Annotated in this window: 43 protein-coding genes and 1 riboswitch (2 of these 44 cut by a window edge); of the genes, 10 read left to right on the forward strand and 33 right to left on the reverse strand. The window is 59.5% G+C overall.

What is annotated here, in order from left to right:
- From E6C55_RS17680 to E6C55_RS17730, 11 genes are all read right to left on the reverse strand, one after another.
- Window positions 1-2,521: the 5' portion of a sugar-binding protein gene (locus E6C55_RS17680; RefSeq protein WP_168735711.1), read on the reverse strand. 833 nt of this gene lie to the left of the window's left edge; the window shows 2,521 of its 3,354 coding nt (coding positions 1-2,521); its start codon is at window positions 2,519-2,521; its stop codon lies off the left edge, out of view.
- A 737-nt stretch (window positions 2,522-3,258) separates the two neighbouring features.
- Window positions 3,259-3,834, reverse strand: coding sequence for a hypothetical protein (locus E6C55_RS17685; protein ID WP_136371140.1), 576 nt, complete (start codon window positions 3,832-3,834; stop codon window positions 3,259-3,261).
- Between the two features lie 45 nt (window positions 3,835-3,879).
- On the reverse strand, window positions 3,880-4,380 hold the full coding sequence (locus tag E6C55_RS17690; RefSeq protein WP_136371141.1) for a hypothetical protein: 501 nt from the start codon (window positions 4,378-4,380) through the stop codon (window positions 3,880-3,882).
- A gap of 509 nt (window positions 4,381-4,889) precedes the next feature.
- Complete coding sequence (locus E6C55_RS17695) at window positions 4,890-6,164, reverse strand: ABC transporter permease (protein WP_168735712.1); 1,275 nt, start codon at window positions 6,162-6,164, stop codon at window positions 4,890-4,892.
- Window positions 6,154-6,918, reverse strand: coding sequence for an ABC transporter ATP-binding protein (locus tag E6C55_RS17700; RefSeq protein WP_136371143.1), 765 nt, complete (start codon window positions 6,916-6,918; stop codon window positions 6,154-6,156). Before E6C55_RS17700 ends, E6C55_RS17695 begins: the two co-directional genes overlap by 11 nt.
- A 95-nt stretch (window positions 6,919-7,013) precedes the next feature.
- Window positions 7,014-8,765 (reverse strand): cache domain-containing sensor histidine kinase, encoded by a 1,752-nt coding sequence (locus E6C55_RS17705; RefSeq protein WP_136371144.1) that lies wholly within the window; start codon window positions 8,763-8,765, stop codon window positions 7,014-7,016.
- 6 nt (window positions 8,766-8,771) lie between these two features.
- On the reverse strand, window positions 8,772-10,331 hold the full coding sequence (locus E6C55_RS17710) for a helix-turn-helix domain-containing protein (RefSeq protein WP_136371145.1): 1,560 nt from the start codon (window positions 10,329-10,331) through the stop codon (window positions 8,772-8,774).
- Window positions 10,332-11,358: 1,027 nt separating this feature from the next.
- On the reverse strand, window positions 11,359-13,110 hold the full coding sequence (locus E6C55_RS17715) for an extracellular solute-binding protein (protein WP_136371146.1): 1,752 nt from the start codon (window positions 13,108-13,110) through the stop codon (window positions 11,359-11,361).
- Window positions 13,111-13,277: 167 nt separating this feature from the next.
- Window positions 13,278-14,165, reverse strand: a complete 888-nt coding sequence (locus E6C55_RS17720; protein ID WP_136371147.1) for a carbohydrate ABC transporter permease — start codon at window positions 14,163-14,165, stop codon at window positions 13,278-13,280.
- 29 nt (window positions 14,166-14,194) lie between these two features.
- On the reverse strand, window positions 14,195-15,070 hold the full coding sequence (locus E6C55_RS17725; RefSeq protein ID WP_230986735.1) for an ABC transporter permease: 876 nt from the start codon (window positions 15,068-15,070) through the stop codon (window positions 14,195-14,197).
- Between the two features lie 198 nt (window positions 15,071-15,268).
- Window positions 15,269-15,589: a hypothetical protein gene (locus E6C55_RS17730; RefSeq protein ID WP_136371149.1), complete on the reverse strand. Its 321-nt coding sequence runs from the start codon at window positions 15,587-15,589 to the stop codon at window positions 15,269-15,271.
- A 316-nt stretch (window positions 15,590-15,905) separates the two neighbouring features.
- On the opposite strand from E6C55_RS17730, the gene bla reads away from it, so the two are divergent.
- Complete coding sequence (bla, locus tag E6C55_RS17735) at window positions 15,906-16,835, forward strand: class A beta-lactamase (RefSeq protein ID WP_230986731.1); 930 nt, start codon at window positions 15,906-15,908, stop codon at window positions 16,833-16,835.
- A gap of 269 nt (window positions 16,836-17,104) precedes the next feature.
- On the opposite strand, the gene E6C55_RS17740 is transcribed toward bla, so the two are convergent.
- The 6 genes from E6C55_RS17740 to E6C55_RS17765 all read right to left on the reverse strand — a co-directional run bounded on the left by E6C55_RS17740 (window position 17,105) and on the right by E6C55_RS17765 (window position 23,826).
- Complete coding sequence (locus tag E6C55_RS17740; protein ID WP_136371150.1) at window positions 17,105-18,355, reverse strand: S-layer homology domain-containing protein; 1,251 nt, start codon at window positions 18,353-18,355, stop codon at window positions 17,105-17,107.
- A 209-nt stretch (window positions 18,356-18,564) separates the two neighbouring features.
- Window positions 18,565-20,175, reverse strand: a complete 1,611-nt coding sequence (locus E6C55_RS17745; protein WP_136371151.1) for a DEAD/DEAH box helicase — start codon at window positions 20,173-20,175, stop codon at window positions 18,565-18,567.
- Window positions 20,176-20,215: 40 nt separating this feature from the next.
- Window positions 20,216-20,998, reverse strand: a complete 783-nt coding sequence (locus E6C55_RS17750) for an SDR family NAD(P)-dependent oxidoreductase (RefSeq protein ID WP_136371152.1) — start codon at window positions 20,996-20,998, stop codon at window positions 20,216-20,218.
- Between the two features lie 81 nt (window positions 20,999-21,079).
- The gene (locus E6C55_RS17755; RefSeq protein WP_136371153.1) at window positions 21,080-21,538 is read right to left on the reverse strand and encodes a chemotaxis protein CheX; all 459 of its coding nucleotides are present in this window, start codon (window positions 21,536-21,538) and stop codon (window positions 21,080-21,082) included.
- Between the two features lie 169 nt (window positions 21,539-21,707).
- Window positions 21,708-22,295 (reverse strand): PadR family transcriptional regulator, encoded by a 588-nt coding sequence (locus tag E6C55_RS17760; RefSeq protein ID WP_136371154.1) that lies wholly within the window; start codon window positions 22,293-22,295, stop codon window positions 21,708-21,710.
- A gap of 4 nt (window positions 22,296-22,299) precedes the next feature.
- Window positions 22,300-23,826: an MDR family MFS transporter gene (locus tag E6C55_RS17765; protein WP_136371155.1), complete on the reverse strand. Its 1,527-nt coding sequence runs from the start codon at window positions 23,824-23,826 to the stop codon at window positions 22,300-22,302.
- 212 nt (window positions 23,827-24,038) lie between these two features.
- On the opposite strand from E6C55_RS17765, the gene E6C55_RS17770 reads away from it, so the two are divergent.
- From E6C55_RS17770 to E6C55_RS17785, 4 genes are all read left to right on the forward strand, one after another.
- Window positions 24,039-24,941, forward strand: a complete 903-nt coding sequence (locus tag E6C55_RS17770) for a LysR family transcriptional regulator (RefSeq protein WP_136371156.1) — start codon at window positions 24,039-24,041, stop codon at window positions 24,939-24,941.
- Between the two features lie 47 nt (window positions 24,942-24,988).
- Window positions 24,989-25,804 carry a histidinol-phosphatase gene (locus E6C55_RS17775; RefSeq protein ID WP_136371157.1) on the forward strand — a complete coding sequence of 272 codons (816 nt, stop codon included), beginning with the start codon at window positions 24,989-24,991 and terminating at the stop codon, window positions 25,802-25,804.
- 512 nt (window positions 25,805-26,316) lie between these two features.
- The gene (locus E6C55_RS17780; RefSeq protein WP_136371158.1) at window positions 26,317-27,258 is read left to right on the forward strand and encodes a DMT family transporter; all 942 of its coding nucleotides are present in this window, start codon (window positions 26,317-26,319) and stop codon (window positions 27,256-27,258) included.
- Between the two features lie 414 nt (window positions 27,259-27,672).
- A complete protein-coding gene (locus E6C55_RS17785) occupies window positions 27,673-27,981 on the forward strand; it encodes a winged helix-turn-helix transcriptional regulator (RefSeq protein ID WP_136371159.1) in 309 nt (102 codons plus the stop codon).
- Window positions 27,982-28,345: 364 nt separating this feature from the next.
- Here E6C55_RS17785 and E6C55_RS17790 read toward each other — a convergent pair whose 3' ends face one another.
- The gene (locus tag E6C55_RS17790) at window positions 28,346-30,322 is read right to left on the reverse strand and encodes a methyl-accepting chemotaxis protein (RefSeq protein ID WP_168735713.1); all 1,977 of its coding nucleotides are present in this window, start codon (window positions 30,320-30,322) and stop codon (window positions 28,346-28,348) included.
- Window positions 30,323-30,536: 214 nt separating this feature from the next.
- On the opposite strand from E6C55_RS17790, the gene E6C55_RS17795 reads away from it, so the two are divergent.
- On the forward strand, window positions 30,537-31,511 hold the full coding sequence (locus E6C55_RS17795) for a M15 family metallopeptidase (protein ID WP_230986732.1): 975 nt from the start codon (window positions 30,537-30,539) through the stop codon (window positions 31,509-31,511).
- 18 nt (window positions 31,512-31,529) lie between these two features.
- Here E6C55_RS17795 and E6C55_RS17800 read toward each other — a convergent pair whose 3' ends face one another.
- The 6 genes from E6C55_RS17800 to E6C55_RS17825 all read right to left on the reverse strand — a co-directional run bounded on the left by E6C55_RS17800 (window position 31,530) and on the right by E6C55_RS17825 (window position 43,008).
- On the reverse strand, window positions 31,530-32,978 hold the full coding sequence (locus E6C55_RS17800; RefSeq protein WP_136371162.1) for a DUF4179 domain-containing protein: 1,449 nt from the start codon (window positions 32,976-32,978) through the stop codon (window positions 31,530-31,532).
- The gene (locus E6C55_RS17805; RefSeq protein WP_136371163.1) at window positions 32,971-33,495 is read right to left on the reverse strand and encodes a sigma-70 family RNA polymerase sigma factor; all 525 of its coding nucleotides are present in this window, start codon (window positions 33,493-33,495) and stop codon (window positions 32,971-32,973) included. Before E6C55_RS17805 ends, E6C55_RS17800 begins: the two co-directional genes overlap by 8 nt.
- A 527-nt stretch (window positions 33,496-34,022) precedes the next feature.
- A complete protein-coding gene (gene odhB / locus E6C55_RS17810) occupies window positions 34,023-35,258 on the reverse strand; it encodes a 2-oxoglutarate dehydrogenase complex dihydrolipoyllysine-residue succinyltransferase (protein ID WP_136371164.1) in 1,236 nt (411 codons plus the stop codon).
- 5 nt (window positions 35,259-35,263) lie between these two features.
- Entirely contained in the window at window positions 35,264-38,128 is a 2,865-nt protein-coding gene (locus E6C55_RS17815) for a 2-oxoglutarate dehydrogenase E1 component (RefSeq protein WP_136371165.1), read from the reverse strand.
- Between the two features lie 306 nt (window positions 38,129-38,434).
- Entirely contained in the window at window positions 38,435-39,022 is a 588-nt protein-coding gene (locus tag E6C55_RS17820; protein WP_136371166.1) for a thymidine kinase, read from the reverse strand.
- A 350-nt stretch (window positions 39,023-39,372) separates the two neighbouring features.
- Window positions 39,373-43,008, reverse strand: a complete 3,636-nt coding sequence (locus E6C55_RS17825; protein WP_136371167.1) for an ABC transporter ATP-binding protein — start codon at window positions 43,006-43,008, stop codon at window positions 39,373-39,375.
- A 43-nt stretch (window positions 43,009-43,051) separates the two neighbouring features.
- Here E6C55_RS17825 and E6C55_RS17830 point away from each other — a divergent pair, with 43 nt between their 5' ends.
- Window positions 43,052-43,306 (forward strand): hypothetical protein, encoded by a 255-nt coding sequence (locus E6C55_RS17830; RefSeq protein ID WP_136371168.1) that lies wholly within the window; start codon window positions 43,052-43,054, stop codon window positions 43,304-43,306.
- On the opposite strand, the gene E6C55_RS17835 is transcribed toward E6C55_RS17830, so the two are convergent.
- The 4 genes from E6C55_RS17835 to E6C55_RS17850 form a co-directional block, all read right to left on the reverse strand.
- Entirely contained in the window at window positions 43,300-43,581 is a 282-nt protein-coding gene (locus E6C55_RS17835; RefSeq protein WP_136371169.1) for a hypothetical protein, read from the reverse strand. The two genes, E6C55_RS17830 and E6C55_RS17835, sit on opposite strands and share 7 nt — an antisense overlap.
- Before the next feature lie 135 nt (window positions 43,582-43,716).
- Complete coding sequence (gene sdhB / locus E6C55_RS17840) at window positions 43,717-44,493, reverse strand: succinate dehydrogenase iron-sulfur subunit (protein WP_136371170.1); 777 nt, start codon at window positions 44,491-44,493, stop codon at window positions 43,717-43,719.
- A 16-nt stretch (window positions 44,494-44,509) separates the two neighbouring features.
- On the reverse strand, window positions 44,510-46,258 hold the full coding sequence (sdhA, locus tag E6C55_RS17845; protein ID WP_136371171.1) for a succinate dehydrogenase flavoprotein subunit: 1,749 nt from the start codon (window positions 46,256-46,258) through the stop codon (window positions 44,510-44,512).
- Between the two features lie 14 nt (window positions 46,259-46,272).
- On the reverse strand, window positions 46,273-46,950 hold the full coding sequence (locus tag E6C55_RS17850) for a succinate dehydrogenase cytochrome b558 subunit (protein WP_136371172.1): 678 nt from the start codon (window positions 46,948-46,950) through the stop codon (window positions 46,273-46,275).
- A 194-nt stretch (window positions 46,951-47,144) separates the two neighbouring features.
- On the opposite strand from E6C55_RS17850, the gene E6C55_RS17855 reads away from it, so the two are divergent.
- Window positions 47,145-48,062: a LysR family transcriptional regulator gene (locus E6C55_RS17855; RefSeq protein WP_136371173.1), complete on the forward strand. Its 918-nt coding sequence runs from the start codon at window positions 47,145-47,147 to the stop codon at window positions 48,060-48,062.
- 124 nt (window positions 48,063-48,186) lie between these two features.
- The gene (locus E6C55_RS17860; protein ID WP_136371174.1) at window positions 48,187-48,870 is read left to right on the forward strand and encodes a 3D domain-containing protein; all 684 of its coding nucleotides are present in this window, start codon (window positions 48,187-48,189) and stop codon (window positions 48,868-48,870) included.
- A 952-nt stretch (window positions 48,871-49,822) separates the two neighbouring features.
- Here the strand turns inward: E6C55_RS17860 and E6C55_RS17865 are convergent.
- The 4 genes from E6C55_RS17865 to E6C55_RS17880 form a co-directional block, all read right to left on the reverse strand.
- A complete protein-coding gene (locus tag E6C55_RS17865) occupies window positions 49,823-50,641 on the reverse strand; it encodes a polysaccharide deacetylase family protein (protein ID WP_136371175.1) in 819 nt (272 codons plus the stop codon).
- A gap of 135 nt (window positions 50,642-50,776) precedes the next feature.
- The gene (locus E6C55_RS17870) at window positions 50,777-51,439 is read right to left on the reverse strand and encodes a potassium channel family protein (RefSeq protein ID WP_136371176.1); all 663 of its coding nucleotides are present in this window, start codon (window positions 51,437-51,439) and stop codon (window positions 50,777-50,779) included.
- Between the two features lie 15 nt (window positions 51,440-51,454).
- Complete coding sequence (locus tag E6C55_RS17875; protein ID WP_136371177.1) at window positions 51,455-52,798, reverse strand: TrkH family potassium uptake protein; 1,344 nt, start codon at window positions 52,796-52,798, stop codon at window positions 51,455-51,457.
- Window positions 52,799-52,857: 59 nt separating this feature from the next.
- Window positions 52,858-54,201 (reverse strand): TrkH family potassium uptake protein, encoded by a 1,344-nt coding sequence (locus E6C55_RS17880; RefSeq protein WP_136371178.1) that lies wholly within the window; start codon window positions 54,199-54,201, stop codon window positions 52,858-52,860.
- A 114-nt stretch (window positions 54,202-54,315) separates the two neighbouring features.
- A riboswitch (cyclic di-AMP (ydaO/yuaA leader) is annotated at window positions 54,316-54,490 on the reverse strand.
- Between the two features lie 307 nt (window positions 54,491-54,797).
- Between E6C55_RS17880 and E6C55_RS17885 the strand changes: the two genes are divergently transcribed.
- Window positions 54,798-56,501 (forward strand): CPBP family intramembrane glutamic endopeptidase, encoded by a 1,704-nt coding sequence (locus E6C55_RS17885; protein WP_136371179.1) that lies wholly within the window; start codon window positions 54,798-54,800, stop codon window positions 56,499-56,501.
- A gap of 555 nt (window positions 56,502-57,056) precedes the next feature.
- Here the strand turns inward: E6C55_RS17885 and uvrC are convergent.
- On the reverse strand, window positions 57,057-57,671 hold the final stretch of the coding sequence (gene uvrC / locus E6C55_RS17890) for an excinuclease ABC subunit UvrC (RefSeq protein ID WP_136371180.1). The gene runs 1,380 nt beyond the window's last position; only the last 615 of its 1,995 coding nucleotides appear in the window; its start codon lies off the right edge, out of view — the gene reads right to left on this strand; its stop codon occupies window positions 57,057-57,059.

The following is a 57,671-nucleotide window of genomic DNA, read 5'->3' on the forward strand; positions in this document are numbered from 1 at the left end:
CCAACTGATTGTCAATCTGGACGGCCACCTGCCAATACGCTCCCGAGGATGTTCGCTGGAGCTGCGGGTAGGCTTCGATGCGGTAAGGATCTTCAATGTCGATACCGGATGCGAAGCTGCCCTCCACATAGACGGGAACCTGCGAGATCGGCAGTGTAATCGTCCCGTCTCCCGCTGCGGTCAAGCTCGTCCCATTGCCGAACCGGTCGTAGGCCGTCGCGGCGGAGGTGCCGAGGCTCAGAAGCAGGTTCTTCTCATCGCCCTTGCTCCACAGCACCAGCACGTCCTTGCCGTCGGAGTTGCGATGGAAGCGATGCGCCTGCACCTGGTCCCCGGCATTGTAGGATTCAACGAAGGCCGCTCCGGCCAGCTTCGCGGCCAACGTTCGATAGGCCGCATAGTTCTCCTTGGCCGACCAAGGAGCCGCTTCGTGGTCGCCCCTCACCAGGCCGAAATGGCCTTCCAGGCTCGTCGACGGTTTGTCGTCATTCTTGAAGTCGTACCAGAACACTTTGTCCGCCAGCCCGCTGCTCAGGGCGAGGGTATAGGCCTGAACGGCGTAGACGCCCGACATTCGCTCGCTGACGCCGCGACTCAGGCTCTCGTTTGTCGGCCAACCGATCTCGGTTACCCAGATCGGCTTGGCGGGCCCGTAATTGGCAAACAGATTGTGAATGGTCGTCAAGCTCGCCGCAAACCCTCCGTCCTCAGGGCCGACAGGGTACATATAAGGATGGATCGATACGGCGTCCATGTCATCGTATCCTCCCGCCTCCAGCACGCGTTCGATCCAGGCCGCGTCGGCGCCGGACGTCGCACCGCCGATCACGAACGCATTGGGATTGGCCGCCTTGATCGCTGCGTAGGCCGCATGCAGCACCGTGGCGTAAGCTTCGGGCGACAGATGCTCAGGGTTGCCGCCGCCGATATTCCATTCGTTCCATATCTCGAAGTGGTCGACCTTGCCTGCGAAGTGCTCGGCCAGCGCGCCGGCATATGCCGCATATGCGGCGATTCCCTCCTCGGTGTACGGGGCGTTCCCTCCGTCATACAGCGGGTTGCCGTAATCGACGATCAAGAGCGGCTTAATCCCTTTGGCGACGGCCTTGTTCACATACATATCCCAAGCGGCCGGAATATCGATCTGTCCCATCGTCGTCTCGGCCGCCGACCAGCGGGCATCGTCGCGAATCCATTGAATGCCAGAATCGGCGATCAGCGACAGGTAGGTGTCCACATACGCCGCATCGGTTCTGCCCAGCAGATGAATGGCCGTCCCGAATGCCTCCGAGCTGTCCGCCGGAACCGCCAGGCTGAAGGGGAAGCTCCCCTCCTCGTCGATGTCGGCAGTCCCGCCGCCGCTCCCGGTCACATGCAGATCCAGCGTATACGTTCCATATCGCTCAAGCCCGCTAAGATCCAGCGCCTGCTGCACCGGAATGCCGGAAGGTACGACTGCGGTGAAGGAACCGTTCGCAACCCCCGCACCTTCGGTATCGCTGACGGCATAGACAACCTGCACCGAATGGCTCTGCGGCATCGCACTCTTGAGCACAACGCTCAGGCCGTCCGATTCGCCGGGGACGACAATGTTGCCCGTCGGACCGGAGACGCCGATCACGAAGTCCTTCAGCTTAAGCGAGATGTCGTCGAACCAGACCGTGCCTTCCGCATTCGCGTCCAAGCGGACATAGATTCGGACGGTTGCCGTCCCTGCGGCCAACCGGTCCAGCACAACCCGGTAGTTCGTCCAGCCTTGCGTGCCGCCGGTCTGAATCTGCTTCATCGTATTCCGATACCAGCCCAGCGAGCTGTTGTTGGCATCGACCATCAGCACATTGACGCTCGCCGCGGCATCCGTCGACAGCGCATCCGTCTTGATCCAGGCCGACAGCTCGTATACTTCGGCCGCATCGATCGGAATCAGACTGCTGCCGACATACTGGCTTGCCGTCCCTCCGATCATGACGGCGCTCTGGTCCCCGCTGTGCTTGACCGTCGTATCCAGACCCGCTCCGGACCTGGTCGGCCAGAGGCCGGATTCGAATCCGGCGTTCGGCAGTCTGTTGCGAGCTACGTTCAGCGCCGCATCGTCGAACCAGGCCGTGCCTGTTGCATTCCCGTCCAGCCTGACGTATACCCGCAGATAAGCCGTTCCCGTCGCGAACTGACTGATCTCGGTCGAGTACGGCGTCCAATCCTGCGTTCCCCCAGTCTGCAGCAGCTTCATCGTCCGATACCAGCCGAGAGCGTTATTGTTGGCGTCCACCATCAGTACGTTCACGCTCGCCGCGGCATCCGTCGACAGCGCATCCGTCTTGATCCAAGCCGACAGCTCGTATACTTCGGCCGCGTCGATCGGAATCAGACTGCTGCCGACATACTGGCTTGCCGTCCCTCCGATCATGACGGCGCTCTGGTCCCCGCTGTGCTTGACCGTCGTATCCAGACCCGCTCCGGACCTGGTCGGCCAGAGGCCGGATTCGAATCCGGCGTTGGCTATCATGTTGGGCTCCGGCATTTCCGCCGCTTCTCCCCCCGCCCTCACTACCCCTCCGGGAACAAGCCATTGAAGCAACATGCCCCCCAACAGCAGCAAGACAATCAAACCCCGTTTTTCCCTTGACATCCGCATAATCGACATCCGCACAGCCCCTTCCGTCTCCGTTTTTTTTCGTTAGCTCAAACCGAACAAAGAAAGCGATTTCACTATTTTACACAGCGTATGTTGATCTTCCCTCCTTCCATTTGAATTCGGTGAAGCCACTCCGACACTAGCACGCGCCGAAGAGCCGGCGAAATCTTCATTTCTTGACCGAGTATGCTTTCTCGGCATCTTCCTGCCCGCTTTTTTTGTGATCCTCAACGTTTTTTGCTGCCCAACCTTCTCGCATGCCAACAAAAAGCGGCCTTCCTCTCGTTATCCGAGACAAAGGCCGCTCCGTTGATCCCCCTTGATCAACGCCCCATGCGATTTTAAATGAATTTTCACATTCACCCCCCTGGAATCGGGGTGGATCGCGGTGTTTTATGTGATTTTTAGCATATATCAGGGAATTCTGGTCCGGAATATCCCCACGAATGTGATTTTTCGCATAAAATCGGGCAAATGCCCCGTTCCCGCACCGCACCAATGTGAATTTTCACATAAAATTCGGCTGACATCGGCAGCAACAGGCGAACCGCGAATATAGTGTTATATGACACAGCAGCGTGGAGGAATGGAATCGGCTCCGATGGGTGGAGGGGATGGACGGCTTACTCTTTTCTGGCGTTGCTCATCATTTCATTAACATGGTATATTTCAATTTTTTCACTTTCTTCCCGTTTATCTATACATTCTTTTTCGTGTTCAATTTTCAGTTGATTCTTTTGAAAGAATTCCAATAGTCTATTAGCTTCAGCATTAATCGGCTGGCAATATTCTCTAAATTTATTTGGATCATGGTTTAGTATTTCTTTATATTCATCAGAAGTCGTTATGTATGTAAGTGCAATAAATCTCAAAAAATTATAGCCATTGCAGTAATCATCATATAATGTCGCAATTATTGATAAATACTCATCAGAGCATTGTGTCAGCTTCACTAAACTATGTACAATTCGTTCTTGTTCAAAAAAACCAATATGAATTAGTCTTCTTATTTGTTTCTCCGTATCTTGATAGGCATATTTGTTTTTATAGTTACGCGATACAAATTCAAAGTAATCTGTTTCTCCGAGAAGTACTTCAAGTTCATCATTGCTGTACAACCATTTCTCAAGCTCAATTAGTGTTACTTCCTCCCTAAGGAACTTATACAAAAATCTCTGTGCTTCTACCTTGTCCAGCATCTTGATTCACCAACATTTCTATGTATTCGCCGACTCCTCATATTCTCAAGAAATCACTTCACCATCGCTGATAATAAGCCATAAGTTCTCTTCATCAAATCCAGAGATGGTTCCTCGTACTTTATTCCTTGGATAAATCCGCCTGCTTCCTGATTTCTTGCAAACTGCTTTATAATCCACGACACCATAGATATCGTCATTTAGATTAATAACAATTCCATGAGGGAAGATGCACTCTATTTCACCTTCTATTAAATCTCCTTTAGAGCATCGCACCTTGATCTCTTCCCATCTGGAATAGAACGGTTGATTTCCTCTTTTCCAGATAGCTTCGAAGTCTTGTTTTCGAATTGCTTCCTGCAAGTTAAATTCAATCGGACTCTCGGACAATATAAAATGCCTGCTTCCATAAGGGCGATTAGAGACGTATATTAATCCATCAATTACAGTAACTTGTCTATATACAACTCCTTCACCATCGATTTCAAAATAGTAAATACGGCTATTGTCTTCTTCTGCTTCGCTCTTCATGTATTTATAATTCATCTTTGATATCGCTTCCTATCATTAGCAATTTCACTTAACACCATATCTAAGAACCTGCAACCACTCCTCCTCATCACAACACGAATATGGAATAAATTTACATAATCAATTCAAGCCAACCCGCCGCTGAAGCTCTCTCTGTCGCCCTTCCTCCCCTGATTCGACGGCCATTTTGCGTTTTATATGAATTTTCACATTCATCCCCCTGGAATCGGGGTGGATCGCGGTGTTTTATGTGATTTTTAGCGTATATGCGGAGAATCGTGCCGGAAATTTCTCTATGAATGTGATTTTTAGCATAAAATCGGGCAAAGTGCCTGTTTTGGGGGTGCGCGAATGTGATTTTTCATATAAAAAACGGCAGCTATGCGGGTTCGGTGGTCTTTAGCAGCAGCGGAGGGTTCTAGCGGGAACCAAAATCCCCCTAACCGCCATAATGAGGCAGCAGGGGGACCAACTTCGCCGCTTCGCAGATACGGCCGTCGGCCATTCCGCAGCTCCGCATTCAATCAATCCTCGTCCGCATCGAAGCTCTTCGTCACGCGGCGGGGGAGGAGCCAGCCCGCCCAGAAGAGGGCCGCGATCAAGGCCGCGCCCCACAGCACGGGGGAGAACGGCCAGTTCGGAAGGCTGGCGACCAGCCACAGCAGCGCGACCAGGAGCACTCCGCCTATGCGGGCGATGGAAGCGATGCTCCGTCCCCGCTCGTCCTGAGCGAGCGGGACGACCGAGGCGTTCTCGGCGAAGCGGACGCGGCCGAGTTCGGTGATCTGCAGGCCGCCGACCAATACGGCGATGACGAAGGCAATCAGGTCGACGATCGGGTGACCGGAGAACAGCAGAACGAGCATAAGCAGGACGCTCCAGCGCCAGAGGGCGCCGAACGTCTCGCTGCGCAGCATCGTCTTGGCGTAGAGATAACGCCAGGCGTTGCCACGCTTCCACGCGAGCCGATCCACCGTCCAGGCGATCCAGCGGCGGCGGGCCGGGCGGGCGAATTCGGTCGGCAGGTCGACGAACCAGCCGAGGAATCGGTTCCAGCGGCGGCGAGCCGCGCCTTCCTCCGCGATCAAGCGATCCCAAGGAAGCGTATGCTTCGGCACCAGGCGCGACAGCAAGTACCACACGGCGACGATCAGAGCCGTGAATCCGAGCGCGAGGCCGAACGACTTGAGCAGCAGCGCCGCGACGATGGCGACGGATGCTATCCAGCGCATCAGCAGCAAGCCGATGCGCCATGCCGTATCGGCCATGCGCCGCTCCGTCCATGCCGCATGCACGTTCCACACGGCCGCCCCGGCCAACGCGAGCGCGAGCGCCCAAGGCGAGCGGGAGTCCGCGGCCCCCTCGGTTATCGGCGCCAACTGATACAGCGGCACGAAGCTCCCGAACGCAACAAGAACCCGCACCGCGCTCATGAGCATGGCCCTGCGGACGAGCGGCCTCAGAATGCCGCTTAGCATCCCTTCTTCCAGAGGCAGCACGAACACCGTGTCCGAAGGCTGCAGGTACGTCCGGAGCGGCGTATATAAACATAGAAGCGCGAGAACGATCCAGCCGACCAGGTCGGCCGGCCAATCTGCCGGCATATCCTTCAACGTCCGTATGTATCCCATAACCAAGGTGATTCCCAGCGCCGACACGACCAGGCCGAAGCCGCTCTGGAACACGTACCGGGAATGGGCCGCAATCTCCCGGCGGAACGCCTGCGCCCGCGACGCTCTTAAGCGGCGCAGCTCCTCCAGCCTCCCGCCGCCGACCGTCGCCTTCCGTTCAGCGTCCAAGCTTCGCTCCCCCTTCGCTCTCCGCGTCCAGGACAAGCGTCTCGAACGCGTCGTCGAGCGTTGCCGCGCCGTTCGCCATCCGCTTCACGTCCTCCGGCGTCCCGGAAGCGATAATGCGCCCCTGGTGCAGCACGACCAGGCTGTCCGCCCTGCGCTCCAGCGCCGGCAGAATGTGCGAGCTGAGCAGAATTGCCGAGCCCTGCGCGCGGGCGTCGTCGAGCGCCCCCGTCAGCGCCCGCGTCGCCAGTGGATCGAGCCCGAGGAACGGCTCGTCGATAATAAGCAGCGGCGGCGAGACGAGCAGCGCGTTCATGAGCATGACCTTCTGCTTCATCCCCTTGGACAGCGTATCCGGCAGGCTGCCCATCGCCTTGTCCATGCGGAACGTCTCCGCCAGCTTCGCCGCGCGGCGCTCCGCCTCGCCTTGCTCGAGCCCGTACGCCATCGCCGTCCAGCGCAGGTGCTCGGCGACGGTCAGGTTCGGGAACAGCGACGGCTGTTCCGGCACATAAGCGCAAGCGGACCGGTACTTGTCCCGGTCCTCCTCCAGCTTCACGCCCGCGACGCGCACCTCGCCGGAATGCGCCAGCATCAGCCCGAGAATATGTTTGATCGTCGTGCTCTTGCCCGCCCCGTTCAAGCCGATCAGCCCGGTCATCCGGCCGGGCTCGACGGCGAAGCTGATTCCGTGCAGGACAGGCCTTCGCTGGCTGTAGCCGCCCGTCAGTTCCTTAATTGTAAGTGCCGGCATCATGTCGCGATCCTCTCCTTGCCTCGTTTTCCCATATGGGACCATTATAAACGAGCGGAGTCCCGCGTTCAAAAAAAAGAAAGAAGCCAACCTAAGCCCTAAGCCCCAAGCTCCGCCGCCCCGCCGCCGGGGAACCGGATCGTCGACACCGTGCCTTCCCCGATCGAGCTTCGGATCGAGACGCCGTACGCCTTGCCGAACTGCAGCTTGACGCGCTGATCGACGTTGCGGATGCCGTAGCCGATGCCCTTCTCGGAAGGGTCGAGCACCTGCCGGGTCGTCTCTTCCTTCATGCCGAGGCCGTTGTCCTCCACTTCCAGCACAATATCGCTCCCCTCGACATACGCCCGGATGACCAGATGGATCTCGTCGTCGTACCAGGCGTGCTCGATGGAATTTTCCACGAACGGTTGGAGAATGAACTTCATCGTCTCGTGCGGGAAGGCCGCCTCGTCGAGCTCGTAGCGCACCCGGATGCGGTCGCCGTACTTGATTCGCTGGATGTCGAGGTACGAACGGACAATCTGGAGCTCCTTCTCCACCGTAATGATCGTCTCCCCCTTGCTCAGGGTCAGGCGATAGAACTTGGCGAGCTCGCGGATCATCTCCTGCATCGTCTCGATCTCCCCAAGCTTCGCCATCCGGCTGATGGAGGAGAACGTATTGTATAGAAAATGAGGGTTCATCTGCGAATGCAGCACTTGGAGCTCGACGTCTTTTTTCTCCAGCTTGCTGATGTACACCTCGTCGATGAGCCGCTCCATGTTGGACGCCATGTCGTTGAACGCCTCGGCGATCTGGGAGAATTCGTCGTTGCCCGGAACCGGCATCCGCTTGTTGAATTCCCCGTCCTTGAACGCCTTGAGCGAACGGATCAGCTTCATGATGCGCTTGGCGAAGAAGCGCGACATCATCCAACTGATCACCGCCAGCACGAGCAGGCTCGCCAGACAGATCAGAATGGTCAGAATGCCGACTCTGCGCGAGCTCTCCTGGAACGAGGAGGTCGGAATCCAGGCGACGAGGCTTGCGCCCATGCCTTCGATCGGCTGAACGATCTGCAGGTAATCGGCCGGATGATCGAAGCCGTCCACCCGCGGCTGCGGCGAAACGAACGTCTCGGCACCCGAGCTTGAATAGAGCAGGCTCTTGCCCTTGTCCATGACGAACAGCAGGCTGCCCGCCCCCAGCTTCGAATCATCAACCTCGTAGAAAATATCCTCCAGCTTGACGCTAAGCCGGATAAGTCCGATCGTGGTCAGCGTGTCGTAGTTGATAATGGGGCGCAGAAGCGAGATTCGGCCGGCCACCGCTTCGCCCTCGACCTGCTTCCAGACGCTCTTCTCGTAGGTCAATCGAAGGCTCTTGTACCAGTCGGCCCCCTCGATCCGGTCCAGATGATAGATGGAATATTGGCGCCCTTCGCCGGCCTTCGGGTCGCGATCGAAGTAATAGAATTCGCTGATATTCGTGTTCTCCACGTAGATGGACAGCTTCGTGTCGAGGTTCGGAAGGTTGACCGCCGACTCGATCTTCGGCAGAATCTGCTGCGTCATGATCGTGTACTTCTCGTAGTCCAGGTAGTAGCCGGACAAGATGCGGGAGAGCGCCTGATCCGAGAAAATCGCCTCGGAACCCCGGTACACGTCCGCAAGCCGGTAATCCACGTTGCTGCCCATCTGGCTCACCGCCACCTCAAGGTTGCTGCGGGTATGCTCTTCGCTCGAGCGGACGGACGACACGTAGGAATAGCTGCCGATTACGATAACCGGAGTCAGCACAAGCACCAGGTAGGACAGAAGCAGCTTGTAGCGGATGGGAACGTAGTCGTTTGGTCGTCCGATGGCCATGGCGAATCACCCCATCCTGCGGTAGTCTCCCGGCGTGATGCCGAATTGGTCGCGGAACAGCCGGCTGAAGTACGCGAGGCTCTTGTAGCCGACCCGATCGGCGACCTCGTAGATTTTGAGCTTCGGGTCCCGAAGCAGCGCCTTGGCCCGCTCCATCCGGTTGCGGACGAGGTAATCGTTGAAGCTCTCGCCCATCTGGTCCTTGAACAGAAGGCCCATGTGGTTCGCGGAATAGGAGAACCGGTTCGCCAGCTCGCGCAGCGTCAGCTCCTCCGCCAGATGCTCCCGGATGTAGCTCTCGATCGGGTCCATCAGCCTCCGGTTTTTGCCTTGCTTCTTGAAGAACAACCGCTCGGAGATCTCGAACAGCGCCCGGCGCAGCCACGACTCGATGTCCCCCGCCGTCTCGAACCGCCGGACCGCGTCAAGATGCTCGAAGTCCCAGCCAAGCAGGCTGTAGAACGTCTCGTTCGCAGTTCGCAAGTAAGCCTCGAGCTTGGAGGCGACATGGATCGAGAAGCTGTGAACCTTCAGCGGATGGTCGAACGAACGGACGTTGTCGAACAGCTCTTCTAGGCAATCGCATATTCGCACCAGGTCGTACTGCGCAACGGCGGCGAAAATATCGTCCAGAACCGCATTGATGTCCTTCGCATCGATGGACGATTGCAGCTTGGCGTGGGCGGGGGCGATGACTCTGTTTTTTCCCAGGAACATTTTGTTGCCGATGAGTTCCTTCGCTTGGGCGAACGAGCGGTCGATTCGGGCGGGGAAGGGCATCGCCTCCCCGTAGCCGGCCGTTACCGTGAACGAGGTGGACGTTCGAATCCGGTCGTTCAGCTCGTGCAGGAAGCGTTCCAGCTCCCAGGCGTCGCCGGAATGAAGGAACGCAAGCTGTGTCGGGGCCAGGAGACACCACGGGCCGAGTTGGCCCCGCTCCAGCTCGCGGACGATCGTCTCCATCGCCGAGCGGGCGGCCGCTCCGCCGTCCCCGCTCTTCCAGAGGACATCGTCCAGCTCGACGATTGCGGCGTGCGCCGTGTCGCCGATCGCCTCCAGCTTGAACTTCTCCATCAGCGGCGGAATCGCCTCTTCGCCGATGGCCCCTTCCAGCAGATGCTGCAGGAAGTCGCCGCGCACGTATTCGAACGACTCGTCGAGGCGCGACTGCTCCCGCCTCCGCTTGTTCGTCTCGTCGAGATCGGCGACGACCTTCCGCAGCAGCGCCTCGATCTCGTCGTCGTCGATCGGCTTGAGCACGTAGCCGTCCGCCTTCAAGTGAAGCGCCTGCTTCGCGTACTGGAAGTCTTGGTAGCCGCTGATGAAGATTGTCCGCAGCTCCGGGTTCCGCTCCTGCGCCTTGCGGGACAGCTCAAGCCCGGTCAGCACCGGCATCTTGATATCGGTGACAAGAATATCGATCGGATACTCCTCGATATAGCTCAGCGCGGCGAGCGGCTTGTTCTCGCTGCACACGACCTCGATGCCCAGCTCCGCCCACGGAATAAGCCGGCGCAGCCCTTCCAGATCATACTTCTCATCGTCGACCACGACGGCTCGATACATGGGTTCTCGCTCCTTCCGGGAGAGTTGGATTGGAATGTCGGAGTAGCTCGAAGGCCGGGGCAGCTCGAAGGCCGGACCGGAGTCGCCTCGAAAGCCGTACCGGAGTAGCTCGAAGGCTGGAGTAGCTCGAAAGCCGGAATCGCGAATCGCATGGATTAGCACTGGAATTCGACGCTCCCCGCCAGGTTTCCTTCCTTTGCTCCTGCGTTCCTTGCTCACTTCCTCCTTCGCTCCTTCGCACTCATTCGCTCCTTCGCACCGTGCTCTGCTCATTGTCTCTCATTTGCTCCTTCGCACCGTGCTTTGCTCCTTCGCTCTCGCCTTGCCTCTCGCCGTCCTTTGCTCCTTCCTCGCTCCTTCCCCGTTGCGGCTCCCCCTCCGAGGATTTTATGTGGTTTTTCACATAAAATCAGCGCTCGAGGCGCCCGGAGGCGATTGTATGTGGTTTTTCGCATAAAAACGGTCGTACAGAGAGGGAACGTTAAGGAGTACGGACGGTGGTGGCGAGAGCAACAACTACGGAAGCAGCGGCAGCGGAACGGGTTGTCGTTATGCTGGTTTCCCGCACATCTCCCTCTCCAACCGCCTCTTCGGAGCGGCGTTGTGCCGATTTCCCGCACATCTCCCTCTCCAATCGCCTCTTCGGAGCACCGTTATGCCGATTTCCCGCACATCTCCCTCTCCAATCGCCTCTTCGGAGCGGCGTTGTGCCGATTTCCCGCACATCTCCTCCTCAAACGGCCTCTTCGGAGCGGCGTTGTGCGGATTCCTCCACTAACTTCGCCTCCCCAGCCTCTTCGCAGTAGGCTTTTCATAACTACGGATGGCCGCTATACGGAAAATTTCCATTGTAGAGGGTAGAAAGTGACAACGTCCTCTGTTGGCATAGAGGTTTCTCGCATCATAACGTTCGTCTGCGATGGTTCGCACGTGATGGCCTTCGCCCGTTGCGGTGGGGCGCATATAGCAAACAAGAAGGCATGAACGGCACGCCTTCTTGTCTCTCATCCCTGCACGCTCCCCGCTCCTATTGTCCCGAGAGCTTCTTCACGTTCGCCTGCCAGACGTCCGTCTTCCACGCCAGCAGCTTGTCGTAGCCGATCTTCGTCGCTTCCTTGTCGGCCTTCTCGATCAGACTGAGCACTTCGTCATCGGTCTTCGCGAAGATAAGTTTTGGAATGAGCGCCTTGTATTGGTCTCTCAGGCGCTGCATGATGATGCCTTCCTGCGTGCTCGGCGCCGGGTCCAGGTTGGAGAACTGCGTCACGTCCATCGACGTCTTGAACGAGAAGTTCGCCTGGGCGACCGTTGTCCAGTCCTGCGCCTCTTCCGGCAGCAATAGCTCGCGCTTCGCCTTCGTCGAGTCGACGTAGGACGTGTTGCCGTTCCAGTTGAACTCGCCGATCTTCAGCTCGTCGTACTTCTTCGGATCGCGGTTAATGTACGCGTCGTTCGGAATCGGCACGCCGTCTTCGACCGTGTCGTAGAACAACCCCGGAGGGCCGAAGAAGATGATCTGCTGTCCTTCCGGACTCGATGCCCAGTTCATATAAGAGAAGATCGCTTCCGGGTCCTTCGCGTTCGTCGTGATGACATTGACGTTCCAGCCGAGCGTGTTGTAGCCGCCCGGGTACACCTTGTTCCGGTCGACGCCCGCCTTGTGAACCGGCCAGATCGGCAGGTAGCCGTCTTCCGGGTCCTTCGCCTTAAGCAGGTTGTTCGCTTCGCGGCCGATGCCCTCGACGACGGAGTCATATGCTCCGAACACGGCGATTTTGCCCGTCTTCAGCTTCTCGAGAATCTGGTCGCGGGTCTGCGTGAACATGTCGCTCGATGTGAGCCCCTGGCGGAAAAGCCTGCTGCTGTAGACGGCAGTATCCTTAAAGCCTTGATCCTGGTAGATCGACGTCAGCTTGTCGCCGCTCGGGATGCCGAACGTGTTGCCCGGCGTGATGAAGCCGTTGTTGAGGTTCTCGCCCGAGCCGGTGTACAGCATGCCCATCATCTGCACGTCCGTGCCGTCGCGGATCTCGCCGAAGTCGAGCGGCACGACGTCCGGGAACTTCTCCTTGACGAGCTTCAGATAGGCCTCAAGATCTTCCCACGTCTCCAGCGACGGAGAGCCGAGCTCCTTGTAGATTTTTTTCTCGACGATATAGGCCGCATTGCCGTTGCCGTTCTCGCCGTTGATGAACCAGTTCGGAAGCTGGTACAGCTTGCCGTCGCTTGAGCGTAGCATGTTCAGCGTCTGCTCCCCGACCGCCTCGACGTATTCCGGATACTTCTCCAGATACGGATCGAGAGCGACGAGCTTGCCCGCTTGCTGCAGGCGCTCGACGTCCTTGCCGCGGTCGAGCACGATGACGTCCGGAAGCTGGTTGGAGACGATCATCGTGTTCAGCTTCTGCGCAGCGGCGCCGTTCGATTGCACCGGCTCGAGCGTCACCTTCAGGTTGTCGGTGATCCACTTCGCATGAGGACGCTCCTCCCACGTCGGGGCCGTATACCAATCGTAGTTGACGAAGAGCGAGAATGTCACCGGCTTCACCTTCGCCGCCAGGCTTCCGTCGGAAGCGCTTGAGGGAGATTCCGAAGCGGATTCGCTCGGCGAAGCGGCGGGACTCATCTGCGCGGAGCTTGCCGATTCGGACGGGCTCGGGGCGGCTGCATTGCTGCCGTTATTGCCATTGTTGCCATTGTTGCCGGAGCAAGCGGACAGAAGCAGGGCGAGGCTCAGTGCCCCGACTGCGGCCGTGCTGGCGCTTTTGTTGACGGACATATCGATTCGTTTCCCCTCTCTACTAGCTTCATTATATATGTCATTAGCGAGAGCCGCATGCGGACTTCGCGAATAACCGTTCGCCAACCTGCTGTCTTCCTGTGTCATCCTGCTGTCATCCTGCCATCTTCCTGTGTCATCCTGCTGTCCCCCTGCCGTTAACCGGCCTACTCCTTCAAGGAGCCGACCATCGCGCCCTTGACGAAGTACTTCTGCAGGAACGGATAGACGAGCAGGATCGGCAGCGTCGCCACCATCATCGTCGCCATCTGGATCGACTTGACCGTGACCGAATTCTGGATTGCGCTCTGGGCGTAGGTGCTCAGGTTCGCGATCATCGTCGACGTCGTCCCCGCGTTGACGATCTGCACAAGCAGCGTCTGGAGCGGAATAAGGCTCTGGCTGCTGATGAACACCGCCGGAGTGAACCAGTCGTTCCACAGCGTCACCGCCGTGAACAGCCCCAGCGTCGCCATGACCGGTCCCGAGATCGGCATCACAATCCGGAAGAAGACGCCGAAGTTCGAGCACCCGTCGATGCGGGCCGATTCTTCCAGTCCCTCGGGCAGCTCCTGGAAGAACGTTCGGAAAATAATCATGTTATAGACGTTCACCATACCGTGAAGAAGAAGGAAAGCGAACGTGTTGTACAGGTGCAGTTGGTAGACGAGAATAAAGTAGGGAATCAACCCTCCGCTGAAGTACATGGTGACGACGCAGAGGATCATGTAGCCTTTTCTGAAGACGATGCCCTTCTTGGACAGGCCGTACGCGAACAGCGACGTGAAGAGCATCGCGACGAACGTGCCGAGAACGGTACGGGCTATCGTGACTAGATAAGCGTTATAGATGTTCTTCTCCTGGAACACGATCCCGTAATTCTCCAGCGTGAACTTCCGCGGCCAGAACGTAATTCCCCCCGTCGAAGTGTCGCTGCCCACGTTGAAGGAGATGGCGAGCGAGTTCCAGAACGGATAGAACGTAACGAAGGCAAGCAGGGCGAGCAGGACGTAGATGACGGCTTGCAACGCCTTGTCGGATCGGGTGAGTCTCATCGCATCGCTTCCATTCCTTCAAGTTGTCGTTACCATAAGCTCGCCTTGCCGAGCCTTCGGGCGATCGAGTTGGCGATGAACAGCAGCAGCACGCTCAGCACCGACTTGAACAATCCGGCCGCCGTCGCATAGGAGAATCGCTGGTTGATGATCCCCATCTGGTAGACGTATGTGTCGATGACTTCCGCGTAAGGCATCACGATGCCGTTGCTGAGGTTCTTCGTCATGAGCAGGATGTCCTCGAACCCCGCGTTCAGCGTGTTGCCGACGCCGAGGATAAGGAAGATGATAATGACGGGCGAGATGCTCGGAAGCGTAATGAGGAAAATCTGCTTAAACCGGCTGGCTCCGTCGAGGGAAGCCGCCTCGTACAGCGCCGGGTCGATGCCTGCGATGGCTGCCAGGTAGACGATCGAGCCGAAGCCGATCTCCTTCCAGACGTTAACCGAGACAAGAATGCCCCAGAAGTATTCCGGGATCGACAGCCAATTGATCGGCTCCCGGATCAGGTTGAACTGCAGCAGCACCTCGTTCACCGGACCGTTGTCGACCGCGAGCATCGAGAACACGAGACCGGAGACGACAACCCACGAGATGAAGTGGGGGATGTACGTGATCGTCTGCACAATCCGTTTGAACGCCATCAGCCGTATCTCGTTCAGCATAAGCGCCAGCAGAATCGGGGCCGGGAAGCCGATCGCCAGCTTCAGCAGGCTGATGCAGATCGTATTGCGCATAATGTTCCAGAACTCCGGCGACTCGAAGAAAATCCGGAAGTGTTCGAACCCGACCCATGGGCTGGCGCCGAAGCCGGTGAACAGGTTGTACTCCTTGAAGGCGATCAGCACGCCCCACATCGGGATGTAGCTGAAGACGCCAAGGAACGCCAGCGAGGGCAGAATCATCAATTGGTAGTCCCATTGCCGAACGAATCGCCGCCACGTTCCCGCTTCCCCCGGAGACGAACGGGGTCCTTCGGTGCCGGCTGTCCGGGCGGATAAGCCGCTTCTCATGCCATCCCTCTCTTCAACGTTGTGGTACCTTAATGCTACGGGATGCGGCCGGCGATATCTACGCAACGGATCAACGATTGTTTGACTTAATCAATGATGTTGTTTGACGAGGCTGTTTGCGGAGTTTGTTTGGTGAGATTGCTTGGTGAGGTTGCTTGGTGAGGTTGCTTGGTGAGGTTGCTTGGTGAGGTTGCTTGGTGAGGTTGCTTGGTGAGGTTGTTTGGTGACCGTTGCGATTTTATGTGGTTTTTCGCATTCATCGGCGGGGATGGAGGGGGAATCGCGGCGTTTTATGTGGTTTTTCGCATACATCCGGCAGTTCGGGCCGGATTTTTCTCTATGAATGTGGTTTTTCGCATATAATCGTGCAAAGTGCCCGTTATCGAGCCGCGCGAATGTGAAATTCCACATATATTCCTCGCAGTTGGCGGCATCGGTCGGGTACCGTTGTCCAAAGAAAATAAAGTTTGGACTGAAAAATTAAGTTGTAGACTCGGAAAATAAAGATGTAGACTGAGAAAAAAAGTATTAGACTCACGCGCCGGCGTTGAACGGGCAGGATAACATAAACCAAATATTGGTTAAATTCCAATACTGAAGTGATAGATACACACATAAGGTGAGCGAACAGAATCGGTGGACCAGACTAGAGACACGAGATAGTCGTCTTCACTTGAAAGAGATCTTTTCAGTTATCCATAATGATTTTCGAAAAGAGGGTTAAATATTGAGTAAATCATATAATACTATATTCGGCGCATATAAATTTAAAATTGCTCCATTTATGTTCATGTTAGCACTCATCCCGCTCACCGGTTGCACGAAGGTCGCCGCCCCCCCTCCGACCGGAATGACGCCCCAGACAGCACCGACAGTTGCGATTGACCGAGATTTTGTTCAACTCGAAAGCAAGTTTAGCGCTCATCTCGGTGTCTATGCTATTGATACCGGTACGAAACGAATAGTCGCCTATCGACCTGATGAACGTTTCGCATACGCATCTACCTTTAAGGCTCTTGCCGTAGGCGCAGTACTGCAGCAAAACTCGATTGACGAACTCGACAAAATGATCACCTACACAGACAAAGACTTGGTCAACTATTCGCCCATTACAGAGAAACACGTTCATGCTGGGATGACCCTTAGGGAACTCAGTGAGGCTGCTATCTGTTACAGCGACAATACTGCGGGGAACCTCTTATTAAAAGAACTGGGAGGCCCTAATGGTTTCAGATCAGCATTGATGAATATCGGTGATAGCGTAACCAACCCTGAACGCTTCGAGACGGATCTGAACGAAGCCATCCCGGGAGACATTCGTGACACTAGCACACCGAGAGCACTTGCCACCAGCCTTCAGGCTTTCACTTTAGGTGGCGTGCTCCCGACCGATAAGCGTACGATCCTCACGGATTGGCTAAAGGGGAACATCACTGGAGACAACCTGATCCGTGCGGGCGTGCCTGAAGGCTGGAAAGTCGGGGATAAGACCGGAGCCGGAGGCTATGGAACGCGAAACGACATTGCCGTCGTTTGGCCGCCGAATAGAGATCCCATCGTTATCGCTATTCTATCCAGCCGCAATACGCAAAATGCGGCTTATGACGATGCGCTTATCGCGCAGGCTACCAAGGTGGCACTTGATGTTCTGAAGTAAATCATAAGCAGACCACATCTCGCTATACATTGAATAGACAAATTATCCAGTTTGCAGATACAAGGTTTTGAAAGAGCGCATATAGGCAACTCCCTCAGTACGTAAGTTCAAAGACAACAGCGGCAGTCTAAGACTTCATTTTCGTTAAACAACCGTCGCATCGCCGCTGTCACCAATCAAACGGCCGGCCCCCCGCCGATCCGTCGTGGGATCGAGCAGAGAGCCGGCCGGCTATATAGGCATCAGGCCAAAACTAGCCAAACTGGCAATTACGCTTGGATCGCAATCGCAGTCACGACTCCGTTCACGAGCGTCAGGCTGACGACCTTGTTCGGGGAGATCGTGCCGTCGCCTCCGGCGATCTTCACGTCCGCAGAGACATTGTAGGTGACGTTGGAGCTCACTCCATTCACCGTCTTCACGAGAGTCAGCGTGGAGAGCTTGCCGCTGGCGTTCAGCGTGAACGAGTTCAGCGTGCCGGCATCCGCCGTTACGACATCTTCGTGCGCGGCAGTGAGCACATCGATGAAGACGACCTTGCCTTCATACGTGCGGATGAACAGTTGATCGCCCGCCTTCAGCGCGGAAGCGGCCACCTTCGTATTCTCGCGGAAAATAAACACGTCGCTGGCAAGGGTGAGAGCAGCCGTCGTGCCGTCGGCCTTCTTCACCGTAAGCGCGGAACCGGACAGGCTGACGATCGTGCCGCTGATCGCTTGCGCGCTCTGCTCCTCCGGCAACTGCTCGTCCGCGCGGTCGAGCAGTGCGGCCAGCTCGGCGCGGGTGACGGACTTGTTCGGCTTAAACGTATTGTCCGAATAGCCGGTGATAAGTCCCTTCTCCACCGCGACCGCGACATAGCCGACGGAGCCGGCCGGGATGTCCTTCGCGTCCTTGAACGTCAGCGTCGTTCCCATCTTCGCCTTCGCTTCGTCTTCAAGGCCGAGCGCCTTGACGAGCAGAATCGCCGACCACAGGCGATCCGCCGCCTTCTCCGGCTGCAGCGCCGTCGTCGATTCGTCGAACAGATCGTTCTTCAGTGCGACCGCGAGATAGCCGACCGCCCAGGAGTACTTCTTCTCGATCTTGTCGGCATCCGTGAAGTTCAGCTCCGCCTTCATGTTCGCTTCCGATTCCGCCTCTTCCTTCAGGCCGAGCAGTCGAACCGCCGCGACGATCGCTTCCACGCGGGTTATCGTATTGCCCGGCTTGAAGCTCCCGTCTTCATAGCCGTTGAACACCTGCTTGGAGGCGAGACGGATGATGTGGGAATAGGCCCACTTCATGTCGTTCTCCGACACGTCCCGGAAGTTGAGGTTGAATTGAACCTTCGATTTGTAACCGCTATTATTCGAATTCGAGCTCTGGCTCTGGTTCTTATTCTGGTTCTTGTCGTTCCCGTGTGCGAAGGCCCCCGTTGCGCCGCCAACCAGCATCGCGACAGTCAGCGTGCCGACGATCCCTCTTCTCAGGATTGGGCTCGATACGACATCTCTCTTATTCTCGTTTACTCGCTTCATAGTGCAACACACTCCCTCATCTGATATATAGGGGCGCCCAACTTGTCCAGCCACCTTGGACTCGTTCTCGCCCTTGCCCTGATAACGTTCGGGGCTTCTTCGGGAAGTCGTAGGGTCCACTTGGCAAAATAAACCGATAGTCGCACAAAAAAAGACCTTATCTCCACAATAACGCTGGGAAATAAGGTCTTTAGTCCCGATACGAGCAATTACGAAGGATCGACCGGATTCGAGGCGTTGCGTTTCTCCTTCAGCCAACGGGGAGCCCCCTTGTTCTTGCTGTCCTTCTTGCGATCCGCCTTGGCCTTCGCCTTCGTCTGCGTCTGCGGCTTGGCAGCAAGGTCCGGCTTGGCCTGGGATGCAGGCTTGGCTTCCTTCATCGGCCTCGCTTGCCCCCCAGGCTTCGCTTGAGGAGCCGCCGCCTTCGCCTCCGGAACGGGCTTGGCCGGCGGAGCGGACTTCTTCCCGGGAGTAGACTTGGCCTGCGATGCAGACTTCGCCTGAGTCGCAGACTTGGCTTGCGAAGCGGCCTTCGCCCGAGGCTCCTCCTTCGCTGCGGCAGCGCGCCCACCCGAGCGTTTCTTGCCCGCGGCAAGCAGCTTGCCCTCCCGCAGCCGCAGCTCCTCGAAGGCAATGCCGAGCTGCTTGCCGAGCTTCGTTGCGATGAACGTCTCCTGCGGCGTCATAAGCATAATCGATTGGCCGGTCTTGCCCATCCGGCCCGTTCGGCCCGCCCGGTGCACGTAGTGCTCCGCGTCGAGCGCCGGCTCGTATTGGATGACAAGCGGCAGCCCCGGCACATCGATGCCGCGGGCGGCAACGTCCGAAGCGATAAGCAGCTTCGTCTTCCCTTCGCGGAACTTGCGCATCACCTCGCCCCGCTCCTTGCCCGGCGTGTCCCCGTACAAGGCATCGACGGAGAAGCCCTCGTAGCGCAGCTTGCTCAGCAGCTCCCCGATCCGTTCGATATCGTTCACGAAGATCAGCGCGCCGGACGGCTTCAGGTTCCGCGCAATCCGGCGGATGAGATCGACCTTCTCGCGCTTCTCGCCGACCATGAAGCCGTGCTTGATGGAGCCCGGAAGTCCGTGCTCCGCCTCGCCTTCGGCCGCTCCCGTCTCCACCGGCCCGCGCAGCCAACGGCTCTCCGCTTCCTTCATCGCGTCCGTGCGGGTCGCCGAGACGAACACGATCTGCCGCTCGCGGTCGATTCCCCGCAGCAGCGACTCGACGTCGCCCTTGCCGCCGAGGGAGAAGATCCGGTCCGTCTCGTCGACGACCGCCATTCTCACCTGATGCAGCGGGAGCTTGCGCAAGGACGCCACCTCGCGCACCCGTCCCGGCGTGCCGACGACAAGCTGCGGCTTCGTCTTCATCCGGTCGAGCTGGCGCGACAAGGCGGCCCCGCCGATGAGCGCGACCGTGCGAATGCCGAGCGCTCCGCCGTACGTCTCCGCGACGCGGACGATCTGCATCGCGAGCTCCTGCGTCGGAGCCAGCACGATCGCCTGCGTCTCCTTCTTCGCCGCATCGATTCTCTGCAGGAGAGGCAGCAAGTACGCAAGCGTCTTGCCCGAGCCGGTCGGCGAACGCAGAATGCCGTCGCGTCCCTCCAGCAGCGCAGGAATCGCTCCCGCTTGCACGGAAGTCGGCGCCCCGATCCCCTCTTCCTTTAATTTAAGGACGAGCCGCTCGTCCAATCCGAGCGCCGCGAACGCGGCCTCGATCGCCTCATTCGTTTTGTTCGCCTTGTTCGCTTCGTTCGTTTCGTTCGCCTTGTTCGCTTCGTTCGCCTCAATTGCTTCGTTCGTTTCGTTCATCTATACGAACTCCCTTCGTATCGGAGCGTGTTCCGTCCCGTCACTTCTTATTCAGAATGCCCGATAACAGCTTGTCCGTCAACTTCGGGAACAACTGGAACAGCTTCGCCCCGAAGCCGCTGATGAAGGGCATGTCCTTCTCTTGCGTGCCCCGTTCGATGACCTTCGCGATGGCGCGCGCCACTTGCTCCGGCTTCAGCATGAAGCTGCCGAGGTTGCGCACATACGTCCCTTCGGGATCGGCCCGGTCGAAGAACGGCGTGTCGATCGGTCCCGGATTCACCGCGGAGACACGGATTCCGGTCCCCTTGCAATCCTGGCGGAGCGCGTTCGTGAAGCCGAGCAGCGCGTGCTTCGAGGCGGCGTATGCCGTGGACTTCGCCGTCGCCAGCTTGCCCGCGATCGACACCACGTTCACAATGTGGCCGCTTCCCGCTTCCTTCATATAAGGGAACGCCGCCAGGCAGCAGCGGACCGCGCCCAAGTAATTGACGTCCATCATCTCGCGGAACTGCGCAAGCTTCGCGTTGTCGAAAGCGACGAACTCGCCGAAGCCGGCGTTATTGACGAGCACGTCGATGCGCCCATGCGTCCGATAGACGCCGCGGATCGCCGCCTCCGTCGATTGCTCGTCCGTCACATCGAGCGCCGCAACGTCATGCTTGCCCGGAAGCGACGCCGCCACCCGGTTCAGCTTCTCAAGCGACCTCGCCGCCAGCACGACGACGGCCCCCTTCTCGGCCAGAACCCGTGCCGTCGCCTCTCCCACGCCGCTGGAGGCTCCGGTGAGAACGACGACTTTGCCCGCGATGGAGCTCTTCATGGACCGGTCCCCTCCTCATTCCAAACAAAAAGCCCCGTAAGGGGCTTTATCTCCGCTCAAACTATGCGACTAATCTATATCTTAAGCGATCATGACCTGAATCTCAAGCTCTCCGATTCCGTCCATAATGAGCGGAACCGCTAATGCCCTGCCCGATGCGAGCGAATCGAACACCGAAGAATGGACCACGCGCGGCGGCGTAATATCGACCTGAACGCCCTGGTTGTACAGCATCGTGCTCGCGTTGCCGCTGATCATGTTGCCAAGCTCGGAGATGGCGCTCTTGCCGATCTCGTCGATCTCGGTAATCGTGAACCCGCCCATCATGGCCGAGATAATCTTAAGCGCGACAGTCTCGCTCAGGCCGAAGACGATGTTGCCGCTCATCTGACCCGTCATTCCGATCTGAATCCAGACGTAATGATCGATAAATTGAATGTCCTTTACACTAAGCTGTCCAGTGCTGGGCTTGATTTGGACCATCTGCTCGATGACATGACGCGCGGATTCAAGAAACGGGTTAATGAACTCAGCCTTCACGACTGATCGCCTCCTTGCCGTATTGGCTGCCTAATTCCGAACCATCATTTTCCTATTAAGCTCATTATACTGAATGAACGGGAACAAGTACACTTTTTTTTACTGTCCCAAGGGCTTTATGCATAGAAAATTGTCGACAATTGGCGCCTCATGGTACTTTATGTCTAGTCTAATCTCTCCCCCGCTCAAGCTCCTCTGTCCGATCCACGCGCAGCGGAGAGGGATCAAGCCGCCCCGCTCTCGCATCCTCCAGCACGTCCGCCAGCCACTTCTCCTCCGCCCGGCCGTAGCCGATCATCCCCTCGATCATCCGCACCGAACCCGTCGGCATCTTGCGGCCACGAAGCTCCAGCGCCTCCTCCAGGCGGGCGATCCGCCGCCGGCAAGCGTCCAGTTGCCGGCTCGCGACGTCTGCGACGACGCTTGGCTCCGCGTGGCGCAGGAACGGCATCGCCATCATCATCGGATGCTGCGGGTATGCCTCCTTCTCCATCTGCTCTTGCATCAGCTCCCGCAGCACGCCCCTGCCCTTGTCGGTGATCCGATAGATCGTCCGGTCGCGGCGCGGTTGCCCGGGAGCGGCTTCGACCGCCTCGATGCAGCCGCTCTCGCGAAGCTGATCGACCGCGTAGTAGAGCGAACCGTCTTGCAGCCGGAACGACGCGTTCCAATTGCGCTTCTTCATCGTCTGGCGAATCTCGTACGGGTGCTGCGGGTTCTCCATCAGAAGACCGAGCACCATCAGCTTCATCGACATCCCTTCACCCTCGCTTCGGCGAAGGCTCGCCGGACCGGGCGAGCCGCGCGCTTCCCATCAGCAGCGCGAACAAGAGCGCGGCGGCGGGAAGGATAACCGACCACTGGAAGATGAACAGAATCGAATTGCCCAGCTTGTGCAGCAGCTCGCCGAGCACCTCGTCCGGAATTCCCATCTTCGCCTGGGCGACCGGGTCGAGCAGAGCCTGTCCGCCTTTGATCTTCTCGGTCATCTCCGCGCCGGCCCCCGGCATCGCCCGCACGCTCGACTGGAAGTGCTCCTTCTGCAGCGCCCCGAACACCGTCACCCCCAAGGCCGAACCAATCGTGCGGAAAAACGTGATAAGAGAAGAAGCGGAGCCTTTGTACTGAGGAGGAACGGAGTTCAGCGTCGAGATGTTCAGCAGCGAGAACGAGATGCCGATGCCCAGGCCTATCACGATCATATAGAGCGTAATAATGAGACGGGTCGATTCCAGGTTCATGACGAAGCCGAGAAGGAAGCAGCCGAGAAGCAGCGTCAGCGCCGACAGCAACATCGAATTGCGGTAAGGGAACTTCGACGCGACCCTTCCGCCGATCTGGCTGCTTACGACGACGCCGAGCATCATCGGGGTCAGCACCGAGCTCGTCTCGGTCGCCGTCTTGTGGAACACGCCCTGAATGAACAGCGGGATGTAGGTAGCCGCCGCAATCATCACTCCCCCGTACAGGAAGCTGATCATCATGCTGCTCGTGAACACCCGGTTCTTGAACAGGCCAAGGGCGATAATCGGCTCCTTCGCCATGCGCTCCCTCGCCAGGAATGCCAGCAGCAGCACGCCGGAAGCGACGAAGAACGAGATGATTTTCCACGAATCCCATGCCCAGCCGTCCGAGCCTCCGAGCTCCAACGCGAACATCAGGAACAGAACGCAGGCCGCCAGCAGAATCGCTCCGATCCAGTCGATCATCGCCTTCCGGTGATTTGGCGACTCCTTGTACCCCCGCAGAACGAACAGGAATGACAGCAGGCCGATCGGCACATTGATATAGAAGATCCAGCGCCAACTGATGTTGTCCGTGATGAGGGCGCCCAGAATCGGACCGAAGACGCTCGACATGCCGAACACGGCGCCGAACAGCCCCATCATCTTGCCGCGCTTCTCCTGAGGGAACAGGTCAAAAATAATCGTGAATACAATCGGAGTCAGCGATCCCGCTCCCACCCCTTGGATGGCCCGATAGACAATCAGTTGCTCCATGTTCGCGGCCGTGCCGCACAGGACGGAGCCGAAGACGAACAGCGTAAGCCCCATGAGGAAGAACCGCTTCCTCCCGTACATGTCGGACAGCTTCCCGAAGATCGGGGTCGAGACGACCATCGCGATCATGTAAGCCGAGTACACCCAGACGAACTTGTCCAAGCCTCCGAGCTTCTCGATAATGCCGGCCATCGCCGTCGAGACGATCGTCTGATCGAGCGCCGAACAGAACAGCCCCAGCAACAAGCCCGCGATGACGAGCTTGACATTGCTTTGCGATTTATCCATGGTTCCTCCGCCTTTGCCGTTCAATTTTACTCAAATCAATTTTACTCAAATTTGAATGATCACCTTGCTAGTATAACTAATTGTTGGAAGGAAGCAACGATTATTTTTGCTCCTTGGCACGGGATCACCTATAATAAAGGAAGCATATAAACTTTTTTTGTTGGACGAGGCTCGACGATAAATTTATTTATGAGGGAGAAAGGGGCGGTTCATTGAATATTAGCCAGTTGGAGACGCTGCTAACCATCTCGAAGACGCTCAGCTTCCGCAAGGCCGGCGAACTGCTCAATCTGACCCAGCCCGCCGTATCCGCCCAGATCAAGAGCCTGGAGGACGAATTCCGCGTCACCCTCGTCGATCGCAACCATCCGGTGACGCTGACGGACCGGGGCAAGGTGTTCCTCGAGCACGCCGAACGAATGCTGACGATCGTCGAAGAGCTGAAGCAGAAGCTGTCCGATCTTGAGCATGTCCCCCAAGGGCACATCATCCTGGGCACGACAACGTCCATCGCCATTCAGATTCTTCCGCGGGTGTTGTCCTACTTCCAGAACCAATTCCCGCTCATCAAGACGTCCATCCAATCGATGGTCTCCACCCAGGTCATGGCCAGCGTGGAGAACGGCACCATCGACATCGGCATCGGCTATCTGAACGAGAAGCACCCCCAGGTCGAGACGTCCGTGCTGTACTACGACACGTTCGAGCTCGTCGTCTCGCCCAAGCACCCGCTCGCGAAGCTGCCTCACATCACCATCGATATGCTGAAGGATGTGCCGCTTATCCTGCTCTCTCCGGACACGCTGGGAAGACGGTTCTCGGACCGGGTGTTCCTCAAGCACCATATGCAGCCCAACATCGCGATGGAGCTGAGCAGCAGCGAGGAAGTGAAGCGGATGGCGGAGCTTAACCTTGGAGCCGCCATCGTATCGAAGCTGTCGATCGCAAGCGAAGTGCGCAACGGCACGCTTAAGATGATTCCCGTCACCGAGCTTGAGGTCGCGCACCCGGTCGGCGTCATCACGAAGTCCGGCCGCTACAAGAACAGCGCCATGCGGCAATTCCTGAACGACCTCAAGGGAATGCCGGAAGACCAGTTTATCGGCAGCGAATAGCTTTTAAGGTAAATTTATTTGGGAAAAGCCGAGGAGGAAGCGCCACTATGGCCAAGTTCGACCTGCACACGCACCATGACCGCTGCGGCCACGCAGACGGCGTCATCGAAGATTACATCCGTTCGGCGATCGAAGCCGGGATGACCGCGATCGGCATCTCCGATCATTCTCCCTACTTCGCGCATCCGGAGGAGCAGCCCTTCCCCGGAATCGCCATGGCCCGCAGCGAGTTCCCGAATTACATCGCCCAGGTGCTCGAGCTGAAGGAGCGCTACAAGGACAAGATCGACGTGCTGCTCGGCGTGGAATCCGATTATTTCCCGGAATCGATCGAGCTGTACCGCAGCGAATACGCCAAGTATCCGTTCGATTACATTATCGGCTCGGTCCATCAGACAAGAGGCATCAGCATCTTCAACCGCAACCGCTGGAACAACCTTGAGCCCGCCGTGCAGACCATTGAGAAAAGGCATTATTACGAGCTGATCCGCGACTCCGCGAACACCGGCCTGTTCCAGGTTCTCGGCCATATCGACGCCATGAAGGCGTACTATCCCGCGTTCTCGGACATCCGCGGGGCGGAGGCCGAGATCGACGAGGCGCTTCAGGCGGTCGCGGCGAACGATATCGCGCTCGAGATCAACACAAGCGGCAAGACGAAGGACGTCGGCGGCTGGTATCCGTCGGACGCCATCCTTGAGCGTGCGCTGCACTTCGGGGCGGACGTGACCTTCGGCTCCGACGCCCACAAGCCGTCCCGCGTCGGCGACGAATGGGACGACGTCCGCAAGCGGCTGAAGGAGATCGGCTTCGCGCGCTGGGTGTACTTCAAGGAGAAGCGGAAGATCGTCGCTCCTCTGTGACATCGCCGGGGCGGGCGCGGGCGGATGCGACCATTCCCTCTGATCACCCCTGGCGCGGGCGGATGCGACCATTCCCTCTGATCACCCCTGGCGCGGGCGAATGCGACCATCCCCCTGATCCGGCAAGCCGTCCGATTTTATGTGATTTTTCACATTCGTCGGCCCGGATTTCGCTGGATCTCGGCGTTTTATGTGATTTTTCGCATACATCCGGCATTCCGAGCCGGAATTGCCGCCATGTATGTGAATTTTCACATTCGTTGTACCTCGCAGCCCCTTTTTCCTCCGACTGTATGTGATTTTTCGCATATAATTGGTCAACTGTCGCCCCCTAAACAAAAAAAGAGAGCTCTTCGCCGGGAAGAGCTCCTCAAGAATATGAAAAGGGGGTCTTGAGAACATTGTAGCCAAGGAGTGCAACAGCGGAGTAACAGCTATATTTCAATTGTGTAACAAAAGCGGACTTGTACCAAAAACAGGCCTTCTTATTCCCGCCGGGGCGGTGTTGCAAGTTGTTATGGTTTCTTAGCGCGATAGGCAGCGCCCTCGTCTTCGGACTGGCGGGCCTGTTCATGAAGATCAGCCAGATGCGAAGCGGTTCCGCCGGCTCGCTGCTTCTCGGGCTGTATACGGCCGGCACTCTCGGCTTCTGGGGACAAGCCCTGCTGAATCATCATTGGACCCCGCTTGACTGGCGGATCTGGATTGCCGGAGCGATCGTCGGCCTCGGCTCCGCCTGGGGCAATCTGCTGTTCATGAAGGCGCTCGACTACGGCCCCGCCAGCTTGACGTCGCCGCTGACGAACGCCAACATCCTGCTCGTCATCGCGATGGGCGCGATCTGGTACGGCGAGCCGCTCCAGCCGATCGCCGCCGTCGGCGTCGTCTGCCTGCTCTTCGCGGTGCTGCTGGCGATCCGCAACGAGGGCTCGTACGCCGTGAAGAGCAGCCGCTGGTACGGCCTCGTTCTGCTTGCTATGCTGCTGTTTTTCTTCCGTAACGGCGGCTTGAAGGTGACGGACGCGCTGGGACTCGACAACACCAATGTCCTGTGGTCGGGTTATCTGTTGTCATGGCTCTGGTTCGCCGTTAGCTCGCGCAAGGAGGCTTCGGGTTCTCGTTCGGACGCAGAGTCGCGTTCGAGCGTGAGGGCGGGGTCGAGGGCGGAACCGAAGGCGAAGTCAAGGGCGGGAGCGGATGTAAGCGCGGGGGCCTCTCCCGCTCGCACCGGCTTCCTCTGGGGGCTTGTCGCCGGCGTATGCTCCTATGGGGGCCTTCAGCTATACGCTTCGGCGCTCGGCGAAGGCCCTTCGCACCTGGTCGCCCCCATCTTCGCCACCAACGGCCTCGTTGTCGCTCTGGGCTCCGTGCTGCTCTACCGCGAGCGGCTTACCGTCCTCCAGTGGGGAGCGTTCGCTTTCCTCATGCTCGGACTGGTGCTTGTCCGGATCTGAGAAGCAGGAAAGCCCCCCCCCCTCCTTTCGACGCTCCGTCCCGACCGTGTGCGCAGTTAAACTGCCTTCTTCTCCTCTTCGCCGCTCCTCCCGGCTCAGATGCGCAGGTTGGTTACTCTCTTTCTCCATCCGACGCTCCGTCCCGACCGTGTGCGCAGTTAAACTGCCTTCTTCTCCCCTTCGCCGCTCCGTCCGGCTCAGATGCGCAAGTTGGTTACTCTTTTCCTCCAATCGACGCTCTATCCCGACCGTGTGCGCAGTTAAACTGCCTGCTCTCGTGCAGCTCACGCTGTACCGGATTCCTTCCGGTTTCTTTAAGGCCCTTCTCTCTCATTGTCCACTTTATTTTTTATAGTATCTTCTTTCTTTTCTGCAACGTATATGCTATGATATTGAGAGAAAGGGGGGAGTCCGATGGACTATACCAAGATGTGCTCCAAGTATGAATCCGCGGCAGAGCTGCTGGGCAAGAAGTGGACCGGTCTTATCATCCGAGTCATGATGGGCGGGCCGAAGCGATTCAAGGACATCAAGGAGCAAATCCCCGACATGAGCGACAAGATGCTGACCGATCGAATGAAGGAATTGGAATCGCATGGCATTATTACACGTACCGTGTATCCCGAGATGCCGGTGCGTATCGAATACGAATTGACCGACAAAGGCCGGGATCTCGAAGGCGTCACCAATTCGATTCAAGCGTGGGGCGAGAAGTGGATGTAGCAGCATGTCTTAAAAGGAACCGTCAGGGCGCTTGTCCCTGACGGTTCCTTTTATTTTCACTCGCTGTGCTGCCTGCGGGTTACGATTTTTATGCGGTTTTTCACATTCGTTGGCTTAGAGTTGGCGGGAATCGAGACGTTTTATGTGGTTTTTCGCATATATACGGCAACGCGGGCCGGAATTTTCTCTATGTATGTTATTTTTCACATACAATCGCTCAAACGGCCCGTTATCGCGCTGCTCGAATGTGAAATTTCACATAAATTCCCGGCATCCGGCAGTATAGGCGGCTGGCGGCTTCACCAGCTTCAGCAGCGGCCGTCCCTAGCTCGAATGGGCCGCCGCCGCGCCGCCTCCATCGCCGTCACTTGAAGCGGTTGACCGCCAGCCCCAGCTCGTGAATTCTCCGGGACAGGTCGCTCATCTCGTTCGCGACGCGGCGAACGGCGCCGAATTGCGAGTCGGCGATCTCGGCGACGTCCTGGGAGCGGTCGGCGCTCGACTCCGAGATCGCCTCCGTCTGCTCCACGAGCGCGGCCAGCTCTTCCGTCTGCGCTCCGATCTCCTGCCCTGCCGCCGCCATCTCCTTCAGCTCGCCGCCGATGCCCGAGATGCCCGAGCGGATGTGCTCGAACGCCTCGCCCGCTTCCTTCACCAGATGCAGACCGCCCTGGACTTCGCGGTTGCCCTCGTCGATCCGGCTCATGACCGCCTCGATCCGCTCGCGGATGTGCTCCACCTTGACGGCGATGTCGGCGGCCGTCGCGTCGGACTGCTGAGCGAGCTTGCGGATCTCCTCCGCGACGACGGAGAAGCCCCGTCCCTGCTCGCCCGCGCGGCTCGCCTCGATGTTCGCGTTCAGCGCAAGGATGTTCGTCCTCGCCGCGATCTGGGAGATCGCCTCGGCCATCTTGCCGATATCGGCGGACTGGTCGACGAGCAGCTTCACCTCGTGCACGGACGAATCGACGGTGTCCGCGATTTTGCCCATCTGGCCGATCGCCCCGACGATCGTCCCGTTGCCGCTGTCGGCCTTCTGCTTCGCCGCTTCGGCCGTGTCCGCGATCGACGACGTTCTCTCGCCGATCATCAGAATTCCGTCCAGAATGCCGCGAGTCACCTCGGCACCGCGATTCATGCCTTCCTTCTGCGACTCGGCGCCGGCCGCAACCTCCTGGATCGATTCCGCGATCCGGTTCGCTCCTTCCGCAGCCCTCTCCGCCTCCGAAGACAGCGTGTTCGCCGTCGACGAGGCGACGGATGCCGTCTCGCGAATTCCGGCCACGATGCCCTTGAGCTGAGTGACCATCTCCCGCAAGGAGCGGGCGATGGAACCGATCTCATCCCGGCGCGCCAGATCGCCCTGCTGCAGTACGCCCTGCAGGTTCCCGTCCGTTACTTCGCCAAGGAACCGCTCGAACCGCGTCAGCGGCACGATGACCCGCCGGCGCAGGATGTACGAGATCAGAACGATCAGCGCGATCGCTGCGATGCCGGCCACCAGGCTGAGGCGAATCATCTCCGAACGCACGGTCGTGCTCGCTTCCGCCGGAAGCAGCACGTACGCATCGGCGATCTGGCTGCCGGAGAGTCCCTCGTGCTTCGAGCGCACCTCGCTGTAGCCGGTCCCCTCCCGCTTCAGCGAGCGGAACTTCGGCTGCCCGGCTTCGAGCGGCGCGCCCGGATCGGCCAGCAGCGCCGCGTCCGTCGTCAGGAACTGCCCGCTCGCCGAACGCAGCGCCAGCTCCCCGTTGATCAGCTCGCCGATTCCGGAGAGCGCTTCCTCATCCAGCAGGCGGCCGAACATCAGAATGCCGGCCGGAGGCTTGGAGCGTTCCTCGTCCGTGACAAGGGAGAGCGCGACGATCGCCAAGCCCTCGGACGTGTCCACCATTCCGAACACGTCCTCCTGCTCCGTCACCTTGGCGAGAAGGCTCTCGTCGGACAGCTTCTCGGAGAATTCCGCGATGTCTCCCACCGAGTTGATGACCGTTCCGTCCAGTTCAAAGTCCGCCATAAAATCGACGTTCGGGATGATTCCGACGGAGACGTCCATATTTTCCGCGAGCCATTCCCTGTCCATCGCTTCGAAGGCGACTCGCCCGTCCTCCCAGTTCGCGTTCGTGATGACGCTGCTCGACAACTGCTCGCCAAGCTGGTCCAGCAGCATATGCGCGGAACCGCTTACGTCCAGCGCGTGGGAACGTTCGATCCGCCCCAGATCCGAGCTTAATGTCGAATAGTAATAATACCCCAGCACGCCCAAGGGAAGCATAAGGACGATCAGCATGAGGATCAGCACTTGTACCCGTAGAGAGCGGAGCCCCCTCTGACTTCGCATTCTGCCAACTCCACCTTTCTCCATTCATCTCCTTTGTATTTGACAATAAACAGCTCGTTTCCTTCTCGGTCAACCAAGTTTTCCGACAAAAACTTGCTTGATTCCAACCCGGACCGCGCATTCGACAAGCATTGCCATGATAAATCGACAATATCTACGAAACTTCTGCACGCCGCGCATCGTCTTAATAGATACAGAGAGGAGTTCGATCACATTGGGTACCAAAGCAAAGCTGCTCACCGCCGTCGTCGCCGCCGGCGTTCTTATCTGGGGATTCACGCAGATCGGGGAATGGGACGTATGGGCGCAGAAGGGTTCTTCCGCTTCCTTGGAGCCGAGCGCTTCCGCGCCGTCTTCTCCATCGGCTTCCGCATCGCAGACTCCCGCACAGTCGTCTCCCGAGGCTTCCGCTCCCGCCTCCGCGGCTCCGTCCGACGATTCGGAGGAAGGGACAAGCTCTCCCGCTTCGACGCCGCCGGCCCCCCCTTCCGAGGAGCCTGACGCGCTCACGGCGATGCTGCTGCAGAACGCGCCGGCCGTCACGACCAAGAAGAACGAGGACGGGCTGGCGGTCATCACGAATTCGGACAGCCTGCTCGTGCTCGTCAACAAGAAGAGGAACCTGCCCTCCACCTATATCCCGGAAGATCTCGTCGGTCCGAATGTGGAATTCTCGTTCTCGGGCGATTCGCCGAAGAAGCAGATGCGCAAGGTTGCCGCAGGCGCCTTGGAGGAGCTGTTCGCAGCGGCGAAGAAGGACGGCATTACGCTGAAGGCCGTCTCCGGCTATCGCTCCTACGCGACGCAGAAGTCCATCTTCGACCGCAACGCCGAGCTGAAGGGCGCCGACGTGGCGAATCAGACGAGCGCGCATCCGGGACAGAGCGAGCATCAGACGGGCCTGGCGATGGACGTCTCCAGCTCAAGCGCGAACTACGAGCTGGAGACGAAGTTCGGCGACACGAAGGAAGGCAAGTGGCTGGCGAAGCACGCGCATGAGCACGGCTTCATCATCCGCTATCCGGAAGGCTTGCAGGACATTACCGGCTACACGTACGAGCCTTGGCACGTCCGCTACGTCGGCCAGGACATCGCCGATGCCGTCTACGACTCGGGGCTGACGCTCGAGGAGTACATGGAGTCGTACGACCAGCAGGCGAAGGAAGCGCTGGCAAGCGCGAAGTCGTAAACCGTACGGGAGAAAAACCTACCACAACCTCAATCGATACTCCTGGCGCAAATACGAAGGGTACGTGAACAGCTTGAAGGTTAGCGGCTGCACATATGGCTTATCCTCCAGCATGAAGTACATCCCCTGCTCGCTGCCGGCCTGCCCGTCGACATTGTTCGTCCAGCCTCCCGAGGCGTCGAACGAGAATGCGGCTCCCGAGGCATCCGTGTAGCCGGAGTCGAAGAACGAATAAGACATCATGTCGTCCGCAGCGATCCCCTTCAGCGCCAGGGTCAGCTTTACTCCTTCGCTTGTTCGTTTGACCCCGCCCATGCTCAGCTTGTCGTCGGGAGCTTGAACGATTCTCAGGGCGTCCAGGTCGATCTGGACGTCCAGCTTGCTCTTGTCCAGCGCCCGGAACCAGCTCCCCTCCAGGGTCAAGCTCTTGGGCGTGCGATAATAATTGCTCTCGAAGAACAGAATCGGCTGATCGGTGTCGTTCCAGCCGCCCGTGCTCTTCCATTCCTCGCCCTGGTCGTCGACGAGCCGCATATCGCCCGGGTCGAACACCTGCATCGTGTTGGCCGGGTCGAACGACAGGTAGACGGCCACGCGCAGCGGCGAGATGACCGCCTTCTCGAACGTAATGGACTGATTCTGCGGGGAGATGGTCTCCTTGATGGGAATGACTCTCTTCTTGTCAACGTATGTCGCGGGATCAATGGGGAAGCCTACCTGGAACAGGAGCTCTTCTCCGGTCTCCGTCCGGCTCTCTTCTCCCGCCTCTTCCACGTTGGTCATTCCCTGATCTTCCGGCTTCAGGTGCAGACGCATATGCAGCGTCACGTGCTCGGGCCAGCGCGAATCGTTCGAATTCTGCCAGACATCTATGTTGCCGGAGACGATATTGTTGCCGTCCTCCCGGACCGGATCGCCGCGGCCGTATCCGTATCCGACGCTCAGCTTCTCCCCTTGCTCGTCCTCGAGCCAGACATCTCCCATCTCCAGCGGGGTCTGGTCCGCACGATTGCGCCATTCGTAGAAAATCACCATACGAGACTCGTCCACCAAGATGCCTTGAACAGTTACGCTCATTCCGTCTATCTCATCGGTTGCCCCGATCGACTGATAATCGTCGTTCTCCACCGCCAGGCGAATGCCCCGGTCTCCGTTCTCGATCAGCTCCACGAACCGCTCCAATCCGGGAATATCCCGCAGCATCGCGGCGAACACGGGAGAGACGCGGATCGAGAACAGGCAGACTAGCATGAGCATACAGGCCGACGCCAGCGTGATCCAGCGCTTCGCCGACCGTCTGCGGCGGCGCGCCCGTTCGGCGACGCCGGCCTCGATGCCGGCCCGAATCGCCTCGCCCATTCTCGCGTCCAGCGACGACTTTGCGTCAGACGCCTTCCCGCGCTGCAACTCTTCCGCCGAACCCGTCTCTTCGATCCGCCCGAGCTCCTCCTTTTCCTCCTTAGGCATGTTCTTCTCCCCCTTCTCCCCCGCATGCGGCCCTTAACTGCTTCAGAGCCTGGTGCAGCCATGTCTTGACCGTCCCCTCCGGCTTCTCCAGCAGGCGCGAGATCTCGCTCAGCGTCATGTCCTCGTAGTACTTCAGCAGGATCACGTGCCTTAGCTTCGGCTTCAGGTTGTCGATCTCCATTCCGAGCCCGATCCGGCCCGCCAGGTCGACTTCGCGCGACAATCGCTCCGGAACCTCGTCCACGGGCAGCATCCGCCTTCTGCGCTTGCGTTCGTCGAGGCAGTAATGAATCAGGATTCGAATCAACCACGTGTGGAAAAAACGCGGCTCCCTCAGCTTGCCCAGCTTCAGATAAGCGCGGTACGTTGTCTCCTGGATCGCTTCGACGGCGTCCTCTTCGTTCTTCAGATAGGTGCAGGCGATGCGGAAGAGTCGCTGCCTCTCGGCGTGAATCAACCCGTAGAACGCCTGATCGTCGCCGCGCTGCGCCGCCCGTACTTGCTCCTCGATCGTCATGCTGGCCCTCCCCTCACATTCATTAGACTTGCGAACGGCGGAAATGGTTTTGGGGATTGGGACGGTTGGCGGGATTTAGGGGATTGGAGATGTTGGGATGTTGGGATGTTGGGCGGTTGGGCGGTTGGGCGGTTGGGCGGTTGGGCGGTTGGGCGGTTGGGCGGTTGGGCGGTTGGCGAGAATGGCGAGGTTGGGGCGATTAGTGTGATTGGGGCGATTTATGTGATTTTTCGTATTCGCCGGCGCGTTTTCCGGATGGATCGAGGTGTTTTATATGATTTTTAGCATATATGAGGGCCGTTCGGGTCGGAATACTCCTTATGTATGTGGTTTTTCGCATAAAATCACGCAAAAGACCCGTTACCAGGACGCGCCAATGTGAAATTTCGCATAAATTCCCGGCAGCTATCGGCAGCCACGGCACCAGACCCTCCCGATAAGCGCGCCAAAAGCCGCCTCCGAAGGTCTTGCGACCTTGAGAGACGGCTTTGGCGAGGTGGCTGAGGATGACATGACAGCCCGGAGGATCAGCCTTCGAGCAGAAGGGTCTCCGGATCTTCGAGCAGCTCCTTGACCTTGACGAGGAATTGCACGGCTTCCGCGCCATCGACGATGCGGTGGTCGTAGGAGAGCGCGATGTACATCATCGGACGGATCGCGACTTCCGTGTTGTTGTTGATCGCAACCGGACGGTATTGGATCTTGTGCATGCCCAGAATGCCCACTTGAGGAGCGTTCAGGATCGGCGTCGACAGCAGGGAGCCGAATGTGCCGCCGTTCGTGATCGTGAACGTGCCGCCTTGCAGGTCGGACAGCGCCAGCGTGTTGGAGCGAGCCTTGCCGGCCAGATCGACGATCGAGCGCTCAATCTCGGCGAAGCCCAGCTTGTCCGCGTCGCGCACAACCGGAACGACGAGGCCTTCCTTGGCGGACACGGCGATGCCGATGTCGTAGTACTTCTTGGCGATGATGTCTTCGCCGTCGATCTCCGCGTTCAGCAGCGGGAACTTCTTCAGCGCGCCGACGACGGCCTTCGTGAAGAACGACATAAAGCCGAGGTTGACTTCGTTCTTCTCCTTGAAGGAGTCCTTGCGGCGCTTGCGCACGTCCATGATCGCAGTCATGTCGACTTCGTTGAACGTCGTCAGCATGGCGGCCGTGTGCTGGGCTTGAACGAGACGGTTCGCGATCGTCGCGCGGCGGCGGGACATCTTTTTGCGCTCATGCGGCTTGTTCGACGTGAACGCCGGCGCCGCTGGGGCCGGCACTGCTGCCGGAGCCGAGGCGGCTGCCGCAGCAGGGGCCGCCGTCGCCGTCGCTGGAGCCGCGCTCAGGTCGATGCCTTGCTCGCGAGCGTTCTTGCGGGCGGAAGGCGACCCGAGCGTAGCCGGGTTGGCCGCCGCTGCCGGAGCGGAGGCAGGGGCCGCAGCCGTTGCGACTGCCGCCGGAGCCGATGCTGCTACCGGCGCTGCGGCTGGCGCGGATGCCGCCGGGGCGGATGCTGCCGGAGCAGGTGCCGCAGCTCCGCCGCCTTCGCCGATGCGGCCGACGGCTTCGCCGATGCGGACCGTGTCGCCCTCGTTGCTGATGATCTCGGCGATCACGCCGTCTGCTTCGGCGCTGATCTCCAGGTTGACTTTATCGGTCTCGAGCTCGAGAAGCAGGTCGCCCTGCTTCACCGAGTCGCCGACCTTCACTGCCCATCTGGCAATCGTTCCTTCGGTAATCGATTCGCCCATTGCTGGAACAATAATATCTTGCACTGCTGTTACCTCCCCAGGTTATGAGCCAAAGTCGGACTCGGCTTTAGCGATTGGTGTAGGATGAATTGCTGCTCGAGAACGTGAATTTGCTGGAAGCCCGTAGCCGGACTCGAACGGTCCGGACGTCCGATATAGCGCACTTCGACGCCGGCCGGCGCGAGCTCGCGAACGCGCGGCTCGGCGAAGCTCCAGGAACCCATGTTGCGCGGCTCTTCCTGAACCCATACGATCTCCTTCAGGTTCGGGAAGCGTGCCAGCACGGCCGCAATCTCTTGGGCCGGGAACGGATAGAGCTGCTCGACGCGAACGATGTGCAGCCAGTCCATATTGTTCTCTTTCTCCTTCTCGAGGGCATCCTCGAGATCGATCGCTACCTTGCCGGAGCAGAGGACGAGGCGTTCGACGCGATCGGCCTTGCCGCCGAGTCCCGGCTGCTGGACGATCAGCTGGAACGAGCCCTTCTCAAGCTCTGCCGGAGAGGATGCGGCGCGCGGATTGCGCACCAGGCTCTTCGGCGAGACGAGCACGAGCGGCCGCACGTCTTCCGTTCCGAGCATGCTCGCCTGACGGCGAAGCAGGTGGAAGTACTGCGCGGAGCTGGACAGGTTCGCAACCGTCCAATTCTCTTCGGCGCACAGTTGCAAGTATCTCTCCAGACGAGCGCTGGAATGCTCCGGGCCCGCGCCTTCGTAGCCGTGAGGCAGCAGCATGATCAGACCGGACTTCTCGGACCACTTCGTGCGGCCGGAGGAGATGAACTGATCGATCAGCACCTGCGCGACATTGCTGAAGTCGCCGTATTGCGCTTCCCAGATGACCATCGTCTCCGGAGCGAACACGTTATAGCCGTATTCGAAGCCGAGAACGGCCGCTTCGGACAGCGCGCTGTTGTGGATCGCGAACGATGCCTTCGCCTGCGGCAGGTGATGCAGCGGGCAATACGTCGAGCCCGTGTTCGGATCGTGCAGCACCAGGTTCCGGAAGGCGAACGTCGCGCGTTCCGCGTCCTGACCGGTAATCCGGATCGGCGTGCCGTCCGCCAGAATGGAGGCGAACGCCAGCGTCTCCGCATGGCCCCAGTCGAGCTTCTCTCCGTCGTTCATCGCGTTCGCGCGGCGCTCGAGGATGCGCTGCAGCTTCGGATAGACGGTGAAGTCCTTCGGCCAGTTCAGCAGCTCCGAATTGATCTCGCGAAGCGTCTTCAGATCGACGCCCGTCTCGACCGCCTTCGCTTGCTGCGACGCCTCCGGAGTCTGGTGAACGGCCTCTTGGGTCTCGCTCTTCTTCATCTCTTCGTATGCAGCCTTCAAGCGATCGACGACCTCGTTCTTGATGCGGCCGTACTCTTCCTCGCTGAACCGGCCCTTGGCGATCAGCTTGTCGGCGTACAGACGGCTGACCGTCGGGTGAGCCTTGACCTTCTTGTAGATAAGCGGCTGCGTCGATTCCGGATCGTCCGTCTCATTATGGCCGTACCGGCGATAACCGATCAGGTCGATCAGGAAGTCCTTCTTGAACAATCTTCTGTATTCGCTCGCCATGCGGGCGGCAGCGATGACCGCTTCCGGTTCGTCCGCATTGACGTGGATAATCGGAATCTCGTAACCCTTGGCCGGATCGCTCGCATAATGGGTCGAACGGGAATCGAAGCTCTCCGTCGTGAACCCGATCTTGTTGTTCGCGATGATGTGAATCGAGCCGCCGATGCGGTAGCCGTTCAGTTGGCCGAGGTTCATCGTCTCCGTCACGATGCCTTCGCCCGGGAACGCCGCATCGCCGTGAATGACGATGGAGGCGGCCAGATCCTCGTTGCGGACCGGGTAGCCCGTCTTGGAGCGATTCTCTTGAGCCGCCCTTGCGAAGCCTTGCACAACCGGATTGACATATTCCAGATGGCTCGGGTTATTCGCCAGCGTGACGCGCGTAACGGCCGTCTCGCCGGTCTTGATCGAACGGTTGGCGCCCAGATGGTACTTCACGTCGCCCGACCAGCCGTAGTTCATGCCGATGGAGCCTTCCGCCGGAACGACGGCCTTATTCGTGGAATGATAGAACTCCGAGAAAATCTTTGTGTAAGGCTTCTCGAGCACGTGGGCGAGCACGTTCAGGCGGCCGCGGTGGGCCATGCCCATCGTGATCTGGCCGACGCCCGCGTTCGTCAGCTCGTGAACGATCTCGTCGACGAGGGCGATAAGCGCGTCGTTGCCTTCGACGGAGAAGCGCTTCGCCCCGACGAACGTCCGCTGCAGGAAGTCTTCGAACTGCTCGGCTTCGAGCAGACGCTTCACGAGCTTGCCGCGCTCTTCCGCGTTAAGCGACTGCGTCGGAACGAGCTTCTCGGCATAATCGTTCAGCCACTGGCGCTCCGCTTCGTCATGCACGTGGCCGAACTCGTAAGCGATCGGACCGGAATACACCTCGCGCAGCTTGGCGATCGCGTCCCAGCCGTTCCGCACCTCTGCGGGAGCTTCTTCCCAGACGAGGCTTGCCGGCAGAGCGGCCAGATCCTCTTGCTTCAAGCCGTACGTGTCCGGCTCGAGCACCTTCATGCTCGGCTTCCCGTCGATGCCGAGCGGATCGATATCGGCGGCCAGATGGCCGTAAGTACGAATATTCCAGACGAGCTTGCCTGCGTCTACGGCATGCTTCAACTGCCGGGCACTCAATCCGGCGGACGGCGCTGCGGGCGCGGCTCCGGAAGCATGCTCAAGAAGAGGAGGCGCTCCTCTTGTGGCGAACAGCTCACGATACTCCTGGGACACGGATTCCGGGTTCGTCAAGTAAAGTTCGTATTGCTCTTGGATGTAGCCCAAATTCTGCCCATAATACGTTTGCCAGTTAAACGGCAAGTCACGCTCTTCAGTTGGCATTGTCCTACCCCTCAGTAAACTAATTAGTTAGTAAGGTTAAGTTGTCGATTCTCATATCACTTGAAATTATAGTATATCCTGCGCCATGATAAAAATAATCAATTCCTATCGATATCATCTCAATCCGAGATAGGTCAACCGAAAGATTGCCTAGCGATGCGAGATGGATCGAGCCTCCGCACCATTTTGTGGAAGCGATTCCACCTGGAGTCGCAACAATTCAACGCTCAAATCTCTGGGGGCGGCGCTTCGGATCGCCATCGCGCATCCGCTCTCGCCGCCTCCTGCGCAACCTCATCCCGATGATTACGACTTCGACTTGAAGGCGGCCTGGTAGCATCTTCGGCAGACGGGCTTGTAGTCCTCGTTCCCGCCGATCTGGATCTGGTCCCCCTCGTTGATCGGCACTCCGTCCTTGTAGCGAATGACCATCGTCGCTTTCCGGTCGCAGTACCAGCAGATCGTCTTCACTTCCTCGATCTTGTCCGCATAGACGAGCAGGTTATAGCTGCCTTCGAAAAGATTGTTCTGAAAGTCGTTCTTCAGCCCGAACGCCATGACTGGGATACCGAGCTCATCCACGATTCGCGTCAACTCCACCACGTGCTGCTTCGTGAGGAATTGCGCTTCGTCGATCAGCACGCAATAGATTCGCCGATCAGGGCCGGTGTGCCGCTGCACGCATTCGAAGATGTCGGTGGCTTCGTCCACCGGAATCGCCTTCCTCGTCATGCCGACGCGCGAGCCGATCTGGTCGGCTCCGTCCCTCGTGTCGATGGCCGGCGAGAACAGAAGCACCTGCTTGCCCTGCTCCTCGTAATTGTGGGCGACCTTGATGATCTCGAACGATTTGCCGCTGTTCATCGTCCCGTATTTGTAATAGAGCTGTGCCAATCTTGTCCCTCCAACTCCCGATTCGTATCGCCATCATCTGTCGCCATTTATTATACAGAACATTCCCTGCCAACCCAACCGTCGGGGAAAATCGTTGGTACGACCGGCCCTGACGATTACGCGGTGGATGGAGAATATCCGAACCTCTGTAATTTTATATGTTTTTTTACATTCGTCGGCTTGGATGGGGAGGCAATCGCCCAAATGATCCGTTATCGGACTGTGCGAATGTTGTTCATATAAAAGCCAGTGGCTGACGGGTTCGGAGGTTCGGTCGGAAGCTCCAAGCACAAGCGCAATCGCCCCCCGCCCGGCTTAGTTGGCCGAACGAGGGGCGATCTCTGCTCCTTCTATAAGCTCGCCTCTTCGGCGGCTCTGCGCAGCACCCAGCCTTGGGCTCTGCGGCGCTCCTCCCAGAAGCGGCGGTAAATCCCTCCGCTTGCGAGCAGCTCCTTGTGCGTGCCGGCCTGCACCGCCCTGCCTTCGTCGATCACAACGATCTGATCGGCACGGCGCACCGTGTGCAGCCGGTGGGCGATGATCACGACCGTCCGATCGCGCGCCAGCTCCTCGAACGCTTCCTGAATGTAGCGCTCGTTGTCCGGATCGACGCTGGCGGTCGCTTCGTCCAGCAGGATGATCGGCGCCTCCTTCAGAATCGCGCGCGCAATCGAGATGCGCTGCCGCTGGCCGCCCGACAGCAGCCCGCCGCCTTCGCCGACCTTCGTCTCGTAGCCGTCCGGCAGCTCCGTGACGAAGTCGTGGCACCGCGCCTTGCGGGCCGCCTCGATGACCTGCTCCATGCTCGCATCCGGATTGCCGTAGCGGATGTTGTTCGCGACCGTATCGTTGAACAGATACACATCCTGGAAAACAAATGCGAGCTTCCGCATCAACTCGTCCGAGCTCATGCTGCGCACGTCCGCGCCTCCGATCGTCACCGAGCCCTGCTGCACATCCCAGAAGCGCGCGATCAGATGCAGCATCGTCGTCTTGCCTCCGCCCGAAGGGCCGACAAGCGCCGTCGTTCCCTTCTCCGGGATGACCAGGTTCAATCCGTTGAGAACGGGCTTGTCGTCATACGCGAAGGTCACATCGCGGAATGCGATCTCGTTGCCGCGGCCAGCCTGAGCGGCGGACGGCAGCACCGCCATGTCCTCGGCCTGGATAATATCGTTCATATGGCCTACCGTCGTCGCGAACATCCGCTTGAACATGGCGTAATCCATAAGCGGCAGCGGCTCGTAGAAGCAGATCGCAAGCACGAGGAAGACGAGGAAGCCGGACGGCTCCAGCGTTCCCTGTCCCACGAAGATCCCGCCGACGAGGAGCACCAGCGACAATCCGAGCTCGAACGCGACATTGTAGATCGCCGTGTAAGGCGTCAATTCCCGATTGATCGCGATGCTGGCATCCCTGTATTCGCGAATCGTCTCGTCGTAGCTCCTCATCCGGCTGCCTGCGAGGCCGAAGGAGCGGATGACGGCGATGCCGCGAATATACTCCAGAATCCGGCTATTCGCCGCCTGGCGCGCGACGGACAGCTTCTGCATAATCAGCTTGAGCTTCCGCTCCGCCAGCCCTGCGGAGATAACGCTTAGCGGAACGCCGACCAGCGACACCAGCGCAAGCCGCCAATCGATCCACAGCATGGCGAGAAGAATGAGCGGCGGAATGACAAACGCTTTGATCAGGCCGACGACAATCGACGGCACGTAGATGTAACTGCCCGCATCCGTCTTCACTCTCGATTCCAGCACGGAAGCGTCTTTTTGCAAGAAGAAGCCGTAAGGAACCTTGCGCAGCCGATCTCCCAGATACAGCCGAATGTGCGTCAAGTAATGGCCGAACAGCGGGAAGCTCCACCGATTCGTCAGATAGTAGAACAGCCCCTGCCCGACGAACATGAGCGCCATCCAGCCGACCGCTTGCCATGCCTTGTCCGTGTGTCCGGCGAGCAGCTCATGCAGAACAACGATTACGGCGATGGACCCAAGCGCGGCGAAAATATTCTCGAAAAACGAAAATACGAGCGCCCCCTTCAGCTTGTTCCCCTTCTCCCCGGCCAGCAGCAGCGATTGCTGCAAGGAGGACATCTGTTCCAGACGGCGGTGAGGATCGTCCGCTTCCGGCTTGCCGGATTGTCCCTTGCCCGCCGATGCCGTGCTCGTGTCCTGCGGTTGCGCAACCGCCGTTGCCGCCGGCCTGCGCTCCGTGCGTTCCGCGTCGGGAACGAGCCGCTCCTCCTCCAGGTCCTCCGTACCGGCCTCGTACGATTCCCACATGCGGCGATACAGCTCGCTGGTCTGCAGCAGCTCGTCGTGTGTCCCGGCTGCCGTCACGCGGCCTTGGTCCATAACAACGATCTGATCGGCGTGAATGACGGTTCCCAGCCGGTGAGCGATCGCCACAACCGTCTTCGGTTCGCCGGTAGCCGGATGAAGCAACCCTGCAATCGCATCCTGAATGCGGGCTTCGTTCTCCGGATCGACAAGCGCCGTCGCCTCGTCGAGCACAATAATCGGAGAATCCTTGAGCACGGCGCGCACGAGGCTGATCCGCTGCCGCTGCCCCCCGCTGAGCGTCATTCCTCCTTCGCCGATCATCGTGCGATAGCCTTGCGGCAACTGCTCGATGAACTCGTTGCAGCCGGCGCGTCGGGCTGCGACCATGACCTCCTCGTCCGAAGCGTCGGGCTTGCCGAGCCGAATGTTGTCCATGACCGTTCCCCGGAACAGATACGCCTCCTGGAAAACAAACGATACAAACGACAGCAGCCGTTCCTCGTTCATCTCCCGCACATCGACGCCGCCGATCGTCACGCTGCCGCTGTCCGTGTCCCAGAAGCGGGGGAGCAGCCGGGCGATCGTCGTTTTGCCTGCGCCGGAGGGCCCGACCAGCGCGGTCATCGTTCCGGCGGGAATGGATAGCGACACATCGCTGAGCACCGTTTGCTTGTCATAGGCGAAGGTGACGTTGTGCAAGCGAATGCTCGCATCCTTCGGCGACTGAGCTTGCTCGGCTGCGGCCATCTCTTTTTCTTCGAGCATTTTGCTGACGCCTTTGAGCGCTGCGGCCAGCCGGAACGCCGTCATGCCGCTGGAACGCAGCATCTTGAACAGAGCGGCGCCCACGCCCAAGGACATAAGAATAAAGAAAACAAGCACGGGAATCGTCATCTGCTCGCGAGCGATGAGCCATACGCCGGACGGAACGACAATGAGCAGCGCCGTCCGCGAGAGCACCACCGCGATCGTCTTGAACGGCATCCCCTTTCTCTCGATCTCGGAGGAAGTGTCCGAGAAGCGGCGGACCGCCTCCGCATACGTCCCGAACGCCAGCTCGGTCCGGGAGAAAGCGCGAATGACCTTCATGCCGTACACATACGTCAGAATCGCGCTGCTGACCGCCGCTCCCGCCGGACCGAATCCGGCTTGCAGCGGCTTCAGGAAGGTCATGACCACCGCATAGCCGCCCACCGTGACGGCGATGAAGGCGAGCACCGCCAGCCCCATCCGCCAATCCATCGCGAACATGATCGCGAAGGACAGAATCGGCAGCGCCGTGCTGGCCGTCAGATCGGGAAGCAGGTGGGCGATGCCTTCCTCAAGCTGCTCCACATCCTCGTTCAGCGTATGCTTGATTCTGCCGCTGTCCGTCCGGTCGAAGTAGCCGAGCGGCAGCCTCGCCAGCTTATCGGCCAACGCCATGCGAACCTCGTACACGACATCGTAAGCGACGCGGTGCGTCCAATTCGTCGACAAGGCCGTCAGCAGTCCTTTGAGCACAATCGCCACCAACGCCGTGGCGGCGAGCGTGGTCAGTTGCGCTTGATCGTCCAGCAGACTGCCGTCGACAAGCCCCACGCCGATTCGGTAAATCACCCAATAAGGAACAAGCCCCATCAGGGTAGCGATAACCCCCGTCGCGATCGAGCCCGCGAGCGCGGCCTTCCGCTTAAGCAGGAATGGCTTCAGGCGCGCCATCGGGGACGGCGGCTTCGCCCGCTTGGCCTTGGGGGTGCCGGCGTTGGAAGCGTCAGCCTTGGAGGTGCTGGCCTCGGATGCGTTGGGCTTTGTCGCGTTGGCCCTGGAGGTGCTGGCCTCGAACGCGTTGGGCTTTGTCGCGTTGGCCTCAGACGCGTTGGCCGTAGATGCGGCAGCATTTGTCGCATTGGCCTTTGCGGCAGCATCGGGTTTGGCTTGCGTTTGCTTGTGCGTTTGCGTTTGTGGTTCCGTAACGGTCACCTCTCGCAATAATATTATTGATAATCATTATCAATGATAACAAGAGGATATCAGGAACACAATGCTTTCGCTGGAATTTGTTGCGGGCAGCTTCGTTCCCCCTCCTCCGCTCGCCCCCTCCTCCCGCCCGTAACGCTCGCTCTCCACTCCCTCGTTCCTCGCCGCTTCCGCACCTCTTCCACCGAATACCGTTCCTGTCCCCGCCGCACTCTGCTGCTTCCTCTCGCTTCCTCTCCCACCAGTAACCTTGTTCTCCACTTCCTGGTTCCTCGCTACTTCCGCTTCCACGTCTCTCTCGTTCCTACCATCCATCGTTTGCTGGCACCCAGATCGGCACGAGGGGCGGGACGCTAGGCGGGATTCTTCGCGCTCTCGCCCTATCCCGCGCCCACAAGCCGCCAAAACCCGCCCGGCCAGCGGCCGAACGGGTTTTGTGCGAATGCAATGTTACATGCCAAGCCACTTCTTGAACATGTGCTTGGTCGTGTCCTTGTTGATCGCCGCGATCGAGGTCGTCAGCGGGATGCCCTTCGGGCAGGAGCGCACGCAGTTCTGCGAGTTGCCGCAGCCTTCGATGCCGCCATCGGTCATGAGCGCGTCGAGGCGCTCGTGGGCGTTCATCTCGCCCGTCGGGTGGGCGTTGAACAGGCGCACCTGCGAGATCGGCGCCGGGCCGATGAAGCTCGAACGGTCGTTGACGTTCGGGCACGCCTCAAGGCAGACGCCGCACGTCATGCACTTGGACAACTCGTATGCCCATTGGCGCTTCGATTCCGCCATGCGCGGGCCGGGGCCGAGGTCGTACGTGCCGTCGATCGGAATCCACGCCTTGACGCGCTTCAGCGCGTTGAACATGCGCTGGCGGTTGACGACGAGGTCGCGGACAACCGGGAACGTCGTCATCGGCGCGATGCGGACCGGCTGCTCCAGGTTGTCGATCAGCGCCGAGCAAGCCTGACGCGGCTTGCCGTTGATGACCATCGAGCAGGCGCCGCACACTTCCTCGAGGCAGTTCGATTCCCAGACGACCGGAGTCGTCTTCGCGCCGTCGGCCTTGACCGGATTGCGCTGGATCTCCATCAGCGCGCTGATGACGTTCATGTTCGGGCGGTACGGAATATCGAACTCTTCGGTATAAGGTTCGGAATCCGGCGTCGCCCGACGGGTAATGATAAACTTGACTGTACGCTTCGCAGTAGCCGTTGCCGTAGCCGTTTCAGCCATCTTTTCCCCCTCCTCCTCAGTGCTTGTTCGTCGTGTAGTCGCGCTTGCGCGGCTTGATCAGGGAGACGTCTACTTCCTCGTAGGAGATCTCCGGCCCTTCCTTCGTCCACTTCGCCAAGGTCGTCTTGAGGAAGTCTTCATCGTTGCGTTCCGGGAAATCCGGCTTGTAGTGGGCTCCGCGGCTCTCGTCGCGCAGCAGGGCGCCCTTGGTCATCGCCTCGGACAGCTCGAGCATGTTCCACAGTTGGCGCGTGAAGGCGACGCCCGCGTTGTTCCACTGGGCGGTGTCGTTGATGTTGATCTTCGTGTAGCGCTGCTTGAGCTCCTTGATCTTGCCCAGCGTCTGCTCAAGCTTGTCGTTGTAGCGAACGACGGTCATATTGTTCGTCATCCACTCGCCGAGCTCCTTGGCGATCACGTAGGCGTTCTCCGTGCCGTCCATCTTCAGGATGGACTCGTACTTGTCGGATTGCTTCTTGCCTTCGCGGGCGAAGACGCTCTCCGATACGTCGTCCGCGGACTTCTTGAGGCCCTTGACGTATTCGATCGCCTTCGGTCCCGTCACCATGCCGCCGAAGATGGCGGAGAGCAGGGAATTCGCGCCGAGACGGTTCGCGCCGTGATATTGGTAGTCGCATTCGCCGCAGGCGAACAGACCCGGCACGTTCGTCATCTGGTTATAGTCAACCCACAGTCCACCCATCGAGTAGTGAACAGCCGGGAAAATCTTCATCGGAATTTTGCGCGGGTCGTCGCCCGTGAACTTCTCGTAGATCTCGATGATGCCGCCGAGCTTGACGTCCAGCTCCTTCGGGTCCTTATGCGACAGGTCGAGGAAAACCTTGTTCTCGCCGTCGATGCCGAGCTTCTGGTTGACGCACACGTCGAAGATCTCGCGGGTCGCGATGTCGCGCGGCACGAGGTTGCCGTACGCCGGATACTTCTCTTCGAGGAAGTACCATGGCTTGCCGTCCTTGTACGTCCAGATGCGTCCGCCTTCGCCGCGGGCCGATTCGCTCATCAGGCGGTTCTTGTCGTCGCCCGGAATGGCCGTCGGGTGAATCTGGATCATCTCGCCGTTCGCGTAATGAACGCCTTGCTGATAGACCGCGCTCGCCGCCGTGCCGGTGTTGATGACGGAGTTCGTCGTCTTGCCGAAGATGATGCCCGGTCCGCCCGTCGCAAGAATAACCGCGTCGCCGCGGAACGTCTTCACTTCCATCGAGCGCAGGTCCTGCGTCGAGATGCCGCGGCAGATGCCGTCGTCGTCGATGATCGCGGACATGAACTCCCAATGCTCGAACTTCTGCACGAGCCCTGCGGCTTCCCAGCGGCGAACCTGCTCGTCCAGCGCGTACAGCAATTGCTGGCCCGTCGTCGCGCCGGCGAACGCCGTGCGGTGGTACTGCGTGCCGCCGAACCGGCGGAAGTCAAGCAGGCCTTCCGGCGTGCGGCTGAACATGACGCCCATCCGGTCCATCAGGTGGATGATGCCCGGAGCGGCTTCGCACATCGCCTTGACCGGCGGCTGATTCGCGAGGAAGTCTCCCCCGTATACCGTATCGTCGAAGTGCTCCCAAGGGGAGTCGCCTTCGCCCTTCGTATTGACAGCTCCGTTGATGCCGCCTTGCGCGCACACGGAGTGGGAACGCTTGACCGGGACAAGCGAGAACAAGTCGACGCTCATGCCGGCTTCCGCCGCTTTGACGGTTGCCATAAGTCCCGCGAGACCGCCGCCGACTACGATGATTTTACCTTTAGCCATTGCTACTCCTCCTCTTAACCGAGCATTGCCGGGCTCAAGCTGTCGATGGCTGCGGACGCCGAAGCGAACTCATCGCTGCGGAAGGCGAACAACGACAGGATGAACAGAACGGCAACGATGACGAAGATGCCCATGCAGATGCGCGAAGATACCTTCTGGGCGCGCGGACCGATCGTGATTCCCCAACTGACGAGGAATGCCCACACGCCGTTGGCGAAGTGGAAGGTCGCTGCGAGAACCGCCACGAAGTACAGAATAAAGAAGCCAGGCTGCGTCACGATGTCGTGCATGTGCTGGCCGATCTCTTCGTTCGTCGTATTGCCGAGGGCGACTTGAACCCGCGTCTGCCAGATATGCCAGATGACGAAAATAAACGTGAACACCCCGGTAATCCGCTGAAGCGCAAACGCCCAGTTGCGCCCGTAGTTGAAGCGGCCGACGTTCAGATTCGACGTGAAGGCCAGGTACAGGCCATAGATGCCGTGGAACAGAATCGGCAGCCAGATCATGAAGAGCTCCAAGAAGAAGATCAGCGGCAGGTCATGCAGCCCGCTCACGCTGTCCTGGAAGCCTTCCTTGCCCCCCTCGAATGCCGAGTAGTTCGTCAGGGCGTGCTCGATGAAGAACAATCCCAACGGGATGACTCCGAGCAACGAATGAAGCTTGCGGGGTAAAAACGAGTTTCCGCTCATGTCGTTGTGCTTGCTCCTTTCAAGTCCGTCCGGTTGACGCGCCTGGATCGCTTATAAGTCCAAATTTGGCCATAAAGCGTCCAACCGTCACCATTTCGTCACGCTTTCTAGGTTAACCTATTTTCGCTTATAATGGAATTGCTAATTCCTTATTACTTCTTATAACTTATTAACATAAGCGAAGGAGGAGCCCCATGCTGGAAGATATGAAGCTGTTCGCCACCGTCGTCGAACATACGAGCCTGAACCGTGCCGCCGAGCGACTGAACGTCACGCAGCCCGCGCTGTCCCGGAGAATCGCGCGCATGGAGCGCGAGCTTGGCGTCGACCTGTTCCGCCGCATCGGGAAGCGGCTTGAGCTGACGCCCGCCGGCCAGATCACCTATGAATTCGCAGTCGAGCTTCGCCATTCCTATTCCGACTATCTGCAGAAGCTGAACGCCTATCGTTCCGTCGATACGACGCTCGCGACAATCGGGGCCAGCCTGACGACGCTCCAGACGACGCTGCCCGGCCTGATTGCCTCCATGACCGAGAAGCATCCGCACATCGAGATCAAAGCCATCACCGGCAAGTCCCACGAGATCGCGACTCTGGTCAAGGAGGGCAAGGTCGACTTCGGGATCGTCGCCTCTTCGGTCGAAGACGATCCTTCCATTACAAGTATACCCTTATTCGAAGACACGTTGATGCTTGTCCTTCCCAAGCTGCATTTTCATACCATTGAGCGCAGTCCCTTCCCGGTGGAAAACCTAAACGGAATGCCGATGATCCTGTTCTCCCCCGGCACCTGGTACCGGACGATGACGGACGAGCTGCTGAGGAGGTACGGACTGAAGCCGGACGTGCGCATGGAGATCGACTCCTTCGAGGCGATCATCCGCCTGCTCGCGCCGCTTCGCGCGGGCACGCTGCTGCCGCGATCGTACATTCGCCCCGAGCTGATGGAGGACAACGGCCTTCTCGTCATTCCGATCTCGGAGTTCGAGCTGACCAAGCGGACGACTTCCCTCATCTACAGTCAGCCCGTCTGGATGACCGCTTCGACGAAGTACCTCATCGAGGAGACGATCGCTTACTTCGGGAGAGCCGGGACGGCCGCGGCAGATTAAAGTCCTCTAATGGGCGCAGTTCCCAGTTCCGCCGCGCGGACAGGGTATGGTATCCTCGGATGGAAGCAGCCCGGACCATTGCCATTCCGTGCCATTCCGGCCGGGCGCCAAGGAGGACTCATCCATGAACCTGCACAAGCTCGGAAGACGGGCCGCCGCGCTCGCTCTCGGCGGAGCCCTGATGCTTCCCGCCATGAACGCCTTCGCCGCAACGACCTATACGGCAACGGACAACGACACCTTCTGGACGCTGTCCAAGAAGTTCGGCGTCCCGCTGGCGTCCCTGATGAACGCGAACCCGAAGATCGACCCTCTCAACATTTATAAGGGACTTAAGATTGCGATCCCGTCCGGCACCGCAGCCAAGACGACGACGGCGAGCGCAGCGAAGGCCGCGGCAACGACGACAACCGCAGCGACGATGAAGGCCGCGGCGACAACGTCGACCGCAGCCAACACCGTCACGACGGCATCCGGCGCCGTCCTCGGCTACTCCAAGGCGATTACGATGAAGGCAAGCGCTTATTCCGCCTCCATCGAAGAGAACCCTTGGGGAGCCGTCGACTACTTCGGCAACGCGCTGAAGCTCGGCACCATCGCCGTCGACCCGAAGGTCGTCCCGCTCGGGACGAAGGTGTACATCGCCGGCTACAACTTCGCCGGGCTCCCCGCGGGCGGCATGATCGCCACCGCCTCGGACGCCGGCAGCGCCATCGTCGGCAACCGCATCGACATCTTCATTCCGGACACGCCGGCGAACGTCTCGGAATTCGGCTTCCAGAACGTGAAGCTGTACATTCTGGAATAGCGCGACCAAAAAAATCCGTTTGGCCTTCAGCATACATCCAGATCGGGTCCGGCGCGGTCGGTTTTGTCGCTGTGAGGCGAGACAGAGGGGAGTGGCGGGGTTCGCGATCGGTGATCCAACGAACGTTCTCATCCCGCCGTGCGCTATCTCTTCTTCTCTCCGCCTCCTCGCCAGATAATTCCCATATTATGGTAAAGACAAGGCCGCTATCCCCCTTCTGCGCGTTTATGCCTCTTCTCCCCGCGGCTCAGGAACCTCTTGGCTCTTCGCCGCACCCCGACCGCCGCCGGGTGTTCCCCACTCCTTCCGATCCTGAACGAACGGGAGAGGAGACCTAATGCCTCCAGAGGGGGAAAAGGTGCGGGGGAGAAGGCGCGCGGGGGGAGGAGGTGCCGCGTACCGGATGCCTGGCAAGCTGATCTCTAGGCGTTGTGCGCGGCGCTCCTCTCCCGCTCCGTTGGCCCGTATCGCAGGGGGGACAACCGTTCGGGTTGTCATAGCGGTTTTTCGCATAAGGATGACGGTCGAGACATCGCGCCCTGACCGTTCCACCCCACGCTGTTCGTACCTCCGGTCCGACGGCTTTTGCCCTCTGATCCGCCGGCTTTTGCTCGATTTTATGTGGTTTTTCACATTCATCGGTTTGAATGAGCCGCTATCTCGGCATTTTATGTGATTTTTAGCATATATGCGGCAACTGAAGCCGGAATTTTCTCTATATAAGCTATTTTTCATATAGAATCGTCCAACCTGCCCGTTATCGCGACGCTCGAATGTGAAATTTCACATAAATTTCTTGTATCGGCGAGTCCGGCGAGATGCCCGGCCCCCCCCCTCCCGCACGATTCAACTTATAGGTGATTCTTCGCATAAAATCCCGCCCGCCGCGCTACAATTCCGCCCCGCACTCGGTATCCGCGCACTTCATGCCGCTTCGCGCCAATATACGGTCTCAGTCGCTCTTGCTCTCGGGGAGCTGGAGCAGCTCCGGCAGCGTCACCGGCTCGTAGCCGCTTGCGCGCAGCCATTCGATCAGCTTCGGCAGCGCCTTGACCGTGCCGTACAGATTCTGCCCCGTTCCTCCGCCCGCATGAAGCAGAATGATCGAGCCCGGCCGGACCGCGCTTGTCACGTTCCGGAACACAAGCGGGGCGCTGAGCTGCCGCCAGTCCGACGAATCGACGTCCCAATTCACGACGGTGTAGCCCATCTTCTGCGCCCAATCGAGCTGCGACAGCCGGATCTCGCCGTACGGCGGGCGAATAAGCCGCGGCGCGAACCCGACCGTGCTCTGCAGCGCAGCCTCGGTGGCGCGAATCTGCTTCCTCATTCCCGCGATTCCCAGCTTCGAGAAGTTGGGATGATCGAACGAATGGTTGCCGATCGCATGGCCTTCCGCATGAATGCGCCTCACCAGCTCCGGAGCTTGGAGCGCCCGGCTGCCGACGACGAAGAACGTCGCCTTGACGCGCTGCTGCTTCAGCACGTTCAGAACAAGCGGCGTATAGCGCCGATCCGGCACGTCGTCGAACGTCAGCGCCACCTGCCGCGACGGCTTCGGGGCGGACAGCACGAACGCGCCCTTGTAGCGCCGCTGCATCTCCGCCCAGCTCGCGCCGGAGGGCTTGTCAAGACTTCCGGCTTCCCGCCCGCCGGCGGACGCCTCTCCCATCGGCAGAAGAAGCAGCAGCGCGCACAGCATGCCCGCCAGCGCTCGTCTCCATCCTCGTCCCCAGCCGCTTCTCCATCCGCCAACCCAATCGCCTAGCATCCGGCCATCCCCTTTTTCCCCCCGCATGGACATTGCCCTTAGCGTGAGCGAAGAGGAGGGTTCTCATTCAATGGAGACCAACATTCCGCCAATGGAGACCAACATTCCGCGGAGCTTCGCTTATTCCCAGTCCGCTCAGGAGCCGATCGACTCCTGGAACTGCTCGATCGACTCGTTCGTGCCGATGACGACCATGACGTCGCGCTCGGTCAGCACATCCTCCGCGTTCGGGGCAATGATGATCCCCTTCGGCTTGTTGATCGCCACGATGCTGCAGCCGTACTTCCCCCGCGGATTGACGTCCGCAAGAGACTTGCCGGTCAGGCAGCCTGGCACCGCCAGCTCGGCGATGGTGTACTTCTTGGACAGCTCGATATAATCGAGCAGGTTCGGAGATACGAGCTGATGCGCGACGCGTATGCCCATGTCCCGCTCCGGATAGATGACCCGATCGACGCCGATCCGCTCCAGCACCCGGCCGTGCAGCTCGTTCACCGCCTTCGCGACGACCTTCTTCACGCCGAGCTCCTTCAGCAGGATCGTCGCCAGAATGCTCGCCTGGATATCGTCCCCGATCGCCACGACGCCGCAGTCGAAGTTGCGCGCCCCGAGCGAACGAAGCGCCTCCTCCTCCGTCGCGTCCGCGACAACGGCGTGGGTGAGCACCTTGCTCAGCTCCTGCACCGTCTCCTCATTCCGGTCGATGCCGAGCACCTCGTAGCCGAGCTGAATAAGTTCCTTGCCGATGCTCGAGCCGAATCTTCCCAAGCCGATGATGACGAACTGATGCATCTTCATGTAGTCATCCTTCTCCTACCCGATAATAATCTTGCCTTCCGCATAGCGGAACAGCACCCGCCCCGGCTTCCGCCCGAGCGCATAGCCCATCGTCAACGGTCCGATTCTTCCGATGAACATCAGAACAATGATGACAATCTTCCCGAACATAGTCAGCTCCAGCGTCAGTCCCATCGTCATGCCGACGGTGCTGAAGGCGGACGTCACCTCGAACAACAACTTTAGAAAATGATGGTCTTCCGTCGCCGACAGCAGCATCGTGGCCAAGAGGATCAGCGTAAGCGACAGGAGCGTGATCGTCAGCGCCTTGTACACTCTCTCCTGCGCGAGCCGGTAGCGGAACAGGACGACATCGTCCTTGCCCCGGATCATGGCGATCACCGCGCCGATCAGCGCCGCGAACGTCGTCGTCTTGATCCCGCCGCCCGTCGAGCCCGGGGACGCCCCGACGAACATCAGCAGCACAAGGAAGAACTGGGTCGCCTGCCGCAGCGAGGCGATGTCGAGCGAGTTGACGCCGGCCGTTCGCGGCGCCACCGACTGCATGAACGCGGCGAGCAGCTTCTCTCCGAAGCCGAGCGGCTGCATCGACGCCGAATTCGTATACTCGAAGACGAAGATGACGAGCGCCCCGAAGCCGATTAGGAAGCCGGTCGTGGCGAGCACAACCTTCGAATGCAGCGTAAGCCGCCGCGTTCTCCGCCAATCGATCAAGTCAGACAGAACGATGAAGCCGAGGCCGCCGAGAACGATGAGCAGCATCGAGACGATATTGACGGCCGGATCGCCCGCATAGTCGGTGAGGCTCCTGTACTGGCCCATAATATCGAAGCCGGCATTGTTAAAGAAGGACACCGAGTGGAAAATCCCATAGTATATCGCGCGGCCCGGACTCATATCCAATAAGAAGCGGACGGACAGGAGGATCGCTCCGGTCAGCTCGATGACGAGCGCGTATACGATAACCCGCCGGACGAGCCGCACGATCCCTTCCATGCTCGTCTGGTTCAGCGCTTCCTGCAAAATGAGCCGTTCGCGCAGCGAGATCCGGCGCTTCAGGAAGAAGGCGAACAGCGTCGCCATCGTCATGAAGCCGAGGCCGCCGACCTGGATCAGCGCCAGAATGACAAGCTGGCCGAACAGCGTCCAGTGCGTCCCCGTGTCGAGCGTCACGAGCCCCGTCACGCAGGCGGCGGACGTCGCCGTGAACAGCGCGTCGATCACGCTTGTCGTCTCGCCGGCGACCGTTGCCGCCGGGAGCCCGAGCAGCAGCGTGCCGACCGCAATGATGGCGGCGAAGCCCAGCATCAAGAGTCTCGGCGGAGATCCGTAGATCCATCTCAAGCTGCTCGCGAACATTCGGTTCTCCTCCTCTTGGACTCTCTCTCGTATGCTGGCGCTTTTTTGAGGGGGCACCCTTACCCGATGATGATCTTGCCTTCCGCGTGCCGGTACAGCGGCCGACCGTGCTTCGGCCCGACCGCATAGAACAGCGTGAACGGCCCGAGCCGGCCCATGAACATGAGCAGGATCAGAATCAGCTTGCCCGCGTCCGTCAGCTCCGGCGTAAGGCCGGTGGAGAGGCCGACCGTCGCGAACGCCGACGTCGACTCGAACAGCACGCCCATGAACGTATGATTCTCCGTAACCGAGAGCAGCATCGTTCCGGCCACGACGATGAGGAACGAGAACAGCGTCACCGTGATCGCCTTGTAGACGCGCTCCCGCTCGATCGTATGACGGAGCAGAACGACATCCTCGCGGCCGCGGAACACCGCCAGCACCGCAACGATAAGCACCGCGAACGTCGTCGTCTTGATGCCCCCGCCCGTCGAGCCCGGGGAGACCCCGATGAACATCAGGATGACGAGCAGGAACTGCGTCGCCTGCCGCAGCGACGACACGTCGATCGTCGTAATGCCGGCCGAGCGAGGCGTCATGGAATGGAGCAGCGCCGCGAAGATTTTGTCCGCCGTGCCGAGCGGTCCGAGCGTCTTCTCGTTCGTGAACTCGAAGAGCAGGATGACGATGGCGCCAACGACGAACAGCAGGAGCGTGACGCAGATCGCCACCTTCGAATGAAGCGACAGCCGCCGGTTGCGCCGATATTCGACGAGGTCGGCCAGTACAACGAAGCCGAGGCCCCCGAGAATAATCAGGATGATCGAGAGAATGTTAACGAACGGGTCCGATATGTAATTCGACATGCTCCGGTAGTCGCCGAACAGGTCGAAGCCCGCATTGTTGAAGATCGACACCCCGTGGAAAATCCCGTAATACAAAGCCCGGCCCGGAGGCATGTCCAGCATGAAGCGAAGGGTGAACAGGAGCGACCCGGCGAGCTCGATCGTCAGCGCATAGTTGATGACGCGGCGCACGAGACGGATAATGCCTTCCAGGTTGTTCTGGTTAAGCGATTCCTGCAGAATCAGCCGCTCCTTCAGCGATACCTTCCGCCGCAGGAAGAGGGCGAACAGCGTGCCCATCGTCATGAAGCCGACGCCGCCGATCTGCACGAGAACAAGGATGACCCAATGCCCGAATACGGAGAAGAACGTGCCCGTATCGACGACGACAAGGCCGGTGACGCAGGTGGCGGACACCGATGTGAACAGCGCATCGATCCAGCGGATCGATTGCCCGTCCTTCAACGAGATCGGCAGCTTCAACAGGATCGCGCCGACCAGAATGATGGCGACGAAGCCCAGCGTTAACGCCCGCGGCGGGGATGAGGCGAGCCATCCTTTGGCTTGCTTGTACAATTCGCTCTCCCCCCGATTCTGCCCTGTAGTCGTGATCTCTCGGCTAATATTAATCTCTCCGCAAGGGAGAAGAACAAAACAAAAAGCACTGGAGCTCCAGTGCTTAGACACGAGTCCTGTTCCAATAGCAGCCTACGAGGTTAGCTGACGGGTTCGGGCCTGAAACAGTGAGCCCTATCCGATAACGCCGGGAGGCGCTCGGAATTCACCCCGGGTGCCGCGTGCGGACGGGCCGCTCGCGTGCGTTTGGTTCCCCCGTTTTCTTGCAGAAATTCGGCTGGATAGTATGATGGTAAGAGGCGCATTCGTTCGCGCGATTCGCGTGCGGCAGGCGCACGGCTGACAGCGGCAATCCGCCTCAACGAATTATAGCCCCCTTGCCCGGCCGGGACAAGCGCGATATTGGGCAGATTTTGCCCTATTCCGCTTCGCTGGGCGGCTGTACGGCCCTTAATGGGGAGGATGACGATGATTCTTCCTCATTCTCTCGATCATACAACCATTTAAAGAGTTTGGCCACGAGAATTGTAGCAAAAAGGGCCTGCGCCCCGACTGTATGCGTTTACTTGCCGCGATGGCGAACGGAGTGATCATCCTTGTTCTCGAGACGTTGGGTTGTTGTATCCATAATCGGCTTGCTCGCCTTCCTCTGGATTCAGGTCGGGCCGGGCATTCGCACTATGTTGACGGAAGAGAGCACCGGCGTGCTGTCCCGCGACGACGCGCAAGCAGCCGCCTTCGGCTTGGCCGAGTCCCGCTGGGGGATCGAACGCGGGCAGGTGGCGGCGACCCAGCTCACGCATCGAAGCGACAACGATGCGATCGCTTATCTGTCGAGGGAGAAGCTGCTGGGCGATTACGAGGAGCAGTGGGACGCCAGCTATCCTACCGACGTGTACCGGGCGGATCTGCAGCTCGCGGACGGACGCTGGCTCCGCCTCGAGCTGCACATGCTGACCGGCAAGCTTGTCGGCTGGGCGTGGTTCGGGGAGGCCGGTGGGGCCGCAAGCGATCCAACCGCCTCCAATTCGCCCGTCTACGACGACGCCCAGTCCGCCTCAACTTCCGCTTCTCCTGCTTCCGACTCTCCTTCTGCCTCCGACGTGAAGGCGTTCCTGAAGACGTGGGGCTACGAGCCTGCGGAGTGGGAAGCGACGGGCGGCGTGACCGAGAACGGCGACTTCGTCTACCAGTCGAGGAAGGCTCCTCTAGGGGAAGCTCGCCTGCAGCTTCTCGTCAAGCCGAACGAATCGATCTCATACCGACTTCTGCTGCCGGACTCGTTCACGGCTTATCTCGACAAGCAGGAGGAGCGCGCGACGAAGTGGTCGCTCACCGGCTACCTCTTGCCGATGATCGTGCTGTTCGTCCTCTCGATCGCGTATGCCATCCGCTATCGCCGCTGGACCTCGCTGCGCCGGGGCTGGCTGCTCTCGCTTGCGTACTTCGGCCTCTACGCGGCGTTCACCTGGAACATGATCGCCGGATTCCGCTCCCAGTCGGATGGCCAAGGAGCCCCTTCGACGGACGGCTCCGTGGAGGCGCTCATTATTCTGAACGTCTTCATCCTGGCGGCCACCGCCATCCTGACGTCCTTCTCCGCATCCGGCGGAGACGGCCTGTGGCGCTCCATGGGCTTCAAGCTGTGGCCCTCCTGGCGGGATGCCGACTTCGGCGGTCAGGTGCTGCGCAGCATGAAGACGGGCTACGGCCTCGGCCTCATCATCCTCGGCGCCCAGTCCGTCATCTTCCTCGGCCTGGACGGCTGGCTCGGCTCGTTCACCGGCTCGGACGCATCGCAGTCGACCTACAACATGACGTACCCGTGGCTGCTTCCGTCTCTCGCCTGGTGTGCGGGCATCTCGGAGGAGCTTATCTATCGCTTCTTCGCCTTCGCGCTTTTCCGCCGCTGGCTCATCGGGCTCGCCCGCCTTGTGACCGGGCGGGAGCCGGGACGCCTCGCCGCCGGGGCGCTCACCTTCGCCGCAATGCTGCCACCGTCGCTGTTCTGGGCGTTCGGCCACGTCGGCTATCCGATCTATCCGGTCCAATCGCGCGTCATCGAGCTCATGATCATCGGTGTCCTGATCGGCTGGTTCCTGCTCCGCTTCGGCCTCATGGCCGTCATCTTCGCCCACGTAACGCTCGACGCCATTCTCATGAGCGTGCAGCTTATATTCGACGGCCTGCCGTACGATCCCGTCAGCGGCCTCATCAGCATGACGATGCCCGCCCTCGTCGGGCTCGCGCTATGGAAGCTGCACGGCCGGTTCTCCAAGAGTCGGCCCGGCGTGGAGTAGGGCATGGAGTAGATAGAAATGAGGATGCTCCTGGCCCGCACATCGACGCGCTGTCGGGGCTGTCGGCGAATGCGCGGTATCCCGAGAGGGCCAGATGAGTCGTGGTGACTCATCTGAACACCTTGCCGGCCGGTTGGCGGGGCCAGTTGAGTCACCATGGACCCAAGTTGACCGCCAACCGTCGCGTGACCGCCCCGAGATGAGTAACCACGACTCATCTGATCGCCAACCGCCGCATGTCCATCTCGAGATGAGTAACCACGACTCAACTGAAGCAGCATTAGGCGCGTGGAGGGACCAAGATGAGTCACCATTACTCAAGTGCGGGCGTCTGAGCGAGCATGATGGGTGCAGATGAGTAACCACGACCCAACTGAAGCGTCGACAGGCGCGCAGAGGCACTGAAATGAGTCACCACGACTCATCTGGCCGCCCCGCTCGCCGGTTACCGGGGCCAGTTGAGTCACCACGACTCATCTGCCCCTCTCGTCGGCCCATCCCTCTAACCGCAACCGCCCGAGCCTTCTCCGCAGAGAGAAGCTCGGGCGGTCATTGCTATTCCGGCTGGGCGGCCTCCGGCTTCGACTCGGCCTCCCGCTCCCCCTCGCCTTCGTTCAGCGCGTCCAGAATGCGGCGGGCCAGCGCCTCGCCGATCGAGACGGCGCGGAAGTCCTCCACGCTCGCCTCGCGAATCGCCTTCAGCGAGCCGAAGTGCTTAAGCAGCTGCTTGCGGCGCTTCTCGCCGATGCCGGGAATCGCGTCAAGCTTCGACGCGATCATCGACTTCGCGCGCTTCTCGCGGTGGAAGGTGATCGCGAAGCGGTGCACCTCGTCCTGGATGCGCTGCAGCAGGTAGAACTCCTGGCTGTCGCGCGGCAACGGGATCTCCTCCGGCGGATCGCCGACGAGCAGTTGCGATGTGCGGTGCTTCTCGTCCTTGGCGAGGCCGCACACGGGAACGTCCAGCCCGAGCTCGTTCTCGAGCACGTCGATCGCCGACGCGATCTGCCCCTTGCCGCCGTCGATGACGATCAGGTCCGGCAGCGGCAAGCCTTCCTTCAGCACCCGCTCGTACCGGCGGCGGATGACCTCGCGCATCGTCTCGTAGTCGTCCGGCCCCTGGACGGTGCGGATGTTGTACTTGCGGTATTCCTTCCGATCCGGCTTGCC

This window comes from Cohnella fermenti (assembly GCF_004801405.1).
GTDB lineage: Bacteria > Bacillota > Bacilli > Paenibacillales > Paenibacillaceae > Cohnella > Cohnella fermenti.

Excerpts from the sequence above, each read along its gene's own strand:
- E6C55_RS17865 (WP_136371175.1), bottom strand. The coding sequence starts at position 50,641 with ATGCTAGGCGATTGGGTTGGCGGATGGAGAAGCGGCTGGGGACGAGGA.
- E6C55_RS17760 (WP_136371154.1), bottom strand. The coding sequence starts at position 22,295 with ATGTCGATGAAGCTGATGGTGCTCGGTCTTCTGATGGAGAACCCGCAG.
- E6C55_RS17805 (WP_136371163.1), bottom strand. The coding sequence starts at position 33,495 with ATGACGATCGAGGAGCAAGTACGGGCGGCGCAGCGCGGCGACGATCAG.
- E6C55_RS17705 (WP_136371144.1), bottom strand. The coding sequence starts at position 8,765 with ATGGCCATCGGACGACCAAACGACTACGTTCCCATCCGCTACAAGCTG.
- E6C55_RS17745 (WP_136371151.1), bottom strand. The coding sequence starts at position 20,175 with ATGAACGAAACGAACGAAGCAATTGAGGCGAACGAAGCGAACAAGGCG.
- E6C55_RS17785 (WP_136371159.1), top strand. The coding sequence starts at position 27,673 with ATGGACTATACCAAGATGTGCTCCAAGTATGAATCCGCGGCAGAGCTG.
- E6C55_RS17835 (WP_136371169.1), bottom strand. The coding sequence starts at position 43,581 with ATGGATGGTAGGAACGAGAGAGACGTGGAAGCGGAAGTAGCGAGGAAC.
- E6C55_RS17790 (WP_168735713.1), bottom strand. The coding sequence starts at position 30,322 with ATGCGAAGTCAGAGGGGGCTCCGCTCTCTACGGGTACAAGTGCTGATC.
- sdhA (WP_136371171.1), bottom strand. The coding sequence starts at position 46,258 with ATGGCTAAAGGTAAAATCATCGTAGTCGGCGGCGGTCTCGCGGGACTT.
- E6C55_RS17690 (WP_136371141.1), bottom strand. The coding sequence starts at position 4,380 with ATGAATTATAAATACATGAAGAGCGAAGCAGAAGAAGACAATAGCCGT.
- E6C55_RS17855 (WP_136371173.1), top strand. The coding sequence starts at position 47,145 with ATGCTGGAAGATATGAAGCTGTTCGCCACCGTCGTCGAACATACGAGC.
- E6C55_RS17875 (WP_136371177.1), bottom strand. The coding sequence starts at position 52,798 with ATGTTCGCGAGCAGCTTGAGATGGATCTACGGATCTCCGCCGAGACTC.
- E6C55_RS17715 (WP_136371146.1), bottom strand. The coding sequence starts at position 13,110 with ATGTCCGTCAACAAAAGCGCCAGCACGGCCGCAGTCGGGGCACTGAGC.
- E6C55_RS17710 (WP_136371145.1), bottom strand. The coding sequence starts at position 10,331 with ATGTATCGAGCCGTCGTGGTCGACGATGAGAAGTATGATCTGGAAGGG.
- E6C55_RS17740 (WP_136371150.1), bottom strand. The coding sequence starts at position 18,355 with ATGAAGCGAGTAAACGAGAATAAGAGAGATGTCGTATCGAGCCCAATC.
- E6C55_RS17725 (WP_230986735.1), bottom strand. The coding sequence starts at position 15,070 with ATGATTCTGCCCTCGCTGGCGTTCCTTGGCGTCTTCAGCTACATCCCG.
- sdhB (WP_136371170.1), bottom strand. The coding sequence starts at position 44,493 with ATGGCTGAAACGGCTACGGCAACGGCTACTGCGAAGCGTACAGTCAAG.
- E6C55_RS17765 (WP_136371155.1), bottom strand. The coding sequence starts at position 23,826 with ATGGATAAATCGCAAAGCAATGTCAAGCTCGTCATCGCGGGCTTGTTG.
- E6C55_RS17730 (WP_136371149.1), bottom strand. The coding sequence starts at position 15,589 with ATGTGGAATTTCACATTCGCGCGGCTCGATAACGGGCACTTTGCACGA.
- E6C55_RS17870 (WP_136371176.1), bottom strand. The coding sequence starts at position 51,439 with ATGAAGATGCATCAGTTCGTCATCATCGGCTTGGGAAGATTCGGCTCG.
- E6C55_RS17850 (WP_136371172.1), bottom strand. The coding sequence starts at position 46,950 with ATGAGCGGAAACTCGTTTTTACCCCGCAAGCTTCATTCGTTGCTCGGA.
- E6C55_RS17825 (WP_136371167.1), bottom strand. The coding sequence starts at position 43,008 with ATGGCGCGCCTGAAGCCATTCCTGCTTAAGCGGAAGGCCGCGCTCGCG.
- E6C55_RS17860 (WP_136371174.1), top strand. The coding sequence starts at position 48,187 with ATGAACCTGCACAAGCTCGGAAGACGGGCCGCCGCGCTCGCTCTCGGC.
- E6C55_RS17700 (WP_136371143.1), bottom strand. The coding sequence starts at position 6,918 with ATGATGCCGGCACTTACAATTAAGGAACTGACGGGCGGCTACAGCCAG.
- E6C55_RS17815 (WP_136371165.1), bottom strand. The coding sequence starts at position 38,128 with ATGCCAACTGAAGAGCGTGACTTGCCGTTTAACTGGCAAACGTATTAT.
- E6C55_RS17800 (WP_136371162.1), bottom strand. The coding sequence starts at position 32,978 with ATGCCTAAGGAGGAAAAGGAGGAGCTCGGGCGGATCGAAGAGACGGGT.
- E6C55_RS17685 (WP_136371140.1), bottom strand. The coding sequence starts at position 3,834 with ATGCTGGACAAGGTAGAAGCACAGAGATTTTTGTATAAGTTCCTTAGG.
- E6C55_RS17775 (WP_136371157.1), top strand. The coding sequence starts at position 24,989 with ATGGCCAAGTTCGACCTGCACACGCACCATGACCGCTGCGGCCACGCA.
- E6C55_RS17750 (WP_136371152.1), bottom strand. The coding sequence starts at position 20,998 with ATGAAGAGCTCCATCGCGGGCAAAGTCGTCGTTCTCACCGGAGCCTCC.
- E6C55_RS17720 (WP_136371147.1), bottom strand. The coding sequence starts at position 14,165 with ATGAGACTCACCCGATCCGACAAGGCGTTGCAAGCCGTCATCTACGTC.